The sequence below is a fragment of the Nonomuraea sp. NPDC048916 genome (genome assembly GCF_040649575.1).
GTDB lineage: Bacteria > Actinomycetota > Actinomycetes > Streptosporangiales > Streptosporangiaceae > Nonomuraea.
Map to the genome: position 1 here is coordinate 225,014 of NZ_JBEZFS010000005.1, position 57,671 is coordinate 282,684.

The window sequence follows — 57,671 nt, forward strand, 5'->3', positions numbered from 1 at the left end:
CCCCGCCCCCGCCGAGCCTTTCTGGCTCGGCCTGCCGTACTGGCTCGTGGGCGTCATCCTGATGATCACGCTCTTCGGAGTGTTCCAGGTCTACTACTGGGTCGGCCGCAAGCTCGGCGAACGACTCTACGACTCGCCCATGGGCGTCAAGCTCGGCCGCGAGCGGATCCAGAAGGTGGAGCGGATCGTCAGCCGGTGGGGCGCGCTGGCCGTCTACGGATGCTTCTGGGTGCCGATGCTCCGCCACGTGCTGCCGTGGGTCGCCGGAGCGCTGCGCGTCTCCTACCCCTGGTACGTCGTGGCCAGCGCGCTGGGCTGCATGACCTGGGCGCCGCTGTGGTGGTTCGGCCTGACCGCGCTGGTGTGGGGCTGGCTGCAACTGGCCGCGCGGTCGCCGATCGCGGCCGCGGTCGTGGCCGTCGCCGCCGTCGCCGGAGTCGTCGCGTTCTTCGTCTGGCGCAGGAGGCGACGCGCGGAGAAGGCCTTCCTCGCCTGAGGCCGTGGCCCGATCCAGACCTTGTTTTCCGCGCCTTTGGCGTGAAGTTCGGCAAACCGATCACCGATGAGCTGCCACCATGTCGGGCATGCGTATTGGGGGTTTCATCGGCTCTGCCATCCTTGCCTTGGTCGTGTGGATTCCGGCGCCCGCCGTCGCGGCGGACGCGCCCGCGGTGGGGGCGAAGTCGGCGTACGTGATCGATTCGGCGGGAACGATCCACTACGACAAGCGGCAGACGCGCCGGGTTCCGGTCGCCAGCCTGGTCAAGGTCATGACGGCGTACGTGGTGCTGCGCGAGGCCAGGCTGGGCGACACGATCACCATCACCGGGGCCGACGTGCGCCACGCGGTCGACAACGGGGCCACCACGGCGGCGCTCGGCAGAGGTGAGCGGCTGACGGTCAGGGACCTGTTGTACGGGCTCATGCTGCCCTCGGGCGCCGACGCGGCCAACGCGCTGGCCACGAGGTACGGCCCGGGCAAGGCGGCGTTCGTGGCGAAGATGAACGCCGCGGCCAGGCGGCTGGGCCTGCGCGACACCCGCTACACCAACGCCGACGGCCTGCCGGCTCCCGCGGGCGGCTACTCGACGGCCGTCGACCAGGCCCGGCTGGCCAAGGCGGCCCTCGCGGATCCGACGTTCCGCACGATCGTGTCACGCGAGCTGCACATGGTGCCCCGGACGTCGGTGCACCGCGCGCACACCTGGCGCAACACCAACAAGCTGCTGCAGCGGACCGACGGCGTGCTCGGCGTCAAGACCGGCTACACGCGGGAGGCGGGATTCTGCCTGCTGTTCGCGGGCGAGCGCGGCGGCCGGCAGGTGATCGGGGTGCTCCTCGGCGACCAGGACGCCCGCCGCTTCTCCACGGCCGAGAGGCTGCTCGACTACGCGGGCGGCCAGATCTCCGGCGGCTGACCCCCGGTCAAGAGCCGGCGGCGAGCGGATCGAGGCGGTCGGCCGTCCAGCGCAGCGTGTGCGCCAGCCGCACGCGGACCCGCGCCCGCTCGTGCGCCGGCCGCACCGGCGCGCCCGGAAGAGCCGCGTGGACGGTGTCACGGTGGCCCATCGCCGTCTGCTGGGCCTGCTGTTCAGCGAGACCCTGCCCTACGCCTTCGCCGATCCCTACGCCATCGGGTTCTTCCAGGGCATCGCCGCCGCCGCCGAGGACGCAGGCGTCGGGCTGCTCATCCTGCCGCTGCCGCACGGCGACCGCCGCAGCGACACCGTGCGCGACGCGGTGCCGGCAGCAGAGCGCGATCTTCGAGGCCATGCGCCGCCGGCGGAGCGGCTACCAGGCGGCCGGTCGCCTGCTGCTGTCACCCCCCGGCGACGCGCCCGAGCGGATGATCTTCCCGCACGAGCTGATCGTCCGCGCCTCCACCGCTTCCCCGCGCTAGCTCTCCGAGGTGAAGGCCGCGCCGCCGCCCGACCTGCCCTCGTGTCATTCCGCCCTTGGTACGCTTGTATCGGGTACATTTGTACCAAATGCGTGACCGGCACGTCCACAGGAGAGTTCGCATGGCCCGCGGCGAGAATCGGGATCAGCGCCGGCGCGACATCGCCGAGGCACTGCTGCGCGTCGCGGCCGAGCGCGGGCTGCACGCGGCGACGATGCGCGCGGTCGCCGCCGAGGCGGGCGTCTCGCTGCATCTCGTGCAGCACTACTTCGACACCAAGGAACAGCTCATGCTGTACGCCCTGGAGCACCTGGCCCGGCAGATGGCCGAGCGGCTCAGGCAGCGGTTCGCCGCGATGGGGTCCGAGCCCCGGCCGCGCGAGGTGCTCGAGGCGGTGCTGGCCGAGGCGATGCCGACCGACGCGCGCAGCCGCGCGTTCCACCACGTCTACACCTCGTACGTGGTGCTGGCGGTCACCGAGCCCGCCCTCGCAGTCCATCCCGCGCTGGCCGCGCCCAACGCCATGCGGGACTTCGTCGCCGGCCAGTTGTCCAAGGCCCGGCCCGACCTCGACGCCGCTCTGGAGGCTTCAGCTCTGCTGGCCATGTCGGCCGGGCTCGGGGCGAGCGTCATGGGCGGACAGCAGAGTCCCGAGCAGGCGATGACGGTGCTGCGCCACCAGCTCGACCGCCTCTGCCCGTGACGCCGTCACCCTCCGGCGCACGTCAGCCGATCCCGTCGCGTCACGCCTGTCGGTCGAGAGCGGCTTCGACCCACCGGGCGGCCCGCAGCGCTCCTTGCCGGATCCGCTGGTCGTACTCCGAACCGTCGACCACGGTGTAACGCACCTCGATGACGAGATTGTCCAGGCGGAACATCACCTCCGAGTAGTGCACGCCTCCCGTGTCGGGGCCCGCGTCGTGGGTGAAGGCCTCCTGGCCCACGCCGGGGACGCTCCGCTTCCCCGAGACCACGGACTTGAACACCCGATCGACTCCGATGTTCCACCTGCCCCAGACAATCTCATCGCCATCCGCCGTCACGCGCTTCCAGTCGCGCAACTCCTTCTTCGCCGCCTTCGTGCTGGGGAACCATCGAGGGGCATCCCAGTCGGGAGCCTGCGGTGTCACGTCAAGAGCCCTGCCGCGTGACGCCCAGTTGCATCCGCCGCTCTCGGTATCCGCCCGCTCATGAGCTCTCGGGACGAGTTCTCTTACCTGGCCGGCTTTGAGCAGGGCGCAGAAGTCGATAGGCGAGGAGAACCGGACTTTGGCCGGGGACTTGGCTGCCGGAGACTTGACCACAAAGGGCGGCGACTTCCCCACCCGCGGTTGCTCGGGCGAACCGGTCGTCGGCACGACGGTGTGCCGGTTCGCGGAGACCGGCGTCTCCAAGCTCGTCTCGACGTTGTGCACGTACACGATGCCCAGCAACACCACGGGGCTCACGAGGGTGACCCCGAAGATGAGGCGGTCGCGGATCCTGCGCAGGCCCGAGCCCATGGCCCTGCCCCGGGAGGGCGGCCCGGCAGCCGGCGGGCGCGGGGACGAGGACGTCACGTCCTGTTGCGCGGGAGACGGCAAAGACGCGGTGCGCTCGATCACGGTGGGTGTCCGGCTTGTGCCATCGATGAGCGTCCGCTGATCCGAATCGCCAGGAGCGAGTGGCCGGTCCACGTCACCGTGCTCCGGCTCTTCGGCTGGAGGAGTCGGCAGGTCGTTCCGGGAAGAGGGAGCCATGGAGGACGGAGGCTGCGGAACCTCGGATCCCCCGTCCGGGGATTCCGCGACGGTGGCCGGGGGCCGGGGTGCGCTGTCGCCCGGATCCGCCGGCGGCCGGGGGGCGGGTGTGGCGACGAGGGTGCGCACGACGTGGGCGACGGGTTCGGGCAGCCACCCGGACTCGGTGTAGAGCTCGACGAGCGTGCCGCCGTCCGTGGCGCTCTCCGCCAACTCGTCCAGCAGGACGGCGGCGGTCGGCCGCCGCTCGGGGCTCTTCTCGAGGCACCAGCTCACGATGGAGCGCAGCCGGGGCGGGAGTGCCGCCAGGTCCGGCTCCTCGCGCACGGTGCGATACCACAGCCCCTGCCACGAGCCGCTCCCGAACGGCCCGGTCGCGGAGGCGGTGAACGCGAGCACCGCTCCCAGGCAGAACACGTCACTGGGTGGCCCCACCAAGGCGCCCGTCAACTGCTCAGGGGAGATGAAACCCGGTGTTCCCACGGCCATGCCGGTCCGGGTCAGCCTGCTGCCTTCGACCGCCACGGAGATCCCGAAGTCGATGACCCGGGGCCCGTCCGCGGCCAGCAGCACGTTGGAGGGTTTCAGATCCCTGTGCACCACCCCCACCGCGTGAATGGAGTCCAGCGCCTCGGCCAGCCCGGCCCCCAGGGCGAGCACGGCCTTCTCCTGCCACGGGCCGTGCTCGGCGACTGCCTGGTCCAAGGAGAGACCGGGCACGTACGCCGTCGCCAGCCACGGCGGGTCCCCTTCCGGATCGGCGTCCACCACCCCGGCGGTGAAGAATCCGCTCACCGTACGGGCCAGCAGGAACACCAGATTATTCGGCTGCCCGGAGAATAACGATCATCATCGCGAAGCCCGGCGAAGCTCACATACGCCGCTGAAAGCCCGGCGGCGCCGGGATCAGCGCATCAGGCCGTGGCAGGCGATCGCGGCGGCGGCCACCACGTTGAGCGAGTCGACTCCCGCCTCCATCGCGGCCGGGCTCATCGGGATGCAGACCGGCTCGTCGGCCTCGTGCAGCCACCGGGACGACAGCCCGTCGCCCTCGGAGCCGAGCAGCAGAGCCACCCGGTCGGTCATCTTCACCGTGTCCAGGGAGGTGGCGGACTGGTCGGGCGTCAGGGCCAGCGTCTGGTAGCCGGCCTCCCGCAGCCGCGCCAGACCGTTGTACCAGTCGTCCATCCGGGCGTACGGGATGGAGAAGACCGCCCCCATCGACACCTTCACCGCCCGCCGGTAGAGCGGGTCGGCGCACCGCGGCGACAGCACGATCCCGTGGACGCCGAGCGCGGCGGCGCACCTGAAGATCGCGCCGACGTTGCCGTGGTCGACCAGGTCCTCGAGCACCAGGATCCGCCGGGGCCCCGGCGAGGGGCCGGACAGCACGGTGTCGAGCGGGGGCAGCGGGAGTCGTGCCATCGAGGCCAGCGCCCCCCGGTGCACCTGGAATCCGGCGATGCCCGTCATGACCTCGTCACCGGCGATGTACACCTGGGCGTCGCCGAGCACGTCGGCGAGCGGATCCAGCCAGCGGCGGGCCGTGAGGACCGAGCGGATGGGGTAGCCGGCGGCGACCGCGCGCCTGATCACCTTCTCGCCCTCGGCGATGAACAGCCCGCGCTCGGCTTCGAGGCTCTTGCGCAGCTCTACGTCGCGGAGCCGGGTGTAGTCGGTGAGTCGGGGGTCGGCCGCGTCGGTTACGTACTCATGCACCTTCAGATACTGCCACGAGCCGCCTGACCTGCCAGACGAGCGCGTAGCAGGTGAGCACCAGGGCGAGCCCGACCACGGTGCCCGCGCCCACCTTGGTGAGCACGCTGGGCAGGCCGAGCTCCGGGGCGGGCGGGTCGACCACCGGCCAGAGGAGCGCTCCGGCGAGGATGCCGACATAGCAGGCCGTGAGGACCGTCAGGCGGGTGCGGGGGGAGATCCGCAGGTGGTCGGGCACGCCGGAGGCGGCCATCCGCGAAAGGCGGCGCCAGGCCCACCACACCACGACGGCCAGCCCCACCACCGAGGAGCCGTACTGCAGCAGGCGGAACAGCCTGATCACGCCGAAGACCGAGTAGGACAGCCAGTCGCCCCACTCCGCCGGGCCGGTGGAGTGGGTGAAGGAGTCCCACAGGATGTGGCTCGCGGCACCGATCAGCGCGCCGGCCACGATCGGCAGCGGCCGCACGCGGCGCCACGAGGGCAGCAGGGTCGCGGCGCGGCCCGCGAGCGAGGGCGGCAGGAGGGAGATCAGCGGATCCCTGAGCACCAGGTGGAACAGGGCCAGCAGCGCCAGGACCGCCAGCAGGTCGATGGTGAACACGCCATGCCAGGCGTGCCAGTCGGAGTAGTCGGGCAGGAACGGCAGGAAGATCGGCAGGTCGGGCACCATCGCGCCGATCGCCAGCGCCCACGGGTCGACCAGTCTGCGGATCCGGGATGAGGAGGCGAGCGGGAGCACGGCGGCGATGTGAGCGGGCGTGAACGGCACGGACGGATCCCTCCCCCGAAACGATCATTACAGATTACCCTGCCAATCTTTGCCCCTCAACACTAAAGTCACGCTAAGTAGCGGGTATGGTACGTAACGCTGTCGGCGGCCGGAAGCCGCGGATTCGGAGGTTCAAGGTGCCTGACCAGCGGGTTCACGCGCATCCGGCCGCGTCAGCCGACTGGCTCCGGGCCGCGCGCACGGCTCGCGCGTTGTCGGTCGTCACGCTGGTGTGGCTCGGCCTGGAGAGCTCCCTCGGCCTGGCGGCGGGGGTGGCCGCGCACTCGGTGGCGCTGATCGGCTGGGGGCTGGCTGCCCTGGTGGAGGCGGCGGCGAGCCTGATCGTGGTGTGGCGGTTCACCGGTTCGCGCACACTGTCGGCGGGCGCGGAGCTCAAGGCGCGGCGGGCGGTCGCGGTGAGCTTCTGGGTGCTCGCCCCCTACCTGGTCGTGCATGTCGCGCACGATCTCGACGCCGGCCACCGGCCCGCGCCGAGCACGCTGGGCATCGTGGTGACCGCGGTCAGCATGGTCAGCATGCCGGCGCTGGGGCTGGCCAAGCGGCGGCTGGGGCTGCGGCTGGCGTCCCCGTCGACCTCGGGGGAGGGCACCCAGAACCTGATCTGCGCCACGATGGCGGCCGGTGTCCTGGCCGGGCTGTGGCTCAACACGTTCGGCTGGTGGTGGCTGGATCCGGCCATGGCGCTCGCGCTGGCGGCGGTGGCCGTGCGTGAGGGAACGCGAGCCTGGCGCGGTCACGAATGCTGCCACTGACAGTGACTCCCCGTGGTTTCTGCACCAAAAGGGCTGTTTTGCCACACTAACCGTACCGAGTATCGTTCCGACAGTATTGCGGAGCATCTCCGGCTAGGGTCTCCGGAAGGTCATCGACACATCTAAGAGGACATCGTGGGGCGACACCGCACAGACGAGTTCGATGGCGGCTACCAAGCCCAGCAACCAGCACCCCGCAGGCGGGCCGCGGGAGGCGGCCGGGGCCGGGTGCTCGTCCCGCTCGCCGGGGCGGTCGCCCTAGCCGTCCTGCTCGGTGTCGCCGCGTTCGTCATCTTCAACCGCGACCACGACTGCTCCGGAGGCAAGCTGCCGCTCCGCGTCGTCGCCACCCCGGACATCCAGCCGGCCCTGAACAAGATCGCCGGCAACTACAACAAGGCCCTGCACTCCATCGACAGCCGGTGCGTCGAGGTGACGGTGGCCAAGGAGTCGGCGGCCAGGACCGCGAACGAGCTGGCCGCGGGCAAGGCCGACGCCGACGTGTGGGTGGCCGACTCCAGCCTCGTGGTGGCCCGGCTGCGCGGCGAGCCCGCCGCCGCGGCCGCGCTGCCCGAGCCGTCCGGCTCCGTCGCCAACTCCCCCGTCGTCCTCGTGACCGCCAAGTCGGCGGCGTCGAAGCTGGCCGGCAGCCTCAAGCCGAGCTGGGCCGGCATGATCGCGGCGGCCAACGTCGCGAACCCGGACGGTCCCGGCAAGAAGGTCCGCGTGCTCGCCCTCGACCCACAGAAGAACTCCGCCGGGATGGCCGCGCTGCTGGCCGCCGCCGGCTCGGCCAAGCAGGCGGGCCAGAACAAGGCGCTGGTGGGCGCGCTGAAGGAGCTGTCGGGCCAGTTGGTCTCCGACCCGAACGCGATGCTGGCCAGCCTCACCGTGAAATCCGGCAGCAGGGTGCCCGTCGGCGTCACCACGGAGCAGACCGTCTACAGCCACAACACGAAGAAGCCGGACGCCCAGGTGGTGCCGCTCTACCCGGCCGAGGGCACGCTCAGCCTCGACTACCCGATCATGATCGTCGCCAAGGACCCGGGCGTGCGGAAGGCGGCGTCCGCGTTCCAGCAGGAGCTCGCCACCGAGTCGGCCCGCAAGGTGCTGCGCGGTCAGGGCTTCCGCACGCCCGACGGCAAGGCGGGCGACACGCTGTCCAAGGAGAAGGGTTTCAACCCCGCGACCCCCGAGGCGCTGCCCGCGCCCGACGCCAAGACCGTGGCCAGCATGGCGCAGACCTGGTCGAGGCTGAACCTCGGCACCCGCATGCTCTCCCTGATCGACGTGTCCGGCACGATGGCCCTGCCCGTGCCAGGCACGAACATGACCCGCATGCAGGCGATCAGCAAGATCGCGTCCGAGGGGCTGGGCCTGTTCCCGGCCGACTCGGAGATCGGCCAGTGGGCCTTCTCCACGCACCTGAACGGCCAGGGCAAGGACTGGATCGAGAACGTCTCGGTCGGCCCGCTGAGCGAGACCGTCGACGGAGTGCTGCGCAAGGAGACGATGGTCAGGAAACTCGCCACGCTGCAGCCCAAGGCCACCGGCGACACCGGGCTCAACGACACGATCAAGGCCGCCTACACCGAGATGACCAAGACGTACGCCGAGGACAAGATCAACACTATCGTGATCCTCACCGACGGCGCCGGCAACGACGACCCCGACGGCGGCGTGAGCGACGCGCAGATCCTGTCGTTCCTCAAGAAGACGTACAACCCGAAGCGGCCGGTCAGCATCCTGCTCATCGCGTTCGGCCCGGACGCCCCCAAGGGCAAGCAGCGGATGGACGCCCTCGCCCGTGCCACCGGCGGCGAGGCCTACATCGCCAAGGACATCCTCCAGGTCCGCGACTTCTTCCTGCAGGGCATGGAACGCCGCCTCTGCGCCCCCAAGTGCGACGGGTGACTCGGGTAACCCGCATCACTTCTGACACTGTTTTACCTGTTCATGCCTGTTGAGCATCTATGGCCAACCGGTCTTTTTCCGGCCGCGTCCTACGCGCGTGGGGGTACCGAACCCAGCCGGGGAGGGACTGCGTGCCTGGATGGCCGAGTGTGGACCGTGCCGACGACCAGCGGTTGGCGGACGCGCTGCGGCGCGGCGACGCCGACGCCCCCGCCACGTTGTACGACGCCTATGGCGAGCGGCTGTACGCCTACGCCTTCATGCTGCTGGGAGAGCGGGAGACGGCGGCCGACGCCGTCCACGACGCGCTGGTCACCGCGCAGGGGTGCGTGCGGCGGCTGAAGGAAGGGGCCCGGCTGCGGGCCTGGCTGTACGCGCTGACCCGGTTCCAGGCCGTGGCCCGGATGGCGCACCGGGGCGGCACTCCCCCGGAGGGCCTGCCCGCGCCCGTGCTGGAGGACTCCGGTGACGCCGAGCTGTCCGAGCTGGTGCGGGAGACGCTGGGCGAGCTGAGCAGGAACGAGCGCGAGCTGCTGGAGCTGTCGCCGCGCCACGGCCTGACCCCGGCCGAGGCCGGCGCCGTCCTGGGGCTGACCTCGCGCCAGTCCGCGAGCCGCCTCGGCAGGGCCCGCGACCATCTGGAGAACGCCGCCGCGGCCGTCATCCTGGCCCGCGTGGGGCGCGCGCACTGCCCCGACCTGTCGTCGATGGTCGACTCGTGGGAGGGGCCGCTCACGCCGTTGCTGCGCAGGCGGCTGTCCGGGCACATCGGCGGCTGCGAGGTGTGCACCGAGGGACGGCACCGGAAGGTCTCGGCGGGCCGGCTGCTCGACATGGTCCCGGTCGCCTACCCGCCGATCTCGCTGCGCCACCGGGTGATCGAGACGTGCGGGAGCCCTGACGGCGACGAGACCCGCATGCTGATCATGGATCGGGGCGACGGTCTCGACCGTTCGGGCTTTCCGGCGATGGCCGAGCCCCGTTCGCGGCGCCGCCGCCCGCGCGGGCTCGCGCCGGTGGTCCTCGCGGGCGCCTGCGTGCTCGCGGCGACCGGCGCGATGGTGATGATCAGCGGCGGCGAGACCGGCACCGGCACCGCGCTGCACGTCATCCCCTCGCCGCCCGCCTCCTCACCGGAGGAGGGCCTCACCGGCCCCGCCGAAGAGCCCGAGCCCGAAGCCGAGGACGAGCCCACGCCCGGCCCCACCCCGACGCCCTCGGTCGCGGACTCCGGCCGGGTGCCGCCGACGGTGCGGCCGGTCGCCACGATGGCCACCACCAGGCCGGCCACCGCCCCGCCGGCCACCCGCCGTGCCGTGCCCGGCGCCCGGCTGAGCGCCACCTGCCCGAACGGGATCGACGGCGCCGCCACCGTCCGGCTGACCGCCCGCAACGCCGCCCTGAGCTGGAGCGCGAGCGCCTCGCAGGGGCTCGGCGTGTTCCCGGCGAGCGGCTCGATCAAGGCCGGCGGGTCCGCGTCCATCTGGGTCACGGTCACCGATCCGAACACCCCCGGCAGCGGAACGGTCTCGTTCAGCTCGAACGGCGGCGGCGGCACCTGCTCCCTGTCCTGGCACGGCCAGCCGCGGCAGCACTCCGAGGCGCCCTCCGAGGACCCGACACCCACCCCGGACGTGACCGACCCGGTGAGCGATCCGTCACAGAGCGCCTCCGCCGACGGTGTGCACATCGAGACGGCGAACCCCTCATGAGGCAACAACTTTCCCACGAGTGAGCCAACTCACCTGAGATCTTCTTTTACCGACATACGGGGATGATTCCGGCCCCGACTCGAAGATCGGGCGTCAAATAGGGCATCCTGGTGTACTTGGCGATCGGGTCGGGCCGGGAGGACGATTGGCCATGTGTTGAAGGCCACATGGAAAATCTCCACTGATGGGTAAACCGAAGCGGGTCGCCAAGCGTCGGCATTGACGTGCCAGCGAGTGGATTGGTCCCATGAAATGCGATCAATCGCGCCTTTACCCAGCCAGGAGCCAGGAGAACACCATGATCAGGCACCGCCGAGCGCTCGCGTGGCTGCTCGGGCTCGCGTGCATCGCGGGAGCGGTGATCGCGCTCTTCGACATCGAGACCCCGCTTCGCCCGTTCCTGATCTCCCTGTTCCTTCTGGTCGTCCCTGGGGCGGCGGTCGTCGGGTTGCTCCGCGATCGCGACCCGCTGGCCGCGCTGTCGGTGGGCGCCGCGGCGAGCCTCGTGATCAACGTGCTCCTCGCCCAGGCCATGCTGCAGTTCAGCGCATGGTCGCCGCGGGCGGGGGTCGCGACGGTCGCCGTGCTCGGAGGGTTCATGTACGTGCTTCGCGTGTTGTACCGGGGGAAGAACATGCAGACCGAACAGGGGGCCAGGTCAAGGTGAAGATCACGGTGGTTCGCCCCGGGGATCTCGGAGACTCCGAACGCGCCCGCTGGCGGGAGCTGCAGAAGGCGGACCTGAGCCTGGACAACCCGTTCCTGTCGGTGGAGTTCGCCGTGGCGATGGACCGCCTGCGCGACTACGTGAGGGTGGCGGTGGTCCACGACGGATCCGGCATCGCCGGGTTCTTCCCCTACGAGCGCCACAGCTTCGGCATCGGCAAGCCGCTCGGCGGCTTCCTGACCACCTGCCACGGCCTGATCTCGGCCGCCGGGCTGGAGGTCGACGCCCGCGCTCTGCTGCGCACCTGCAAGCTGACCGTCTTCGACTTCGATCACCTGGTCGCGGGGCAGCCGACGTTCGCCCCTTACGAGGCCGACGTCCGCCCGGCGCCGGTCATGGATTTCACCGCCGGCTTCGACGCCTGGCTGGAGCAGGTGCGGTCCAACTCCCCCAAGAACCTGAAGACCGTGCGCTACAAGGAGCGCAAGCTCGGAAGGGAGCAGGGCGACCTGCGCTTCGAGTACGCCTCGGCGGATCCGGAAGTGCTGCGCGTCCTGCTCGGCTGGAAGTCCGACCAGTACCGGCGCACCGGGCGGGTCGACAGGTTCGCCCAGCCGTGGATCGTCGAGTTGATCGACCTGATGCACGCCGAGCACTCCGAGGACTTCGGCGGCGTGCTGACCATGCTCTACGCCGGCGACACGCCGGTCGCCGGCCACTTCGGCCTGCGCACGGCCACCACGCTCGTCGGATGGTTCCCCGCCTACGACATCGAATACGCCCGCTACTCCCCGGGCATCGTGCACCACCTGCAGATGGCCGAGGCCGCCGCGGCGGCCGGTCTGCACATGGTCGACATGGGCAAGGGCGGCAAGGAGTACAAGGACTGGCTCAAGAGCGGGGTCCTGTACGTAGCCGAGGGCCGCGTGTCCAGACCCTCCGCGGCGGCGGCCATGCACTGGATGGGCAGGACTCCTTTCAACAAGGCGCGAACAATTGTCCTGGACCGACCGTCTCTCTATAGAGCGGCCGACCGTGTCTTAAAGGGCTTCGGTCGAGTCCGCAGCTCGTTACGCCAAGAGTCAGCCAAACCCGCAGTGAAAGAACCAACGGGAGCCAACTGAGCTCCCGCCCCCTGGCACAGCAGCACAGCAGCACCTAAGCACAACCCTCACTCCACAGGACCGTCCCATGCGCCGTTCGCCGATGTCGTCATTCCCCCAGCACCCGGGTGTGGCCGTCCTCGGTACGCGTGGAGGAGGTCCCGGAAGGATTTGCCTCACCATGAGTCCCGAGATCACCAAGCACAATGGCAAGGTTCAGATCACACCCTTGCGATCGATGCCGCCGATTGAGCGTTTCACGCCGGTCACCCCTCACCTGGCCATATCCCCAACGGTGAGCGTGGTCGTGCCGGCGATGAACGAGGCGGAGAACCTGCCCCACGTCTTCGCCACGCTGCCGCAGTGGATCGACGAGATCGTCCTCGTCGACGGCAACTCCGTCGACGACACGGTCGCCGTCGCCAAGCGGCTGCGGCCGAATGTGAAGGTCGTCACGCAGACCGGCAGAGGCAAGGGCGACGCCCTGGCCGCCGGGTTCGCCGCCTGCACCAGCGACATCATCGTGATGATCGACGCCGACGGCTCCACCGACGGCCACGAGATCATCACGTTCGTCGGCGCGCTGGTGACGGGCGCCGACTTCGTCAAGGGCTCGCGCTACGCCGCGGGCGGCGGCAGCGATGACCTCACCTTCAACCGCAGGTTCGGCAACAAGCTGCTCACGAGCCTGGTCAACGTCATGTACGGCACCCAGTACACCGATCTCTGCTACGGCTACAACGCCTTCTGGGCCCGCCACCTGGACGTGCTCGACCTCGACTGCGACGGCTTCGAGGTCGAGACCCTGATGAACGTCCGGGCCGCCAAGGGCGGGCTGAAGGTGCACGAGGTGCCCAGCCACGAACGCTGCCGCATCCACGGCGAGAGCAACCTGCGCGCCGTGCGCGACGGCATCCGGGTGCTCAAGACCATCCTGCGCGAGTGGCGCCGCCAGCCCACTCCCGCGCAACCCAAGCCGGCCGCCGCCCCCGCCGCGGACCGGGGCGTCGCATAAAAAGAGGCCTTGCAGTGAACACGTCCGTCGTCATCTGTGTCTACACCGAGGAACGGTGGGAGGACATCAGGGAGGCCGTCGAGTCGGTCGAGCGCCAGCGGCGCCGGCCACACGAGCTGATCCTGGTGGTCGACCACAACCCCGACCTGCACCTGAAGCTCAAGCGGGCCTACCCACAGGTCATCGTGGTGGAGAACACGCACGAGCAGGGGCTGTCGGGCGGCAAGAACACCGGCGTGGCCACGGCCACCGGTGACATCGTCGCCTTCCTCGACGACGACGCCGTCGCCGATCCCGGCTGGCTGGAGGCTTTGGAGGAGGGCTTCCAGGATCCGGGCGTCGTCGGCGTGGGCGGGCGCACCGAGCCGTTGTGGGCCTCGCGGCGCAGGCCGCGGTGGTTCCCGTACGAGTTCGACTGGACGGTCGGCTGCACCTACCGCGGCATGCCCGCGGTCAGGGCGCCGATCCGCAATGTGATGGGCGGCAACGCGGCCTTCGTCCGGGAGGTCGTGTCCGAGGTGGGCGGGTTCCACAGCGGCATCGGGCGCAGCGTGCAGGGCCGCAAGAGCAGGCCGCTCGGCTGTGAGGAGACGGAGTTCTGCATCAGGCTGAGCCAGCGCAAGCCCGGCTCGGTCATGCTGTTCGAGCCGCGCGCGGTGATCGGCCACAAGGTGTCGGCCCAGCGGGAGAGGTTCGCCTACTTCCGGTCCAGGTGCTACGCCGAGGGCCTGTCCAAGGCCCTGGTCACCAACGAGGTCGGCACCCAGGACGGCCTGGCCAGCGAGCGCGCGCACGCGCTGAAGACCCTGCCGCTCGGCGCGCTGCGCGGCCTCGGTGAGGCGCTGCGCGGCGACCTGGGCGGGCTCGGCAGGGCCGCCGCGATCGTGATCGGCCTGGCCTGGACCACCTGGGGCTACGTCGTCGGCACCGCCCGGCTGAAGGCGGTGCGGTCATGACCCGCGTGCCGATCCTGATGTACCACTCGGTCACCGACGATCCGAACGAGGAGACCCGCCCCCACTCGGTGCGCCCCTCCGACCTGGCGGAGCAGCTCGCCTACCTGTCGGAGAGCGGCTTCACCCCGATGACGCTCGGCGATCTGGTGGCGGGGCTGAACAAGACCAGCGTCATGCCCGTCAAACCCATCGTGGTCACCTTCGATGACGGCTACGCCGACTTCCACACCAACGCCCTGCCGCTGCTCGAGCGCTATCGCTTCCCCGCCACGGTCTTCCTGACCAGCGGCTGGGTGGCCGACGCGGGCTCCGACGCCGCGGGCAGGGCGCTCGACGACATGCTCAGCTGGGGCCAGGCCCGCGAGATCGCGCAGACCGGCATCGAGATCGGCGGCCACAGCCACAGCCATCCGCAGCTCGACCAGCTGCCCACCCAAGAGCTCCGCCAGGAGCTGCGCAAGAACAAGGGGCTGCTGGAGGAGAAGATCGGGGCTCCGGTCGCCACCATGGCCTATCCCTACGGCTACTCCAGCGCCCGAGTTCGCCGCGAAGTGCGCAAGGCGGGATATTTCGCCGCCTGTGCCGTGAGCAACGCGATCGCCGCCGACCGGCACGACATGCTCGCCATCCCCCGGTTGACGGTCGCCGGCAACACGACCATCAGCATGTTCAGACGCGCCGTGGAGGGCAGCGCCGTACCCCTGATCTACCTGCGCGAACGCGTCCTCACCAAGGGCTACGCGGTCGTCAGGCGGACCAGGTACGGCCTGCGTCGGGTGCGCGGAGATGTCTAGCGTCTGGCGCAAGGTCCTCCACGACCTTCGCAGCCCACTGCTCCGCAACGGCTACGCGTTGATGGCCAACACCGGCATCACCGCCGTGCTGGGCATGGGCTACTGGCTGCTGGCCGCCCATTACTACACGCCCGAGGAGTTCGGCAGGGGCCAGGCCGTGATCACCGCGATGCGGCTGTTCGCGTCGCTGACCGCGCTGGGCTTCGTGGGGGCGCTCGCCCGCTTCCTCCCGGTGGCGGGCCGCCGCACCCCCGAACTGGTCCTGCGCGCGTACGGCCTCGCGGCGGCGACCGGCGTGGTGGCGGCGGCCGGCTTCCTGCTGACGCTGCCGCTGTGGGGCAAGACCTACTCGGTGCTCGGCGGGTTCGGTCCCGGCCTCTTCTTCCTGGCCGCGGTGCTGGTCTGGGCGGTGTTCACGCTCCAGGACGTGGTGCTGACGGGGCTGCGCAAGGCCACCTGGGTGCCGCTCAACAGCCTGGTCTTCGGCCTGGTCAAGATGGGCCTGCTGGTCGCGCTGGCCGGGGCGCTGCCCGAGGGGGGCATCTTCGTCTCCTGGATGGTGCCGACCGCGATCGCGCTGATCCCGATCAACTGGTTCATCTTCGCGATCGTCATCCCCCGGCACGTGAAGAGCGCCGAGGCCAACGCGCGGCCGCCCAGGCTGCGCGACGTGGGCCGGTTCCTGGCCGGCGACTTCCCCGGGACATTGTCGATCCTGGCCATCGTCTACCTCGTCCCGGTGATCATCGCGACCCAGGTGGGCGAGGCCACGTTCGGCCGCTTCTCGATGGCCCACACGCTGGGCTGCATGATCGAGCTGCTCGCGATGAACATGGCCGTGTCGCTGACCGTCGAGGGCTCCTTCAACCGGGCGCAACTGGCCGACAACTGCCGCAGGGCGCTGCGCCGGGCCTTCCTGATCATCACGCCGGTGATCGGGGTGACGATCCTCGCCGCGCCGCTGATCCTGACCATCTTCGGGTCGGAGTTCGCCACGGAGGGCACGACGCTGCTGCGGCTGATGGCGCTGGCCGTGCTGCCACGGGTGCTGATCGAGGTCTACCTGAGCGCGCTGCGGGCGCAGAGCCAGGCGCGCACGCTGGCGATCGTGCAGATCGGCCTGGCGTCCACGGTGCTGGTCTCGATCGTCGTGCTGTTCCCCTTCGCCGGAGTGAACGCGGTCGGCTACGGCATGCTCTTCAGCGAGCTCCTGGTAGCCTTTTTGATCTTCGGAAATCTCCGCAAAATTCTCAAATTCGGCGAAATCGGGCAGCCCAGCGTCGCTCAGGGGTCGCCCGGGGCCCCATGATGGTCAACGTGAGGCAACGGGACGGCGATGGCATGACAACCGGGTTCACGGGTTCCTCAGAGCTCAAGGGCGAGCAGGAGCCGGACGTGCCCTTCGATCCGGAGGCCACGGGCATCATTCCCCGGATCTCGCTCTCCGGGGAGTCCGGGGGGCCCGCTGACACCCCGTCCCCGGAGGCCGGCCCGGCCGCCGGGGACGACGACGTGGCGGACTCCGACACGACGACGGCGCTCCGCCTCCCCACCCTGCGCATCGGCGGCCCGCCCACGGTCCCCGACGTGACCGCCTCCCCCTCGTCACCTCCCACCGACGCAGACCCCGGTGGCGCGTCCCAGTCCGACGAGACGCCCGGCGCGGGCCCGTCGCCCCGTGCTGACGGCGCCCAGGGCGAGGGCACGGCACCCGCCAAGGACAGCCCATCGGGCGCCTCTCGAACAGACAGCGCCCGAGGCGAAGGCGCGGCACCCGCCAAGGACAGGTCGTCGGGCACGTCAACGGCGGATGGACCGGACACGGAGGCGCTTCCCGCCGCCGGCACGGCCCCGGCCGATGACCCGGCGACCGAGACGCTGCCCGTCACGAGTGTGGCCCGTGCCGACGACGGACGACCCTCCCGACCAGGTGAGAGCCGGCCACCTGGTGGCGCCTCCCAGAGCGGAGAGACGTCTTCCGGCAGGGCGACGCCGCCGGCCGGAGGCGCGGCCGGCGGCCGGGGCTCGTCGACCCGTACGGACACCTCCCGGGCCGAGGGCATGACGCCCGCCGAACGCGGACCGGACGACGCGACCGGGCAGTCGCCGGGCAAGGGCGGCGGGGCCGGAACGGCGCCCCGCACGGGCGGCACAGCCGGACGATCACCCGGCACGGGAGGCACGACGGCCCGCAAGGCCGGCGCGGCCGGAATGAGGCCCGGCACGGGCGGCACGACGACGCCCAGCAAGGACGGCACAGCCGGGACGGCGCCCGGCGAGGGCGGCCGGACCGGGACGGGGGGGACGGAGGCGTTGCAGGGGGCGCCCCAGGCGCCTCTGGGCGCGCCCGGAGCGCCTCAAGCGCCTCATGGCCCCCAGGCGCCTCAGATCGCGCCTCAGGCGTCACCAGGGGCGCGGGCGGCGCGGCCGGCCGGGAAGGGAGGGGCGTGGGGGCCGCGGCGGTTGCTGCACAGCGCGCCCACCTGGCTGCCGATACTGCTCACCGTCGAGGCGCTGGTCATGTACATCCTGGCGCTGCGCGTGGCTCCGGGACCGTACCGCGGGGTGGACCCGGACGACATCAACGGGCTGGGGCTGATCGCGGCGCTGCCCGCTACGGCGTTCGTGGCCATCCTGATCATGCTCGTCGCGTTCTTCGTCACGGTCGCGCAGTCCACCGACCGCAAGTTCCTGCTGTTGTTCCAGATCGCGGTCATCACGTTCGCGCTGCACGGCGCGGGCGCGCTGGTGGCCGACGAGCCGCGCTTCCCCACGGCGTACATCCACGCGGGGTTCGTCGACTTCATCGGCCGGACCGGCGAGACGGCGATCAACATCGACGCCCGGATGGGCTGGCCGGGCTACTTCGCGCTCTTCGCGTTCGTGACGAAGGCCGCGGGGATCAGCGACATGACCACGATCCTGCAGTGGACGCCGCTGCTGTCCAACCTGCTCTACCTGCTGCCTTTCGTGCTCATCCTGCGCCAGGTGGTGGCGACGACGCGGGCACGCTGGTTCGCGGCGTTGCTGTTCGTGCTCGTGCAGTGGATCGGGCAGGACTACTTCTCCCCGCAGGGCTTCACGTTCGCCCTGTATCTGGCTTTCGTGGCGATCCTGTTGCGCTGGTTCGGACGGGTGGAGCCGCGCACCGAACCGGTGCCGCCCAAGGGGCTGCGCAAGCTGCTCGGCCGCCTCGACGCGATGACGCCGGGCGAGATCGCCAACACCGGGACGTTCCGGGCCGACAAGCTGCTGATGCTGACGCTGCTGCTGGCGCTGTTCTTCGCGTCGACGGCCTCGCACCAGATCACGCCGTTCATGATGCTCGGCGTGGTGACCGCGTTCCTGATCTTCAAGCGGACGTCGCTGACCTGGGCGCTGCCGTTCTCCCTGGGCCTGGTGGTGCTGGCCTGGATCAGCTACGAGGCCGTGGGCTTCTGGGCCAGCCAGATCGACACGATCTTCGGCGGGCTGGGCAGGATCTTCGACAACATCCAGAGCAACACCGGCGACCGGATCGAGGGCAGCGACCCGGCGCACGCGCTGGTGCTCCAGGCGCGCCTCGGCATCCTGGTCGTGATCCTCTCGCTGGCGGCCACCGGCCTGCTGCGCAGGCTGCGCCGCGGGGTGTTCGACCGGGCGGCGCTGATCCTGCTCTGCGTGCCGGTGATGGCGCTGGGCCTGCAGAGCTACGGCGGCGAGATCGGGCTGCGCATCTACATGTTCGCGCTGCCCGGGGCCTGCCTGCTGGCCGCGTACGCGTTCTTCCCCAACCTGCCCGCCGACAGCGCGGACGTGCGGGAGGAGACGATCCCCATCCGCAGGCGGAACGTCCGCTTCAACCCCGAGGTGACGAGGAAGGTCACGGTCGTCCTCGCGGCGTCCGTCTCGGTCGTGCTGGCCATGGCGTTCCTCGTCGCCCGCTACGGCAACGAGAAGTTCGAGCGGGTGACCTCGGGCGAGGTCGCCGCGATGCACTACGTGTACGACCACGACAAGCCGAGCGCGCGGGTGCTCTACCTGGTGCCGAAGGAGGGTCCCGAGGTCACCCCGACGCTGCCCTGGGGCGAGAAGGACGTCGAGCTGGTCAACTTCACCGGCCAGGCGCTGGTCTACAAGGATCCGACGCAGATCGCCAAGGCCGTGGCGAAGCTCAAGGAGAGCCCGCGCAACACCTATCTCGTCGTCAGCCGGGGCCAGGTCGGCTACCTGCAGCTGAACGAGGGCTTCCCGAAGGACTGGGGCGAGAAGTTCAGGGCCGCGCTGGACGCCTCGCCGGACCTGAAGAAGGTCTACTCCAACGAGGATGCCGCCCTCTACACCTGGAAGACGTTCGTCAGGGGGACGGAGATCCCGGATCCGCAGCCGTACAAGGGCCGCGGCGATCCCACCTCGCCGTGGACTCCGGTGGGCATCGGGGCGCTGGCGGTGACGTGGATCACGTTCTTCGCCTACGAGGTGATCCGGCTGCACGGCCCGAACCGGGCCCGCCGGGCCCGCAAGAGGCTGTTGTTCCTGGCCATCCCCGCTTTCCTGGTGGCCGTCGGGGTGATCGTGGAGCGGTTCATATATATCGCCCAAAATAACTGAATTCACAGGAACCTCTCAGGTTTTACGGAATGATGTCCGCTGATGACGGCACAGCGAACACATCCCGTCGAGGTGGACGGGCCGGCGACGAGGATCACGGCGGTCGACTCTCTGCGCGGGTTCTCGCTGCTGGGAATCCTCGTGGTCAACATCGCCTTCCTGGCCTCCGGCTACCGGATGGCCGGGCTGGCGGAGCCGGCGTTCGGCTCGCCGCTCGACTGGGCGGTGCGGTGGACCGTCACGATGTTCCTGGAGAACAAGTTCTATCTGCTGTTCTCGTTCCTGTTCGGCTACAGCTTCACGCTCCAGGTCGACTCGGCGGCGCGGCGGGGCAAGGCGTTCGTGCCGATGTTCCTGCGGCGCCTGGCCGGGCTCTTCGTGCTCGGGCTCGCCCATGCCGTGCTGCTCTTCCCCGGCGACATCCTGACCACGTACGCGATGGCGGGCCTGGCGCTCCTGCTGCTGCGCCGGATCACGCCCAGGACCGCGGTCGCGCTGGCGATCGTGCTGACGTGCGTGCTGGCGGCGGGGTTCGTGCTGCTGGCCGTCCTGGCCGGGACGGGCCTGGACATGGCGGGCACGGTGTCACACGGCACCGCGGAGGCGATCAAGTCGGACACCTCGCTGGCGGGCTCGGCCCCGCAGATCGTCGCCGAGCACCTGCGCAAGCTGTCGCTCATCGTCGTGCTGCGCGTGCTCTTCCAGGGCCCTGCCGTGCTGGCCGCGTGCCTGATCGGGCTCGCGGTGGGCAAGCTGGGCCTGCTGCGCGACCTCCACGCGCACACCGCGACGCTCAGGAGACTGCAGTGGATCGGCTTCACCGCCGGGCTGGGCGGCGCGTTCGTCTACACGCTGTCGGCGTGGACCGGCGCCGTGCACAAGTTCGCCGGCGAGGCGGTCGACCTGCTGACCGCGCCGCTGCTGGCCGCCGCCTACGCGGCCACGTTCCTGCGGCTGCTGCCGCGCCTGCCCCGGCTCGGCCGCCTCCTGGCCGCGCCCGGGCGGATGGCCCTGTCCAACTACCTGGCGCAGTCGCTGATCTGCGCGCTCATCTTCACCGGCTACGGCCTGGCGCTGGTGGACCGGGTCAGCCCGCCGCTGGAGGTGCTGATCGCGGCGGGCGTCTTCGCCGGGCAGGTGGTCTGGAGCCGCCGGTGGCTACGGACGCACAGGTACGGGCCCGTGGAGTGGCTGCTGAGATATCTCACCTACGGGAGCCGGCCGGAGACGGCCGCTAGCCCTGGCCCCGCCCGTCCCACTTGATCTCGTACGGCTTGAACGTCACCTGCTTGCCGTCCACGGTGGCCGTGACGTCGGCGTCTGCCGTGTTGACCATCACGACCTGACGTTCCTGCGCCAGGACCTTGATCCGCTCGTCGGACGAGCCGACCTGCTGGAGCCGGACCCCGGCGGGGAACCACCGGGTGAACCCGCTCAGCAGCCCCGCCATGGGCGTGTCCTCGCCGCCGCCGGGTGTCCACAGGCAGCCCGCGCAGGTGCCCTGGCCCTTCACCTGCGGATTCCAGTAGAGGGCCGACGTCACGCCGCTCCTGGCGAACTCCATCAGCGCCGTGGCCTGCACCGCGGTGCGCTTGTCCTCGCTCCAGCCGGAGTTTTCCGGCTCGACGTACCACTCGGCCCACCACACCGGCATGTCGTTGCTCTTCTCACGCAACCAGGTGGTGATCGCGCCGAACTTGGCCTGGGCGGCGAACTCGTCGGGGACGTTGCCCTTGTCGTTCGTCATCGAGGCGCCGTCGACCACGATGAAGTCGGCGCCCTTCTTGTTCTGGATCCAGTACTCGATCGCGTCGAGCGCGCGCTGGTCGATGGTGCCCCACGGGCCGCTGAGCTCGGACGCGCTCGTGCGGGCGTTGCTCTCGATCGGCACGTACGGCCCGCCGACCTGGATGTCGTCGTCGACCTGCTTCAGGGCCGCGTAGACCTTGTTGTACATCTGGGTGTAGCCCTCGGCGTCCCACCGGTTGGTCGTCGGGTCCCAGAAGCCCTTGAACTCGTTCCAGACCATGAAGTGCTTGACGGTCGGGTACTGCTTGGCCACCTTGGCGGCGAGCTTGGCGTAGTCGTCGAAGTGCTCGCGCTTGGGGGCGACCGTGTGGTTCTTGCTCCAGTCGGTGCGGCCGGGCTGGCCGCCCTTCATCCAGTCGGGCGCGCAGCACAGCGTGATGACCGGGATGCCCCGCGACGAGGAGATGAACTTCATCCGCCGGTCGAGGTCGTTCAGGTTGTACTGTCCGGGGCGCGGCTCGGGGTTGCCCACGCCCCAGCCCATGATGTGCTGGTTCTGCAGCATCGGGACCCTGCCGAGCACTCCCTCGGCCTGGTCGGCGATCTCCCTGGGCGCGGTGTCGGCGCTGTACTGGGTGTGGGTGACGCCCCACCGGGGCCAGGCCTCGAGGGCGGGCGGCTGCTCCAGGGTGGGCGCCGGCTGGGTGGGCCCGATCTCGGCCACCTCCCCGCCCTTGAACTCGTCTCTGGAGCCGGTCCGGACCGCGGCGTAGATCATGATGCCGGTGACGAGCACGATCGCGAGGATGCCGGCGCCCAGCGCGAGCGGCCACGGTGGCCGCCTCCGGGCATGCCGGCCATCGGTGGGAATCACGGGAACCTCCACCCCTCGCGTGAACATACAGGGGTCGGGCGCTAGCGCACCCGACCCTTATAACCGTATATACGCGACTTGCAAGCTACTTGCGGTTCAGATTAGGCGGCCGGCGGCCGCTCGCCCCCCGCCGGACCGGGAACACCCGCATAACGGTACGGCACGGGCTGCCTGCCCGGTTGCACGACCAGCAACGTACCGGGCGATTCGGCGTAGAAGGCGGATTCGACCGCGGCGGCCACGTCCTCGGCGGTCAGCAGCGGGAACCCGGCGCTGACGAACATCTCCCGTGCGCCGGCGACCAGCGGCGTGTCGGTGAAGCCGGGGCAGACCGCGCCGATCCTGACACCGTCCCTGGCGAGCGGTGTAGCCAGGGCCCTGACCAGGCCGACCACGGCGTGCTTGGTCATCGTGTAGATCGGGTCGCCGTCGTAGCCGACCAGCCCGGCCAGCGAGGCGGTGACCACGATCGCGCCGCCGCCGGAGCGCCTGAGCAGGGGCAGCGCGGCCGCGACGCCGAAGACCACGCCGTCCACGTTGACGCCGACCGCCTTGTGGTATTGCGCCACGTCGAACGCGTCGAAGTCGACCCCGCTGGAGATGCCGGCGTTGAGGTGGACCAGGTCGAGCCGGCCGTACGTCTCCTCGGCGAGCGCGACGGCCTCCCGCGACGCCTCCTCGGCGCTCACGTCGGCGGCCAGGGACACGCCGCCCAGCTCCTTGGCGAGCCGCTCGGCGCCCTCGCCGTCGCGGTCGACGAGCACGCATCTGGCGCCGCCGGCGGACAGCCGCCGCGCCACCGCGGCGCCGATGCCGCTCGCCGCTCCGGTGATCAGTGCAACAGTGCTCATCAACGCTCCTGTGGGGGTGTTCACGACTGGTCGAGGATCCTGTGCGCGCGAGCTATCAGAGTGGGCACGGCCGAACCGATGTGCTCGAATCCATCCCCCACGGTCTTACCCTGCCGGAACCGGGCATGGATACCCTCCACGATGACCGCGAGCTTGAAGTTGCCGAACGCCACGTAGAACCCGAGATCGGCGATGTCCCGGCCGGACGCCTTGGCGTAGTGGGCGGCGAACTCGGCGGCGTTCAGGAACCCGGGCGCCACCGTCACGTCGCCCGCCACCGGGATCCCGGCCCGCTCCTCGTCACCGGCCTCCTGCCAGTAGGTCAGCGTGAGCCCCAGGTCGGCCAGCGGGTCGCCGAGGGTCGACATCTCCCAGTCGACCACGGCCAGGATCTCGGGCGCGGGCGTCAGCCGGATCAGCGTGTTGTCGAGCCGGTAGTCGCCGTGCACGAGCGTGCTGGCCGAGCCCGGCGGCATCCGGTCGCGCAACCGGCCGACGAGCCGGTCGTACTCGGGCAGGTCCTCGGTCTTCGACCGCTCCCACTGCTGGCCCCACCGCTGGAGCTGCCGGGCCAGGTAGCCCTCGGGGCGGCCGAAGTCGCCCAGGCCCACCTCGCGGTAGTCGACGGCGTGGATGGCGGCCAGCACCTCGGCGAGCCGTTCGGACAGCCGTCTCGTCTCCTCGGGCGCCGGGTCGCCGAGCTCCGCCCTGGTCCGCACGGCGGCGCCCTCGACGTGTCCCATCAGGTAGAACGGCGCCCCGATGACGTCCTCGTCGCCGCAGAAGGCGACGGGGTCGGGCACCGGGACCGGGGTCGGCGCGAGGGCCGAGATGACCCGCCACTCGCGCCGCATGTCGTGGGCGGTGGGCAGGACGTGCCCGAGCGGCGGGCGGCGCAGCACCACGCGGCGCTCGCGGGCCTCGATGAGGTAGGTGAGGTTGGACTTGCCACCGGAGATCAGCGAGGCGGAGAGGGGCTCGCCCGCGTCGGGGACGTTCTCGGCCATCCACGCGAACAGGCGGGGCTGGTCGATCCCAGGAACGGTCATGCACACACATTAGAACGCTACTCGGTCCTGAACGCTAGCTGAGAATTCCGTAACGTTCCGGAGCAACCTGAAACGACATACGGAAATACCCCTTACCCTGGGATTACACGTCTGCCCGCATGCTGACAGGCACACGGCATGCCGACGGTAGGAGCCCATGCGCGTCACACTTGCTCGCCCCAGCGAACTGGGCGTACCCGAGCTGAACCGGTGGCGAGCCCTTCAGGAATCTCAGCCCGGATTCGACAATCCGTTCCTGTCGCCCGAGTTCACGGTCACTGTCGGCCAGCTGCGGGACATGGTCAGAGTCGCGGTGCTCTACGACGGGTCGGAGATCGTGGGGTTCTTCCCCTTCGAGCGCCATCCGCTGGGCATCGGCAAGCCGGTGGCGGCCGGGCTGACCGACGCGCAGGGCCTGGTCCACGCGAAGGACGTGGAGATCGACCCGCATCGGCTGATCAGGCAGTGCGGGCTCTCGGTCTACGAGTTCGACCATCTCGTCGCCTGCCAGCCGCTGCTGGACGACCGGCACGAGCGGCACCCGTCGCCGATCATCGACCTGCGCGACGGCCACGAGGCCTACACCGCCTTCCTGCGTGAGCACTCCGGCAAGACGTACAAAAGCACGCTGGCCAAGTCGCGCAAGCTGGGGCGCGAGGTCGGCGAGGTCCGCCACGAGTACGCCACCACCGGCACCGAGCCGCTCCACACGCTGCTCGGCTGGAAGACCGACCAATACCGGCGCACCGGCCGCACCGACAGGTTCGCCCACCAGTGGATCGTCGAGCTGGTCGAGCGGCTGCTGGCCATCCGGACCGAGACCTTCGCCGGTGTCCTCGACATGGTCTACGCCGACGAACAGCCGGTGGCCGGGCATTTCGGGCTGCGCACCCGCACCACGCTGGCCGGCTGGTTCCCGGCCTACGACACCCGGTTCGCCAAGTACTCTCCCGGTCTCATCCACCACCTGGCCATGGCCGAGCGGGCCGCCGAGGCGGACATCGAGACCATCGACATGGGCCGCGGCCACAAGGAGTACAAAGAGAAGCTGAAGAACGGCGAGCTCCAGGTCGCGGAGGGCCGGATCGCCACGACCGGCCCGGCGGCGGGCGTCCACTGGCTGATGCGCGTGCCCGCCCGCAGGACACGGGCCGTCGTGCTGGCCAACCCGGTGCTGCACCGCATGGCCGATCGCACCCTCAAGACTCTCGGCCGGCTCCGCACCGCGCGTTCGTGAAGCCCATCGCCGAGCGGACCGGCCGTCACTGCCTGCGCCTCCCGTCCAACCGTCTCGGTCTCTATCTGGCGCTGCGCCACTGGTGCACGCCCGGACAGCGGTTGCTCATGTCGCCGATCTCCGCCGACGAGATCCTCTTCCTGGTGCTCGCCGCCGGCCTGCGGCCGGTGATCGCGCCGCTCTCGCCCCACGACGGCAACATCGACGTCGGCCGGGCCGACCTGTCCCAGGTGGACGCGGTCCTGACGACCAACCTGTACGGCCTGCCGGACCAGATGTCCGCCTTCGCGGGAAAAATCGTGATCGAGGATGTGGCCCACGCCCTCGAGAGCACGTTCGAGGGCCGCCCCCTCGGCACGTTCGGCCAGGCCGGCGTCTTCAGCCTGTCCAAGCACCCGGCGGCCGGCTCCGGCGGCGTGCTCGCCGTCGAACACCGCTCCGACCTGGCGGCTCTCCAGCAGGCCCGCGACGAGCTCCTGGTGCCCGGCGCGCCGCTCAGGCAGTTGTTCGACGTGGCGACCAGCATGGGCCGCCAGACGGCGCTCAAGCTCGACCTGGTCCGGCCGGCGCTCTTCCTGGCCCGGCGGCTCGGCCTGCAGGAGCCACGCGAGGGCTACCGCATCGCGCTACGGCCCGACTCCCTCGACGAGGCCCTGAAGCAGGTGCCCTGCCTGCCGGCGTTCGACCAGTGGGTCTGTGCCGACCTGCACGACTTCCGCGCCCGCAGGGGCCGCGTCGCACGCTGGTACCAGTCGCGCCGCCTCGCCAAGGTGCCCGCCGAGCGCGACCGCAGGCTCGACGGGGTGCGACTGCTCGCCGAGCTGCCCACGGTCGCCGCGGCCGTGCGCGACCACCTCGACCAGCCGTTGTTCCGGGTGCCCCTGCTGGTGCGCGACCGCGACGCGGCCGTCGCGGAGCTGGAACGCCACGGCGTGGCGGTCGGCTACCTGTACGACCCGCCCTACGACGACTACGCGCCCGGCTACACCGACCCGTCGCCCGATCCGGGCCCGGCCCGCTGGTGGGCCCGCCACGTGCTCCCGGTGAACCCGATCTACGCCTCACGGGCCCTTCCGATCCTCATGAACCTTCTCCCGGCTCCCCCGCTCTGACCCCGCCCGCTCCGACCTCGGCGCTCCGGCCTAGCCCGCCCTGACCCCGGCGACCCGGGCGGCTCCGGCCCCGGCGATCAGGTCGGCGACGATCCGGCAGCCGCGCCGCACCTCGGGCAGCGAAGCGGAGCCGTACCCGATGACCAGGCCGTGCAGGCGCTCCCAGCCGTGGTGGTGGCGCTCGGTCGAGTCGAGCAGGACGCCGAGCTCCCGGGCCCGCTCGACGATGCCGCCGGACGTGTCCGGGGACAGCTCCGCCAGCACGTGCAGACCGGCCGTGTCGCCGCGCAGGCGGCAGACCGGGCCGAGGGTCTCGACGATCACCGCCCGGCGGCGGGCGTACTCCAGGCGCATCCTGCGCAGGTGGCGGTCGAGGTCGCCGCGTTCCAGGAGCGTCGCGACGGCCTGCTGGACCGGGCCGCTGGTGCGGTCGGACAGCTCCTCACGCAGGGCGGCGATCCTGGCCACCAGCTCCGGCGAGCCGACCAGCCAGCCGACGCCGACGTCGGGGGCCAGCGACTTCGACAGCGTGCCCAGCAGCACCACCCGCGAGGGGTCGAGCCCGTAGAGGGCGGGCAGCGGGGCGACGTCGTAGCGGAACTCGGCGTCGTAGTCGTCCTCCACGACCATCGCGCCCGTGCTCCGGGCCCAGGCCAGCAGGCGTTCGCGGCGCGGGATCGGCAGCCGGCCGCCGAGTGGGTACTGGTGCGCGGGCGTGGTGTAGAGCAGGCCGAGGTCGTTCGGCAGGTCGTCGACGATCACGCCGTCCTCGTCCACCGGGCACGGCACCACCTCCGCTCCCCTGGCGGCCAAGACCGTGCGCGCCACGTGATAGCCCGGCTCCTCGACGCCCGCCCGGCCGCCGCCGAGCAGGGCCAGCGCGCACAGGTCGAGCCCGTTGCCGGTGCCCCGGGTGACCAGGATGTTCTCCGGTCCCACGGCCACGGACCTGACCCGCCGCAGGTGGCCGGCCAGCAGCTCCCGCAGGCGCGGGAGGCCGTGGGGGTCGGGGTGGCCGCCGGGCGGGAGGTCGCCGGCCTTGCGCCAGGCCCGCTTCCAGGCGGCCCGGTCGTAGTCGCGGACCCAGGGATGGCCCGGCCGCAGGTCGATCGCCTCGGCCACCCGGCCGTTGTCGGATGCGGGAGCGGGGCTCGGCGTGGAAGACAGGGGGCCGGACCTGGGCGTCTCCAGGCAGGCGACGAACGTGCCCGAGCCGTGCCGTCCCTCCAGCCAGCCCTCGGCGTACAGCTGCTGGAAGGCCTCGGTGATCACCGTGCGGCTCACCCCGAGCTGCGCCGCGAGGCCGCGCGAGGACGGGAGCCGCTCGCCCGGCGCGAGGGTGCCCGCCAGCATGGCCTCGCGCAGCCAGCCGGCCAGCTGCGTCGAGAGGGGCACGGCCGACCGCCGCGACAGGGATACGGGCAGGTCGACGAGGCTGCGCACGAAAGTGGTCTCCGGGAAGCGATCGATAGTGGCCCTATAACTTAGGTCCACTCGCTGGCTACCGTCGAATCATGCTCTCCACCACACCCCGCACCACGCTCGGCCGCGAGAAGCAGCGGGGCAGCACCGACCGCGCCGACCTGTACGAGGTGCTCGACACCGGGCTGTTCTGCCATCTGGGCGTGGTGGTGGACGGCCACCCCATGGTGGTTCCCACCGGCTACGGACGCGTCGGTGAGACGCTCTACCTGCACGGATCCACCGGCGCCCGCTCGCTGCGAGCCGGCGCCGGCGCCGAGGTGTGCGTCACCGTGACCCAGGTGGACGGCATCGTGCTGGCCCGGTCGGTCTTCAACCACTCGGTCAACTACCGCTCGGCGATCGTCTACGGCCGGGCCCGGCTGGTGACCGACGAGGACGAGCGGATGCTGGGGCTGCGCGCGCTGACCGAGCAGCTCGCGCCGGGCCAGTGGGACTACGCCAGGCCGCCGTCGGCCAAGGAGCTGGCGGCGACGGCCGTGCTCGCGCTGTCGCTGGAGGAGGCGTCGGTCAAGATCAGGCGGGGCGAGCCGAATGACGAGGAAACGGACTACGCGCTGCCCGTCTGGGCCGGTGTGCTGCCCCTGGAGACGACCTGGGGCGCTCCGGTGCCGGACCCGTTGCTCCCAGAAGGTATCGACGTACCTGTTCACATCAGCGGCCGGGAGTAGTTCCATAATTCCGGAACCACCTGGCAAACCGGACTCCAAGATCGCGCGTCTCATCAGGTGGGCCGATTCCTGATGGGAGAGGCAATATGGAGTGGAGCGCCTCCGGCTACACCGAGATCAAGCAGCTCGGAGCGGGTGTCAGCGGCAGGGTCGTGCTGGCGGTGCACGACGAGACCGGGGTGAAGGTCGCCGTCAAATACCTCGCCGAGGAGTTTCGGCGCGACCCGGCGAAGCTCGCCCGCTTCCAGGAGGAGGCGCGCCTGCTGGTGACCCTGCGCGATCCGCACATCGCCACGCTGTGGGAGTACATCCAGGACCGCCACGGCGCGGCCATCGTGATGGAGCTGGTCAACGGGGTGTCGCTGCGCGCGCTGCTGCGCGAGAACGGCACGACCGGGCCCGAGGCCGCGCTGGTCGTGCTGAAGGGCTCGCTGCTGGGCCTCGCCCGGGCGCACCGCATGCGGCTCGTGCACAAGGACTACAAGCCCGAGAACGTGATCGTCCGTGACGACGGGGTCAGCAAGCTGGTCGACTTCGGCATCGCCGTACGACAGGGGACCGTCTCCCATCCCGAGGGCACGCCCCCGTACATGGCGCCGGAGCTGTGGGCGGGCCATCCCGCCTCGCCCGCGACCGACGTGTACGCGGCGACGGCGGTGTTCTTCGAGTGCCTGACCGGGCACCGGCCCTACCGCTCGACCGAGCCGAGCGTGCTCGGCTACCAGCACGTCTACGCGCCGGTCCCGGTGCACGACGCGCCCGAGGAGGTGCGCGAGCTGCTCTCCCGCGGCCTGGCCAAGGACCCGGCCGACCGGCCGCCGAGCGCGCAGGCGTTCGTGGCCGAGCTGGAGGCGACGGCCCGGGCCGCCTACGGCGAGGAGTGGGAGGAGCGCGGCAGACGGCGGCTGGCCGGGCTGGTCGTGCTGCTCGCCCTGCTCCTGCCCGTGCCTCAGACGCCGCCCGCCCAGGTGACCACCTCGCTGGCGCGGACCGTGTTCCGCGGCGCGCGGCACAACGCGGCCCGGGTGGCCATGGGCGCCGGCCTGGCCGCCGTGGTGGGCGTCGCCGCGGTGTTCGTGCTGGCCAACCGCGACAGCAAGCCGACGTCGATCGACATCGCCGCGGCGCCGGAGTCGCCAGGAGCAGCGCCGGCCTCGGCGCCCCCGACCGCGCCGAGCGGGGAGCTCCCGGCGGGCGGGTCGCCCTCGCCGGAGGACAGCCCGGCGGGCGACCCATCGGCCGCCGTCCTGCCGGTCGGCAGCGACGAGCCGGAGGCCACGGGCACTCCGGCGAGCTCGCCGAGTCCCTCGCCCCGGCCCACCCGCACGAGGACCACGCAGCCGGCCTCACCCAAGCCCTCCTCCACGGACACCGAGCCCGCGTCGGTGAGCTCGCCCAGCCCTCCGACCACCGCCCCGGCGACGCCCTCCGTGACCCCGACCCCGACCCCGACCCCGACCCCGACCCCGACACCCACCCCCACCCCGACACCAACGCCCACGCCCACGCCGACACCAACCCCGACGCCCACGCCGACGCCGCCGACCTCGGTGGCGGGGATCGGCATCGGCCGCCTCACGCTGAACGCCGACGCGGTGGGCGGGGCCACGGTCACGATCCGGGCGACCGGCACGCGCCCGATCACCGCCACCGCCGTCTGGGCGGTCGCGGGCGACCCGGTCCAACGCGGGCAGGTACGGCTCAGCGGCGACACCACCTACACCCGTACGTTCAGCCACACGTTCGGCGAGCGCCCCTGCGGAAAGACGATCAGCCTGACCGTCACCACCTCGCCCGCCGCGCCGGGCGGCGCCAGGACCGCCTCGCTGGACGTCCCGCCCTGCCCCACGACGGTGAGCGGGCTGCGGGTGGCGCTGGCCATGGCCCCGTCGCCGGGCACCGGCGCGACCGCCCGGATCCGGGTGACCACGTCCGGCACCGCCGCGGTCCCGGTCGAGGCCAGGTTCGCGCTCAACGGCGACGGGATCGGCGCCAGGAAGGCCACGCTGTCCGGCCGGACGTCCTACACGCGGGCGTTCACCCTGCCGTTCGAGAGCAGGCCGTGCGGCGCCACGATCTCCGTGGGGGTGACCGCGGGAGACCGGGAGGCGACCGCCCACGCCCGCGTGACCTGTCCCCCGGGCGTGAAGCAGGTGTCGATCGTGCGGTCGGCGCTCAACGCCCGCGGGCTCGCCACCGCCGCCGTCGCCGTCGCCACGGTCAACGACCGGCCGGTACGGCTGAACGTCGGCTTCTACCTGGCCGGGCGGCTGAGGAACACCCAGCAGGTGACCCTGTCGGGCGAGACCTCGTACACCAGGATCCTGAACCACTCCTTCGGCGAGCTGCCGTGCGGCGTGACCTGGCAGGTGCGGGCGGCCACCCGGCCCACGGCGGCGGGCGGCGGCGCCACGGCGGGCGGCCGGACCCCCGCGTGCCCGCCCGAGAAGGAGGAGCCCGACACGGACCGGCCCGGCACCGACCAGCCGAAGACCGACGAACCCGCGACCGAGGAGCCGCAGACACCGGGCACGATCAACTGATCTGGCGTTCCAGACCTATCCAGATATCCATGCCTGGAACTCGGACATGTCCGGTTAAGCTACGCTCCGTCTGTTGAGGGTGGGGGCCCAGACGACTCCAGAGGAGACCGTTATGCACGGTGATGCGCAGTGGGGGGTCCCCGGATACAGCTCGATTCGCGAGCTGGGCAGCGGATCCGCCGGCCGAGTGGTCCTGGCCAGGCGTGACCACGACGGCGCGGAGGTCGCCGTCAAGTACCTCTCCGACGAGCTGCGGGCCGACGTCGGCTTCGTCGCCCGCTTCCGCCACGAGGCCCGACTGCTCGGCACGTTGCGCAGCCCGCACAACGCCCGCCTGATCGACTACGTCGAGACCGGCGCGGGCGCCGCCATCATCATGGAGCTGGTCAACGGGGTGTCGCTGCGCGAGGTCCTGCGCTCCGAGGGGCCCACCGGCCCCGAGGCCGCCCTGGTCGTGCTGAAGGGCTCGCTGCAGGGCCTGGCCGCCGCGCACGCGATCGGCGTCGTGCACCGCGACTTCAAGCCCGAGAACGTGATCGTCCAGGGCGACGGCACCAGCAAGCTGGTCGACTACGGCATCGCGGTGCGGGCCGGCGAGGACGCGAGCGCCGCCGGGACCCCGCCCTACATGGCCCCGGAGCAGTGGTCGGGGGCCCCGGCCGCGCCCTCCACCGACGTCTACGCCGCCACGATCGTGTTCTTCGAGTGCCTCACCGGCACCCGCCCCTACCGCGCGCCCAACCTCGCGGCGCTCGCCCGGCAGCACCAGAGCGCGCCGCCGCCCGTCGAGGAGGTGCCGGGGCCGCTGCAGGGGCTGGTCGAGCGGGGCCTGGCCAAGGATCCCATCGGGCGGCCCCCGTCCGCCGAGGCGTTCCTGACCGAGCTCGAGGCCATCGCGACCGAGGCGTACGGAGCCGACTGGGAGCAGCGTGGGCGCCGCCGCCTGGCCAGGCTCGCCGGTCTGCTGCTCGTGTTGTTCCCGAGCGCGCCGGACGCGCCGCCCGAGGTGCAGACCTCGCTCGCCGAGACCCATTTCCGCACGCCGTCCAAGCTGCTGAGCAAGCTCTCGTCCAAGGTCCTGATCGGCACCGCCTGCGCCGGCGTGGTGATCACGGCGGCGGTGGTCACGGTCGGCGCCTTCGACGACGACACCACCCTGCGGGCGCAGACCTCGCAGGTCACGCCGTCCACGGTCGCGCCCTTCACGGGGGATCCGGTGACCGAGGAGCCGCTGGAGGAGCCGGTCGAGGAGCCCACGCCGTCCGCCGAGGAGACGACGCCGGAGCCGACACCGGAGCCGCCGACACCGGAGCCGACGACCTCGACGAGCGCCGCGCCGCCGCCCATGACGTCCTCCTCTCCCACTCCCCGGCCGAGCAGGACCCGCACCCCCAAGCCGACGCCCACCGCGACCGAGACCACCGGGAAGCCGGCCACCACCTCACCCGTGATCACCGGCACGCTCGACGAGCCGCCCACCACGGCCACGCAGCCGACCGCGACGCCCACCACGGCCGCTCCGCCGACCTTCCGGCCGCCCACGCGGAGCCCCGGAACCCCGGCGCCGGAGCCCACACCGACCCGCACCGGAGACGACGGCGGCGAGATCACGCCGACCCCGGTGCCCGAGGACGAGGGGCCCGGCCGGGCCGCCGCGACACTGCTCGCGGTCGGACTGGTGACGTCGGGCGCCGTGCCGGTCACACTTGCGGTGAAGCGCCGCATGGCGGGACGGCACCGGAGGAAGAGCTGACAGCGTCGGGGGGCGACGGCGATGGACAACGCACGGAACGGCATCGCCGGCTTCCGGCTCACCGAGCACACCTGGATCACCGAGGTCGGCAACTGGATCGACGCGATCTCGCCCGACGGGCGCAGGGCGGGGGCGCTCCTGTTCGACCCGAGGGTCATCGGATCGCCGGGGGTGCGCGACCGGGTGGTGGCGGCGGTCATGACCGACCAGCGGCTGGTGCTGGGCGGGCTGGGCGGGCTGATCCCGGTGGCGGACGTGGTGGCCGCCGGCGACCAGGTGTGGCTGCTCACCGCCCAGGCGGTCAGCCCCACCCTGTTCGACCTGTTGGGCTCGGGCTCGATCGACCCGGGCGGCGCGGCGGCCGTGCTGCTGGAGACGGCCCAGACCCTGCTCGCGCTGCACGCCGCCGGGCTCACGCACGGCTCGGTGCACCCGCGCACCGTGGTCATCGCGTCGGACGGCGCCGCGCTGCTGTCCGAGCGCGGGTTGTCGGACGCCATCCGCGGCCAGATCTCGCCGCCCGAGCGTGACGCGGCGGCCTGGGCCTCGCTGGCACGCGGGCTGGCGGCCTCGGCCCATGGGGCGCCCCGGGTTCAGGAGCTGTTCGAGCGGGCGGCGGTGACGGCGACCACCCGGGGCCTGGCCGCCGCCAGGGACGTCCTCGTCGCCGGTCGCGACGTGCTCCCGGGCGGGGCGATCAGCCGCGACCGGCTGGCCCAGGTGGCCCGCGGCCAGTCGGTCTTCGCGCAGCCGCCGCCGCAGGCGCTGCCGCGCGACGAGGGCGACATCGTCACGCTCCTGCACGTGCCGGGCGCCTCGTCCCCGCACATGCAGTTCGGCCCGGGTGTCGGTTCCGGTGCGGGTCCAGGTGCGGGTCCAGGCGCGGGTCCAGGCGCGGGTCCAGGCGTGGGTCCAGGCGCCGGTCTGGGTACGGGTCCGGGCGCCGGCACGCGGCAGCTGGGCACCACGGCCGAGCGGATCTGGCGGGCCGGGAAGGACGAACAGGCGACGATCCAGCGGCGCGGCCGGAGGTCCCGGACCTCGCGTGCCCGCCGCCGGCGGACCATCCTGGCCGCGGCGGTGTTCGCGGTCATCCTGGCCGGGGCGATCCTGGCCTGGCTCCGGCTGAGCGACGGGCCCGAGCTGGCGGTCGTGTCGGTCAACGCCGTCGCGCCGAAGAAGACCCAGGGCTGCGACAGCGCCGTCGTCATCACGGGGACGATCGTCACCAACGGCGCCCCAGGCGAGATCAGCTACGAATGGCGCAAGAACCTGGACAAGGAGGTGGTCAAGGCGACCCTGCGCACCACCTCCGACCGCACCTCCTACGAAGTGCCGTTAAGGTGGTCGCTCAGCGGCAAGAGCACGGTCAAGGCCACGGCGACGCTCCGCGTGCTCTCTCCCGGCCCGGTGCTGTCGGACAAGGCGAGCTTCACCTACAAGTGCTGACGCCCGGCAACAATGCATATCAAAGCGCTTCTCACTACGCTGACGAGCATGACCACGCAGACCCCCGCGGGCTGGTACCCCGACCCCTACGGAACGCCTCAACTCCGTTGGTGGGACGGCGACGAGTGGACCGACGCGACCCACCCGCTGGAGCAGGGAACGCAGCCACAGCAGCAGCGGCCTGTCTCGGGGCCGCAGCCCGGTCCCGACTGGTCGGCCACTCCGGCCAACCCGACGCTCCAGTTCGGGCAGCCGGCCCAGTCTCAGACCCCGTACGGCCCGCACAGGCAGCTCGGGCGACCGGAGCAGCACGGGCAGCCGCAGTGGAGTGACGGCCGGCCGCCCGGTCCGGGGTTCGGCCCGCCGCCGAAGCAGGGCAATCCGCTGGCCTGGGTGTTCGGCGGCCTGGCCGCGCTGGTCGTGGTCGCCCTGATCGTGGTGGCCGGGATCTTCTACCTGAACCGCGCCGCCCCGACCGACGCGTCGGGGCCGACGCCCACGCGGACCGAAGACTCCCCCGGTCCGGGCCAGACCTCGGAGCCGCCGCAGACGGGCGAGCTGCCGCAGCCGCGGGACGGCCGTGTCGCCGATCCGCGGGCCGGCCTCTCCTACGCGGTGCCCGCCGACTGGGAGGTGCCCGACTTCGGCGACATCAACGGCACCAACCCCGCCCTGCAGCGCTGGTCGAGCGGTGTGAGCGCGACGTCCCAGGAGAACTACGACGGCAAGGGGAACAACTGGATCGGCAACGTCTACACGGGCCTGCTGCACGAGCTCTACCCCTACGAGGGCTCGCAGAGCCTGGGCACCACGGCCAAGATCGTGTTCGCCGACTTCGCCAAGTACTACCAGGTCCCCCACACGACCAAGATCGCACAGGACGAGGCGCTCAAGATCGGTGACCGCGACGCGTGGGTGTTGCGGTTCGAACTCGACTTCACCGACGAGTCCAAAGCCAAGGGCTACAAGTGGAACAAGGAGAACGGCGCGATCGTGGTCATGGATCGCGGTGAGGGTGAGCGCCCGGCTCTGCTGTACATGTCCGTGCCGGACAATCTGGGCACCGATGTGGTCGATCAGGTTCTGAGCTCGCTCAAGCCCGCCTGACCGGTGGCACTAGGCTGGTGGGGTAAAGCAAGCGGGCGGACGGCTCCGAGCCGCTTGGGCGAGGAGAACGAATGAGTGACTTGCTTGTCTGGATCGACTGCGAGATGACCGGACTCGACCTCGGTCGGGACGCGCTCGTCGAGGTGGCGTGTGTCATCACCGACAGCGAGCTCAACCAGGTGGACGAAGGCGTCGATGTGGTCATCAAACCGCCGCCCGAGTCGCTGGAGCAGATGTCGCAGGTGGTCCGCGAGATGCACACGGCCTCGGGGCTGCTGCCCGAGCTGGCGGGCGGGGTGACGCTGGCGGAGGCCGAGTCGCTGGTGCTCGAGTACATCCGCCGTCACGTGCCCGAGCCGAAGAAGGCGCCGCTCTGCGGCAACTCCATCGGCACCGACCGTACGTTCATCTCGCGTGACATGCCCGCGGTCGACGCCTACCTGCACTACCGGATGATCGACGTGTCGTCGATCAAAGAGCTGGTGCGCCGCTGGTATCCCCGGGTCTACTTCGCCGCGCCCGAGAAGCAGGGCGGTCACCGGGCGCTGGCCGACATCACCGAGAGCATCAGGGAGCTGCGCTACTACCGCGCGGCCGTGTTCGTCGCCCAGCCCGGGCCCGACTCGGCGACGGCGCGAGCGCTCGCCGAGCGAGTCACCGGTTAATGAGTGGCGTAAAGACTCCCGAACACCGCTACACTTTTCCTGTGCCGCCACACGGCGGTCCATGGTGGGTGTAGCTCAGTTGGCAGAGCGCCAGGTTGTGGTCCTGGATGTCGAGGGTTCAAGTCCCTTCACTCACCCCGCGAACGGCCGGTCCCCAGGGACCGGCCGTTGTCGTTTTCTCCTCATTGTCCCCAAAACATGACTTTGAGAGTTATGCTCGCTGTCTACCGCTAACGCCGGAAGCTCGGGGGCCTCGGCGACCTGCCCGTCTGTGTGCCCCCGGAGGCCGGATGAGAGTCGACGACGCAGCGTTCGACAGCGTATTCACGTCATTGAGCAAGCGAGAAGCCGAGGTCATGGACCTGATCGCGACCGGTCAGTCCAACGGTCAGATCGCGCGACGCCTCTTCCTCAGCGAGAAGACGGTCAAGAACCACGTCAACCGCATCTACGCCAAGCTGGGCGTGGACTCCAGGGTCACGGCCATCGGGTTGTGGCTGTCCCGCGACGGCTGACGACTCCCACTGACGACTCCCACTGACGGCTCCGGCTGACGGCTCCGGCACCTGTCGCGATCTTCGCGCTCGCTGGGCGTGTTGCCCGCCGGCCCTCCGGCCAACGCGCTAGCCTCTCAGATCAACATCGCCACGAGAGCGGGCGATCACGCACCGTGACCAAGCCGACCGCCACCGCCGACAGGCCACCGGGCCGGAGGTAGCGCTGATCGTCAATTTCCGGAGAACCATCAGTGATCATTCGGTAAGAGCCGTGCGCCCCCCGAAGCACCACGCGTCCGGACACATAGAACGGGTTCGGGTGAACAGTCGCCGTCATTCCGGGCGAATGTTCTATGTCCCGAACACCGTCACGGGGGAGTCTGAAATGGCTGGAAAAATCACGGTACCTATTCTCGTCGCGATGACCGTCGCGGGCGGGGTCACGTTCGGGTCCTCCGGAGCGGCGATGGCCACGGCCGGCCGGACCGAACCCACGCTGGATCCGACCCCCTACCCGCCGAAGGCCAACGTCCTCACGGACAGCAACGTCCACACGAACAACAAGGGGCACATCCAGTCCGACACCGAGGTCGAGGTCTTCGTCAAGATGAAGGACCTCGAGCACGAGCGGCACTGGAGAGGCGGAGGCTGCGCCGGCGGCTGCGCGGAGGAAAGCGGGGCCGAGCTACCGATGACGGGAGCGCCCGTGCAGACCCTCGCGGCGATCGGTGCGGGCCTGCTGTTCCTGGGCGCCTCCGGCACCCTGATCGCCGTACGACGCCGCCGATCGTCCAGTGCGAGCTGACAGGCGCCGCCGGTTCGTCACCATCGGCCTGCTGGCCCCGGCCGCCGGTCTCGTGGTGGCCGGCGGCTGGTCGGCGTTCCTCGGCCGCAACGTACAGGTCGAGTTGCAGGCCACCAGGGACATCCTGGTCAGGATGCGGGAGACTGAGCCGGGACAGCTGGGACAGCTGGAAGGCGCGCTCGCGCAGGCGCGACGGCACGCGCAGGAGGCGCTCCGGCTCACCAGCGGCTACGACTGGTCGCTGATCACCCGCTCGCCCTTCGTGGGAGAAGGCGCGACGACCGTCCGCGGGCTGGCCGAGGCGGCTGCCGAGCTGACCGACGTGCTGACCGACGTGCACGGCGCCGGCGCGAAGCTGCTGAAGGCCGACGGGCTCGCCATGGGCAGCGTGCGCCAGCTGCTGCCCCACCTCGAAGCCGCGGCGCCGGCACTGGACGTCGCCGCCGGGCGGATGGCCGCGGCGAGGTCACGCCTGGCGGCCACCCCGGCGGACACCGGGCTGGCGGTGCTGGACGAGGCGCGCGCCACCGCCCTGCGCGAGGTCGGCCGGCTGAGCGGCTGGCTCGACATCGCGGCCGACGCCGGCGCGCTGCTGCCGCCGATGCTGGGCCACGACGGTCCGCGCCGCTACTTCCTCGGTTTCCAGACCAACGCCGAGGCACGCGGAACCGGCGGCCTCGTCGGCGCGTTCGGCATCCTCAAGGCCGACCGCGGCAAGCTTGGCATCGAGCGGCTCGCCGCCAACACCGGTCTCGAGTCGAGCCCGCGCCCGGTCATCGACCACGGGAGCGCGTTCCGCTCGCGCTACGGGCCGAGCGCCCTTTCGCTGTTGTCGAACTCCAACCTCTCCCCGCACTTCCCGTACGCCGCGCGGACCTGGACCGCGTTGTGGGAACGGCAGACCCGCCAGCGCCTGGACGGCGCGATAGCGACCGATCCGGTCGGCCTGTCCTACCTCCTGCGGCTGATCGGCCCGGTCACGCTGCCCGGCGGTGAGAAGGTGACGGCGGACAACGTCATCGACCTCACCGAGCGCACCGCCTACGCCCGCTACCCCGACCCGGGGGAGCGCAAGAAGTTCCTCATCACGATCGCCACCTCTGTCAGCAAGGCGATGACCGGGGCCCGCAGCGATCCCACCGCCCTGTTGTCCACCCTGTCGCGGATGGTGGAGGAGCGGCGGATCCAGATCTGGAGCCGCAGGGACACCGAGCAGCGGCGTCTGGCGGACACCCCGCTCAGCGGTGAGCTGCCGCGACAGCCGGGAGCCTTCGCCGGGCTGGTGGTCAACAACTCCGCCGGCAACAAGCTCGACTACTACCTGAAGCGCTCGCTCGACTACGAGCTGGGCCCCTGCCGCGCCGACGGGACCCGCGTCACCCGGGTGCGGGTCCGTCTGTTCAACGACGTCCCGCACGGGAAGCTGCCCGCCTACGCCTCCAGCCGGCTCGACTCTCCGGACCGCGACCACGCCATGGGGTCCAACATGCTCTGGGTGTCGCTCTTCGCCGCGGTCGGCGCGAAGAACGGCGGCATGAAGATCGACGGCAAGCCCGCGAGCCTCTTCAGGGAGGTCGAGCGATCCCATCCGGTCTACTCGACCATGCTGGAGCTCGGTCCCAGGCAGACGAGGACACTGGAGCTCCTGCTGCTGGAGCCCGCCACGGCCGCGCCGCCGCGGGTTCCCGTGCAGCCCCTGGTCCGGCCGCAGCACAACCGGATCATCGAGAATCCGGACGGCTGCGGCCCCGGCACCGGTCAAGAGGACCGATAAAGCGGCAAAGACCGGCGTGCCGCGGGCGTCCGCCGGATCGGGCGTCCTACCGTCGCCCTCATGGAAGGTACGGGGGACGCCCTGCCGTCATCGCGGGCCGGGTTCCACATCTTGTTCGTGTGCACGGGCAACATCTGCCGCTCCCCGCTCGCGGAACGGCTGGCCAGGTCGATCCTCGGCCCGCCGTTCCTGGTGACGAGCGCGGGAGTCCGCGCCGAGCCCGGCAGGCAGATGGCCGAGCCCGTCCGGCGCCTGCTGCTGCGCCTGGGCGCCGATCCCGCCGGTTTCGTCTCACGGCCCCTGACCCCGGAGCTGGTGGCCACCGCCGACCTCGTGCTGACGGCCACCACCGCGCACCGCGCCGAGTCGGTGGGCATGCACCTCCCGGCGGCCACGCGCACCTTCACCATCGCCGAGTTCGGCACGCTGAGCCGGGCGCTCGCCGACGCGGCCGTCGTGCGCCGGCGCGACGCCGTGCGACGTGCGCACATGCTCGTCGAGGAGGCGCGAGCGCTGCGCGGGCTGGTCCGGGTGGACCAGCCCGACATCGCGGACCCGTTCGGCGGCTCGTGGTGGGCCTACCGGAAGGCGGGGCGGAGGATCGTCACATCGCTCGAAGCCCCGCTCAAGCTGTTCACACAGTAGCCGGGACGTTCTTGTCGGCCTTGGGCTTGGACTCGGACCCGTAGCCGTAGCCGTAGCCGTAGCCGCTGGACTTGGCGGGCACGAAGTTCAGCACCGTCCCCACGATGCGCGCGTTGATCGACGACAGTTGTTCCGCGGCGCGGAGGATGTGCTCCTGGCGGGTCTTGCCGTAGCGCGCGACGAGCATCACGCCGTCGCAGATCGCGGCGAGCGTCGCGGCGTCGGTGACGGGCAGCAACGGCGGCGCGTCGAAGATCACGATGTCGTAGTCGCGCACGAGCTGGTCGAGCACCTGGCGCATGCCCTGCGAGCCGAGCAGCTCGCTCGGGTTCGGCGGTGTCTGGCCGCTCGGCAGCACGTACAGGCGCGGCTCGCCCCAGGTCTGGATCACGTCGTCCAGCCGGGCCTTGCCGATCAGCACGTCCGTCAGGCCGGTCCCGCCCTCGATGCCCAGGTAGTCGGGGATGCGCGGGCGGCGCAGGTCGCCGTCGACCAGGAGGACCCGCCAGCCGGCCTGGGCCAGGGTGATCGCGAGGTTGGACGACGTCGAGGACTTCCCCTCGTTCGGCAGGCAGCTGGTGATCACGAGCGACTTGGGCTGCCGGTCGACGCCGATGAACTGCAGGTTCGTGCGCAGCGAGCGGAACGCCTCCGCCCTGGACGACCGGCCACTGCGCCGGACGATCAGAGGGTGACGCCGCGCGTCCCGCTCGTAGCCGATGATGCCCAGGGTGGAGCTCCGCGAGGTCCGCTGCAGCACGTCGAACGACTTGATCGTGGTGTCCAGGCGTTCGCGCAGAATGAGCGAGCCCAGCGCGGCGACCATCGCGACCATCAGGGCGACCAGGATGTTGAGCATGGGCACGGGGCTGACCGGTTCCTTGGGGATCTCCGCCTTGTCCACCACGGTGACCTTGACCGTCGGCCTGCTGGTGGGGGTCGGCCGCTCGATCTGCTCGATCAGCCCGGCGAACTTGGTTCCCAGGGCGTTGGCCAGCGAGGCGGCGCGGGCGGGGTCCGTGTCGTTGACCATCGCGCGGAGCAGCAGCGTGCCGGGGACGACCTCGGCCGTGATGTTCGCCTGGAGACGCGGGATGTCCTCGCCCGTGGTGACCTGGCTGATGAGCCGGCGGCTGGTCAGCAGGGAGGCGTAGGACTGCACGCCCTGCGACAGCGTGCCCACTTGGTACGCGGGCGAGAACGCGCCTTGCTTGTCATGGCTGGAGAACAGCATGCTGATCGTCGCGACGTACTTGGGTGGCATGTTCGCGGTCACGACCAGCGCCGCGCTCAACGAGATGATCAGCGACAGGAAGATGAGCATCCAGTTCTTGCGTGCCAGCCGTACCAAGGAGAGCAGATCCACCTGATCATCGCCGCCTTTCGCGGATTCGTGGAGGGTTCTCGACAGGACGGTGCGGCGTGTCGACGTTCACGCTCAGCAGCAGGCTGATGAGGCCGACCGCCAGTCCCCCCGCGACGATCGCCGCGCTCAGCGGTGGAACCCAGCCGACGACCGTCACCGAGAGGAGCGCGCCGGCGAACACGGCGATCAGAGCCAGCAGCATGGCGACCGAGCGGGCGTCGAAGCCGAGCCACCGGAGCCGGTGCGACACGTGGTCGGTGCCGCCCATCAGCGGCGAGCGTCCCGCCCGCAGCCGGGAGAGGAACACCACGCCGGTGTCGACGGTCGCGACGAGGGTGGGCAGGAGCAGCCCGGCGATCGTCGTGCCGGGTCCCTGCCCGGTGACCAGCGCCACCGCCGAGCAGGTGAGGACGAAGCCGATGAACAGCGATCCGGCGTCCCCCATGAACATCTTCGCGGGCGACCAGTTGTGCGGGAGGAACCCCAGCACGGCACCGGCCAGCACGACCAGAAGCAGTCCCAGATCCGGCTGCCCCCGCAGGAACGCTGCGCCCGCGAGGAAGACGGCGGTGACGGCGGCGACGGTCCCGAGCGAGCCGTCCATGTTGTCCAGCAGGTTGAAGGAGTTGGTCAGCACGACGATCCAGATCACCGTGATCAGACCGTCCGGCCACCCGCCCGTCACGGTGAGCTCGACCCCGGCGAGCACGACGCCGATGGCCGACACCGTCTCCACGGTCAGTCTGGTGAGCGCGGGCAGCGACGCGATGTCGTCGATGAGGCCGAGCAGGGCCACCGCCGAGGCGGCCAGCAGGATGGCGGTGAGCCGCTCGTCGGCGAGACCGAGCGCGGCCATGGCGGGCAGCACCGTGGCCAGCGCGATCGCGATGCCGCCCAGGTACGGAGTCGGGCGGAGGTGCTTCTTGTGCCCCCCGGGGCGGTCGGTGAAGCTCCACCGCACCGCCAGGCGCTTCAGCGGGACGGCGGCGGTGGCGCTGAACAGGCAGGCCACCGCGCCTGCGGCCAGCGCGGGTGCGCCGCTCACCGCATCGCCGCCGCGAGCTCCTCGCGAGCCTCCTTGACGATCTCGGTGAGGATCTCGTCGAGGGTCCGTCGCGGAGCCCAGCCGGTGAGTTCGCGAATCCTGCCGGTGTCGGGGACTCTGCGCGTCATGTCCTCGAAACCGTGCCGGTACGCCTCGTGGTAGGGAACGAGCTCGACTCCGGACGTCGACCCGGTGTGCTCGACGATCAGCTTGGCCAGTTCGAGGATGCTGACCTCGCCGGCCGAGCCGATGTTGAAGGTCTGCCCGATGGCCGCGTCGTTGTCGAGCAGTTTCAGCAGGGCGTCGACGACGTCCAGGACGTGGGCGAAGCAGCGGGTCTGGGTGCCGTCGCCGTGGACCGTGAGCGGGTCGCCGGCGAGCGCCTGCCGCACCAGGCGTGGGATGACCATCCCGTAGGCGGGGCTCTGCCGTGGCCCCACGGTGTTGAAGAGCCTGACGACGATCGTCGGCAGGCCGCGTTCGGTGTGGTAGGCGTTGGCGAGGATCTCGTCGACGGACTTCGCGGTGCTGTAGGCCCATCGGACGACACCGGTGCTGCCGAGGATGCGGTCGGCGTCCTCGTGCAGCGCTCCCGACGAGTTCTTGCCGTAGATCTCGCTCGTGCTGGCTATCAGGATCTTCTTGCGGTATCTGTGCGCGGCCTCGATGACGATCTCCGAGCCGCGGATGTTGGTCGTGAGGCAGCGCAGTGGCTGCTCGACGATCAGCTTGACGCCGACCGCGGCGGCGAGGTGGGCCACGACGTCGCACTGGTTGACGAGCTCGTCGACGATGAGCTCGTCCAGGATCGAGCCGTGGACGAAGCGCATGTTGGGGTGCGGTCGCAGGTTGCTCAGACGTCCGGTCGACAGGTTGTCGAGGATCACGACGGAGTCACCACGGGCGATCAACGCGTCGGTGAGATGCGAGCCGATGAATCCGCTGCCGCCCGTTATGAGGTAAGTGCATGCTTTTCTCACGAGTTTCCCTATTGGTGCGTGAAACGTGTTCTTTGGCGGTGAACAGGGGGCGAACAGGGGCAGGTCAGGCCTGCATGCCGGTGCTCATGATCACCGCCTTCTCGAACCAGGCCACCGTCATGCGAAGCCCGTCCTCGAGCGATGCCGGGCGTACGCCGGGGAACAACCGGCGCAGGAGAGCGGGCGAAGCCTGGGACTCGCGGATGTCGCCCAGGCGCGGCGGCAGGAAGCCGGCCTCGACCGGCCTGCCCAGGACCGAGCCGAGCACCTCCTTCAGCTCCAGCAGCGAGACGCGCGTGCCGAACGCGAGGTTGACCGGTTTCGCGCTCGTCACCCGGCGCACCACCGCGTCGCCGAGGACCTCCGTCACCGATCCCACGTAGGTGAAGTCCCGCGCCTGGTGCCCGTCGCCGTAGATCGGCACCAGGGCGCCCTCGATGGCCTTCGACACGAACGCCGGGATGACCGCCGCGTAGGCGTGATCGGCGGCCTGCATCGGGCCGTAGACGTTGAAGAAGCGGAACGGCAGCACGTCCAGGCCGAAGCTCGACGCGTAGGCCAGCGCGTAGGCCTCGGTCGCCAGCTTGCTCACGCCGTACGGGCTGAGCGGCCTGGTCGGCAGGTCCTCGTGCTTGTACGTCTCGGCGCAGTCGCCGTACACGGAGGACGACGACGCGAGGACCACGTGCGGTCTGGTGGCCCGGCAGGCCTCCAGGACGCGGAGCGTGCCCGTCGCGTTGACGTCGTGCGAGGCCAGTGGGTCCATCAGGGACCGGGGCACCGACGGGCGCGCCGCGAGATGGACGACGGTGGTGGCGTCGGCGACGAGATCGGTCACCAGCTCCGAGTCCAGGATGCTGCCGCGGACGAACCGCACGCCGACACCGTCGAGGTTGGCCAGGTCTCCGCTGCTCAGGTCGTCCAGCACCGTGACGCTCTGGATCTCGGGCCGCGCCGCGAACGCCCGGCACAGGTTCGCGCCGATGAAGCCGGCCCCACCGGTCACCAGGATTCTCACCTGTTCATCCCTCCTGTAGTGACATGCCGGGCACCGCGAGGCCGGCCGAGAGATCGGTACAGGGCCTCGGTGTCCGCGACCAGGCGGTCCACGTCGAACGAGGTGGTCGCCCAGCGGCGCGCGGTGTCGCCCATCTGGCGCGCGAGCAGGGGGGTCGAGAGGAGGTGCGCGGTCTGGTCCGCCAGGTCGGCCGTGTCGGCCGCGGCGAGCAACCCGGTACGCCCGTCCTGGACGACCTCGGCGACGCTGCCCACCCGGGTGGCGACGACGGGTGTCGCGGCCATCTGCGCCTCGATCAGCGTGAGCGGAGTGCCCTCGTTGTCGGAGGTCAGCAGGACGACGTCGGCCGCGGCGTAGACGGTCTCCACGTCCTTCCGCCAGCCCACCAGGTGGAAGGACTGCCGGAGGGGCCCGATGTCCCGTTCCACCTGCTCCTGGAGGTCGCCGCCGCCGCAGATGACGAAGTGGCAGCCGGGCACCTTCCGGAGGACCTCGCGCGCCACGGCGACGAACCGGTCGGGCCGCTTCACCTGGGTGAGCCGGCCCACGTACGCCACCACGGGCGCGTCCAGCGGCAGGCCGAGACTCCGGCGGGCGGCCGCACGGTCGGGCACCGGTCCCAGCCGGACACCGGGAGGGATCACAACATACTGCCCAGGACGGCCGATGCCTGCTCGGAGAAGGTCGTCACGGACCTGGGCGCCCACCGTCACCAGGAGATCCGACATGGACGCGAGCAACCGTTCCGAGCGCACGTAGAGGGCGCGTTTCGGCCCCGAGAAATAGCCGTCGAGCAGATGCCCATGGAATCCGTGGACCCGGGCCGCGCCGACTCCCGCCAGTTTCACCGCCACGCGCCCCAGGGCGCCTGCCTTGGCGGTCTGCGTGTGAACGACATGAGGCCGGAAGGCGCGCATCGCGGAGATCAGCCCGAACAGGGCTCGGACGTCGTCGGAGGGTTTGATGGAGCGGCCGAGACCCGGAATCCGATGCACCCGCATGCTCGAACACTTCAGCGCGAGGTGATCGCCCTCGCCGCCGTCGACATAGCCCGTGTAGAGACGGTGCGTGAACTCTTCGGGGTTCAGCCGTTCAGAGATCCCCAGCGCCAGGGTAGCGGGGCCGCCAACGTTCATCCGGGCGATGATTTCCATGACGCGAATCCGGCTGTCCGGCTTCATGCGACTCCTCGATGACTGGCGTGGCTCACGTCCGCGAAGCTAGCCAGGGAATCGGGCAGTTCCACTCATGCCGTCGCGGTGAGTGGTGAAATGTTTTCTCTCTCCCTACCTGAGCGTGATCGTTGGGGAGTCGCCGCTTACCCTGAACCCCGTTTCGGCGGGCCTCACGGGAAGGAGTGGCAGCACGAGAACGGCTTCGGCGAGTTGACCCCGCTCCGGCACTCGCACGACATCGCCCTGCTCACAGGCATGCCGGACCACTCGGGACAACAAGCACAACAGGAAAGCCGCCTTATCGGAAAGAGTCCGCAAAGCGGGGTTATCAGCAGCCCATGGGCAACCTCGGAAAGTGCTGTCGTGCGGCCCCCGGCGCTAGCGTCGTCGTTCGCCGACGTGCTTGCCGGCGGTTCGGATCGCTGCTGGGCATTGGAGCGTGATGCTCAGGTGAACTGAAGGTCGCTTTCCATGGAATATCTCATCGTCGCCGCTGCGGCTGTGGCGCTCATTTGGCTGGTCAATACGACCCTGGACCCGGCGGCGGCCCGGCGGGTGCTGCCCATCCTGCTCGCCGCGTTCGCGACACGCCTCGTCATCCATGTGCTGGTGCTACGGGCGGGCGTCATCGACTACGGGGGCGACAACCTGGGCTACGAGGCCCGGGCGATGGAGATCGTCAGCTACTGGAAACTCAACGGTTTCCAGTTCGTCACGGCCGACGAGTTGAGCTTCCTCAGCTCCGTCGCCGTGCCGTGCAACATCTTCGCCCTCGTCATCTATCTGTGCGGCGGGCCGGCGCCGTTGGCCTGCACGGCCGTGGTGGCGCTCGTGGCATGCGCGATGTGCGTCGTGGTCTACAAGTTCGCCAGGCTGATCGGCGCCGATGCCCGTGCGGCGTTCTGGGTGCTGGTCGTGTCGGCGTTCATGCCGGCCTTCGTGCTGCACACGTCGGACACCTACAAGGACGGATTCAACGCGTTCCTCGTGGTGGCCTGCGTCGGCATCGGCGCGTCCATCGCGCGACGTTTCAGGATGAGCAGGCTGCTCCAGGCCGGGCCGTTGTTGTGGTGCCTCTGGCACGTCCGCCCGTACATGGTCTTCATCGCCGCGATACCGCTCATCTTCGGCGTGGTCGCCTCGAAGTCGAAATTCTCCCTGCGCAAGCTGCTCGCCGTCAGCGGATTGCTGACGGCCGCCGTGTTGTTCGTCGGCGGCATCTATGACGACACGCCCCTCGAGCAACTACAGCGGCAACTGGACAGGGGCCAGTCGGAAACCGTCCTTCGCTCCAACGCCAATGGCGGCTCGGGGGTGATCTTCGAAGACGGCGGCGACCCCTGGAGCAATCTCGGAGTGAAGCTGATCTACACGGTGCTGTCACCGTTCCCGTGGACCGAGGGCAGCATCACGTTGCAACTGGCCAAGATCGATGTGCTCATCTGGTACGTCCTGCTCTACGCCGCGGCGCGCGGCGCGGGCCGGCTGTGGCGCCAGGACCGCAGGGCGCTCCTCATCCTGCTGCTGTTCATCGTGCCCGGCACCATCGCCTACGCGACGACCATGGCGAACATCGGGCTGATCTTCCGGCAGCGCATCCCCATCGTCGTGGTCACGAGCCTGCTCGCCGCGGTGGCCTGGAGCCGGCTTCCGGGAGACAGGTCCTCGGCGTCCTCCCGGGAAGAGCTCGACCCGCCCCGCGCCCCGGAGCCCGCCTCCGGACGTGAGCCACGCGATCCGGCGAGCACCTGATCGGGCTGATCGGGCTGATCGGAGGTCCTCGCCGGTGGGACGGATCTCACCGGCGAGGCCACGACAGCCGCTCCTAGAGGGTCACCCTGTCCGGTAGACGGCGAAGTCTCCGGCGCGGAACATCGGCCGCGCGTGGTCTCCGATCGTGGAGCTCACACCCGCGCCCTGCTCATCGACGAAGAGCCACCTGACTCCGTACCGTTCCCGCAGCCGCTGGATCGTGTCCGTGGACGGCGACAGGAAGGCCGCCTCGTTCGCCGCGAACCGTTCCCGGTCCCAGAAGGGCAGGAGCTCCTCCAACTGGCCCGGCTGCCAGCGATCCGCGTTCTTCGCCGTGAACGCCCACCCTTCGAGCAGCATGTGCCGCTCGGTCAGGGCGGACACCCAGAACTGGCGACTGTCGCACGGGTTCTCGAAACCCCAGCGGCAGTGGACGTTCGTGGCGACCACGTCGTCCGGGGCCGAGTGGGCGCGCAGCCATCGTGCCGCGGACAGCGCGCCTTGCGGGACTGCCGGCGCCGCCGCCACGGCCGGCTGCCCGCCGCCGCCGGACACGAAGGAGACCACGCGTGCGTGGTGGGCGGCGGGCAGCCCGATGGCGGCCATCGCCGTGATCACGAGAGCCCAGGCGCGCAGCCCCGGCCTCGTGGCGACCAGGACGGCGGCCCCGAGCGCGGTGACGACCACCAACGTGATGTACGGCAGGTAGAGGGCGGTGTCGGTCTGGCCAGGAGCCAGGGGTGCTCTGACGCCGCAGAGGATGGGAATCGCGTAGGCGCCGGCCACTCCCGCCCCGAGCGCACACAGCGTTGTTCCGAGCGGCGCCCGCGCTCGCCGCAGGATGACGAGGGCCCCGAAGACCGCGATGATCGCCGGGTAGGGGTAGGACCCCCACAGGAAGTAGACCTGGCTCCGGCCGGGATGATCGAACAGGAGCATCGAGCCGAGTCCCGCGGCGCCTATGCCGAGCAGGAGGACCACGTCGGATCGGATGAGCAGCTTCGGCCGGCTCAGCAGTCCGAGCACCGGGCTCCACGTGACGGCCCAGGCCAGCAGATACACCAGGGCGACGCCGAGCAGTGACATCAACGCGGGATCGACGCCGGCCGGCATGCCCGTCAGGTCCTGCCAGACGGTGCGCATGGCCGAGAGGGGCGCGATGACCAGCCCCTGTCGCTGCCCGCCGAAGAGGACGAACTGCGCGAAGACCAGGCAGGTCCCGGCCATCAGCAGTGTGACGAGCGCGGGCCACGGCACCCGGCGCCGCCTCACCCCCTCGATCGCCGCGACCGCCACCAGCCCCACGATGAGCATCGGCAGGTACGTGGCCTTGGCACCCATGACCGCCACGAGAAAGACGCCCAGGAGGAGCCACGGCCCGGGGTCGCACCAGCGATGCCGGAGAAGATCGATCATGAGGAGGACGACGGGGACGAACAGCAGCGACCCGAAGGCGAACGTGGGGCTCCCCCATGCGGCGTCATGAATCCCGCCCCAGGTGAACGTCCCGACCGAGCCGAGGAACAAGCGGGGAGCGCCCACGAAGAGCGTGGCCGCGACGGCGAGGACGGCCCCCTTCCACGAGTCCGTCACCCGCCGCGCGAGCATCGCGACCAGGACGACGAACGCGGCCAGCACAGGGAGCAGGCCCAGCCGGAGCAGGAGCACCAGTGGCTCCACTCCGGTGACCCAGCTGGCGGCCGCCCAATGCGCGTAGACGAACCAGTGGTAGAAGAGCGGCTCGCCGGCGACGATGGGGCTCGTCGGCGGCATGTGGTGCTTCAGCTCGCCGATCAGACCGAGGTGAAAAGGCGTGTCGTCGGAATACTTCGCCAGTTCCGGCCAGGTGAGCGCCCCGGTGCTGAAGTGGCTGTAGGCGCCCTTGACGACGAGATAGCAGACGATCAGCGCGAGCGCCCAGGACCACCAGGCGGGTGCGGCCGGCCGGACGCCGCCCTTCCAGTGCCTGCGCAGCCGGGGCACGGCGAGGAACGCGAGGTAGGTGCTGATCGGCCACACCAGGACGAGCAGCGGGAAACCCACCGCCCGGGCCACGATGTAGGCCCCCACTTCCACGGCGAGGCCGAGCGCCACACCGAGCGCCAGCTCCTCTGCCAGAGTGCGGCTGTCACTGTAGAGGGCGCGGACCAGCAGCAGGCCCGGAAGCGCGAGACACAGCACGACGTACCCGCCGAAGAAGGCGGTGTCCGAGAGAGAAACGCCGTAGCGATTCAGTACGGCCACGACGAAGCCGATCGTGAGCGCGGCGGGCGCCCAGGTGAGCACGTGCCGGGCCCTTTCATGGCGAGCGGAATATCGCCTCTGATCGGGGGGCCCGCTCGCTCGGATGTCTCTCGGTGATCTGAGCGCGTGATCTTGCCGGGATGTGGCCATGAATGGAGTCTGGCCGCGCCCATGACCACGACGAGATCACGCACTCTGCGCTGGGCAGAGTTCTTGCCATTCCCTTATGGGGTCATGAGCGATCAGGGCCCGCGTCAAACCGGGTCATCGTGCCGCCGGTTGCCTATCCGGTCGCCGAAGCCTTCTCATCTCACGCAGGAACACCAGGTACTGGCCAGGTGTCGGAGAATACCATTGCCTGCTTTCGAGATCGGAACGCCGATATGGCCGCGTCCGGCCGTCCAGCACATCTCGCACGGCCTCCGTCATGGCATCGAGGGCGCCTAGATACTGTTTCACGGGAAGCGTGCGATAAGTGTCGGTGAACGGATCGACGGCGACGGCCGGTTGCGCGATGATCTCACCGGTGTCCACGCCCGGATCGACCAGATGGATCGTCGTCCCCACCATTTCGGAGCGGCCCTCGTAAACCGCCCAGAAACCCCCGTGCACTCCTCGGTATCGCGGGGTGATCCCGACATGGATATTGATGAAGGCGGGGGCGCACTCGAGGATCCGCTTGGCGATGATGCCCGTACCCGAGACCACGACTGCTCCGGGACGGCTGTCCTTCAGCAGGTCGGCGACCTCCGCGCCGTTCACCGAATCCACGTCCAGCACGTTGAGGCGCCCATCGGGAGGGCGGACGTCGCGTCCCTCCAGCAGGGCCGCGATGCGGGCGCGTGACCGCGGTCTGATCACCAGGCGGTCGTAACCGAGAAAGGCTATCTGACCGGCCACCTCGGCCATTCCGAGTTTGCGCAGGCGGTGCCGCAGCATTTTCGCCTGATGCGCCTCCTCGAAGACCACCAGGGAAATGTCGAAGTGTTCGGCCAGGTGGTTGATCAGCAAATACGACGGCTGGCTGCGCGTGGCCATGATCATGATCTCGCTCATCGGCGTCCTCCCTCTTCCGGGACGAAGACGTCCGTGCTCTCCAGGATGAGCTCGGCGGCCTGTGCCATCGTCATGACCGCCAGCTCCCCCCTGTCGCGACGCGCGGAAATGTCGCACAGGATGTGTTCCAGCGCGCGGAAGGTCTGATCCCCTGCCAGGTTGAAGGGGTGGAACCAGAGATGGTAAAGCTCCCCGCGACGGGCCGCGCGTTCGAGGCCGAGGCGCGCCTGCCTGACTCTGGACGAGATCGGGATCAGTTTCCGCAGCCCGTTGCTTCCGACGAGAAACTGTGAGGCCGGAAGGTTCACCAGCCGGTCGCCCTCCCTCAGGGTGCTCACGTCATAGGTCGCGGCAGTCGTGCCAAGGGCCCGATCCAGGAAGTGGGCGGCGCCCAGGCGGTTGCCGTACCAATTCCGCTCGACGCCCCTGTAGGCGATGATTCCAAAATCGGGCAGGGTGTCGACATAACCTATTTGATTGCGCGGATGGACGATGGAACGCATGGAGAGGCCGAGTTGTTCGCTCACCCGGGCGGCGGCTTCGAGCTCTCGAATCCACACGTCCCGCGTGGTGGACGCGTCGTGCGCGTAGACGTGGGTGAAGGTATGCGTCCCGATCTCGTGGCGAACGCGCGCGCCGCCGATCCAGTCGAGCAGATAAGGCGCGTAATACCACCTTTCCGGCACGCGTACGTTCCTGTCCTCGCGCCCCGGTCGAACGAGAAGCTGCCCCACCACGGCCCAGGTCGCCGGGATCTGATAATCATCGAGGACGTCGATCAGCCGCCTCGTGATCCGCGGCTCTTCATCGAAGGCTTTCGAAAGTCGCGGCAGATCGGCGGTGTCCGTGCCCCAGGCGAGCTCTGTATCGATGGAGAGGACGCATATTCCCGGCATACGGCAAGATTATCAAGCGGCCTTTGACGGGCGAATGACCGAGGTTCTGGTTGCATCTAGATTTTGGTTAAGACAATGCCGTGGAAACGCGCTGTTCCCTCACGTGTCATCGATATCGGCGCAGTGATCTCCTCTTCGCCGCCAATGCCTGCACGATGGAACGGACGTCGGCCAGGCGCGGGATCAGCGCCCCCATCGGCATTCCCGTCGACCGGGCGAACCGTGACATCTCAAGAAGCGCCATGGCGATGTACGTCGCGGTGGATGCCAGAGCGGCGCCCACCGCACCCCATCGGGGGATCAGCACCAGGTTGAGCAGGATGTTCGCGCAGAGGGAGCCGACAGCGATGACGGTCATGGTCATCGGGCGTTCGAGTCGTACGAGATGCTGCTCAAGCGGCCGGATCAGCATCAGCGCGATCGTTCCCGGAGCCAGCGCGAGCAACGGGGCCACGCTTCCGGCGAAGGACTGGCCGTAGACCAGGGGGATCAGCCAGGGCGAGGCGGCCGCGAGCAACGCCACGGAGCCGGAAGAGACGAGCAGGATGAGCCTGAGCGCGCGGACCGTGATGTGTTTGGCCTCGTCCACGTCGCAGGACGCCTGCCGGGGCAGGATGATCTGCGTGATCGTTTCGCAGGGGATGCGGGTGAGGGCCATCACCGTCACGGCGACGGTGTAGATGCCGACCGCGGCCGGAGAGTCCATGGCGCCGAGCAGCAGGACGTCGATGGTGACGAGCAGGTACAGAGCCACCCATCCCACGTGATACTTGCCCGAGAGGCCGAGCTGACGCCGTGCGAGAGCGCCGTCCACCCGAAGAGAGATCGGCCGGAGTCCGCCCACCGCGAGTGCGAACGGCAAGGCGATCGCGATCGCCCAGCAGATGATCACACTGGCGATGGTCAGGTTGCCGGTGGCCGCGAGGACCAGGACGGGCAGGCACTGCGCCAGCGCACCGGCGAGGGATTTGCGGTTCACGACGTCCATCCGTGACTGCAGCGTCAGGATGCCGTTGAGGTTGATGGACGCGGCGCCGAGCGGAACCACCGACAGAGCCAGCGCCCACAGGACGAACCCCCCGGGAGAGCCGCTCATCGCGACGAACACGAGGGCGCCCAGCGCCGACAGCGAGCCCAGGACCAGACCGAGCACCAGGCCGTTCGTGGCCAGCGACTGATGCCGCGAGCGGTCGGACCAGAGGGTGATCTGCGACTTCTCCAGCGACAGGTGACCCACGACGATGGCGGCGAACGCCGCGGTGGCGATCACCGCGTAGACGCCCCTGCCTTCCGGCTGGAGGGTGCGCGCGATGAGCACCCCCGTCGTCGTCTCCAGGGTCAGCCGCACCCCACGGGTGGCCAACGTGCGAAAGGCGACGGCCACCGAGGAGGAGGAGGTCGTGCCTGACGAGGCCCTATCCGGCATGTCGCTCCGCCAGGAGGCGGCGATACAGATCGAGGTGCTCGTCGAACATGACCCGCGTGTCGAAGTTCTCCCGTGCCCAGAGCCGCGCCGCGGCCGCCAGCGCCCCGGCCAGCTCGGGGTCGTCCAGCAGCCGGCCGATCCCGTCGGCCAGCGCCGCCGAGTCCGACTCGCGGACGAGGATCCCGCGATCCTGGAGAAGCTCGGGGTTGCCGCCGACCGAGGTGGCGACGATCGGCCGCCCCGCCGCCATGGCCTCCATGACCGAGTTGCTCAAGCCCTCCGTGAGCGAGGCGAGAAGCACCACGTCGGCACGAGCGAGCAGGCCCGCGCTGTCCATCCGGTCCCCGAGGAACCGGACGTCGACTCCGAGGTCGGCCGCCTGCTTCTCCAGGCGGCCACGTTCGGGCCCGTCGCCGGCGAGCACGAGCGTGCATGGCCGCCCGCGGCGGGCGAGCAACGCCAAGGCGTCGAGAAGGAAGCGATGCCCCTTCTCCTCGCTGAGCCGCGCCACGCACACCAGCACCGGGAAATCGGTGCCGACGTGCTCCGGCTCGGCGGGATCGAACGCCGCGGCGGGCAGGCCGTTGTAGATCACCGTCAGCTTGGCCGCGGGCACGCCGATCGACACTGCGTCCCGGGCGAGCGCCTCCGCGTTGACGACCACGTGGTCGGTGATCCGAGCCGTCACCCTTTCCAGGGCGAGACTCCACGACTGCCGGGGGTCGAGCCTGCTCTCGTTGCGCCGTCCCGCCACCACGACCGGAACGCCGGCCAGCCGGGCCGCGGGCGCACCGAGGAGATAGCTGTGACGCAGGAACGCGTGCAGCACGTCGGGCCTGAGACGTCGCAGCAGGCCGACCATGCGCGCGAAAGCCCGGATGTTGCCCGCCCCGGCTCCCCGGACGAACCCGAGCTGATGTACGTGGACGCCGGCGTCGCGAAGCGCCTGCTCGTGCGGTCCGCCTCTCGACAGGAGCAGCACGTGCACCTCGACACCCGCATGACGCAGCTCCCGCGCGAGCAGGGACAGCTGTTTCTGGGTGCCGCCCACCTCCAGGTGCCCGATGAGCAACGCGACGCGTCGGAGACGGGCTCGGCCTGCTGTCGTCATGGCACCCGCACCTCGTCGTAGAGCCGCTCGAACCACTCCGCCGTCCGGCTGATGTCCACCAGGTCGGCGCTGTCGCGCGCGCCTTCGCGGAGCCGCGCGTGGTTCTCGGGACGCATCGCCCGCAAGATCGCCTCGGTGAGCTCGCCGGGATCTCCGGGTTTGGTCAGGTAGCCGTTCCTGCCGTGCTCGATCAACTCCGGGACCCCTCCGACGGCGGTGGACACCACCGGCACCCCCGCGGCCAGCGCCTCCATAACCACGACGGGCAGGCCTTCGTACGCGGAGCTGAGCACCAGGAGGTCGGCGGCGGCGATCAGGCGGGAGGCCTGTGGCACGCACCCGAGGAACCGCACGGCGTCCGACTCCATCTCGGCGACGCGGCGGGCTATCTGGTCACCCAGGGGACCTGAGCCGGCCAGCAGGAACATGGCGTGCGGGGCCCGGTCCACCACCCTGGCCGCCACCTTGAGCAGCAGGTCGTGCTGTTTCTGCGGGCGGAAGTTGGCCACGTGCACGATCAGGAAGGCTGACTCCGGAACATCCCGTTCCCGCCGCGTCCGCTCGGCTTCCCCGGCCCGGCGGCGCTGCTCCGCGACGTTGACACCGTGGATCCTGGTGGCCAGGTTGCGGGCGCCCCGGCTGACCACAGCGCGGGCGACCTCCGAAGAGACGGCCACCGTATGGGCGTCCAGCCATCCCGTCGCGCGATCGAGCAGCATCGTCGGCAGGCGGTACCGGACGTTGTGCACGGTCGAGATCAAGATGGGACGAGGTCTGGAGAACCGGGACGTCAACCGGAGCAGCGACGCGGGCAGCGGCGAGTGAAGGTGGATGACGTCAGGTCGCAGCCGCCTGACCACCGCGGCCAGCCGCATGAGGCGAAGCGGGGGCGGGCACGAGGCCAGATGGACGACCTCGATGCCTGCGGAGCCAAGCCTCCGGATGCACTCGTCCGACGCCCACAGGCACGCCACCGTATAGCGCATCTCCGCCCGGGGCGCCGCGAGCAGCCGCTCGACCAGCAGCGTCTCCGCGCCGCCGACGTCCAGTATTTTGATCACTTCGCAGACATGCGTCATGGTCTTCACCAGCGTCATCATCGCCACTGGACGGTCCGCGGCAGGGGCGGCACTCCGACAACAGCGGAGATTGCACACTTGTGCCTCTCGCATTACCGCGCGATCAGGTCCGGGATCGACAGGGGCGGCGCGCCTTCCCCGGCCGTTCGCCCCGGGGCGACCCCGGGGCGACCCCGGGGCGACACGGTGCGACCCCAACCTCCAACAAGTACGCCGAGGTTGGCCATACCGTCGGTGTGAACTGACCACTGACCTGACCCATGCTGGGACACTCGAATCCGGCCATACCGAGCCGGCACGCTTTCCGGGGTGTCGCCACGCGAGGAGGCTGAAGTGCCCGACTTTCTCATCGGCACCGGACGCTGCGGTTCCACCTTGGTCTACGGAGTGCTCGCCGGCCATCCGGGGGTGAGTTTCGTGTCCGCGCTGGACGACCAGTGGCCCCTGCTTCCGGCACCGGTGCGGCGGCACAGCGGGACGATCTACCGCCGGCTGCCGCGGGGTCTGGCGTCGAGGAGCGGCCTGCGGTTCGGGCCCTCCGAGGGCTACTCCGCGCTGAGCCGTGAGGTCTCGCCCATGATCACCGATCCGTTCCGGGACCTCACGGCCGAGGATGTCACCCCGTGGCTGGCGGCGCGTCTGCGGAGGTTCTTCGAGCGCCGGACGGTCGCGGGGCGGGGCTATCTCGCGCACAAGTTCACCGGCTGGCCGCGCGCCGCGTTCCTGCACGAGGTGTTCCCGGAGGCCCGCTTCGTGCACATCGTGCGCGACGGGCGCGCCGTCGCCAACTCACTCGCCCAGATGCCCTGGTGGCGGGGGCATCTCGGCTCGCCGGGCTGGCGCTTCGGCGCGCTGCCCGACGGCTACGCGGAGGAGTGGGACAGCGGCGGGCAGTGCCTCGTGCATCTGGCCGGGATCGGCTGGAAGGTGATGATGGACGCCTTCGAGGTGGCCCGTGCGGCCGTGCCGCCGCACCTCTGGCTGGAGATTCGCTACGAGGACGTGCTCACCGACCCACGCAAGCACATGGACGTCATCCTGGAGTTCCTCGGGCTTCCCTGGACGCCCGACTTCGAGCGGCGCCTCGAACTCCAGAGTTTCTCCGGAGGCCGCGCCGAGGCCTTCCGGAGGGATCTCACGCCTCGTCAGATCGCGCTGCTGGATCGTTCCCTCTCCGGTCACCTGCACAGGTACGGCTATCCCGGCTGACGGCTCGCGACCCGGCTCCCGGACAGTTCGTAGACGCTGTGGTCGCCGGCGCTGAACCGGAGCCGGGCGAGGGTCCAGAGCTGGGCGTCCGGCTTCATCCGGCTCTCGTCCACGAAGAGCCATCGCACCCCGTAGCGCTCGTGCAGGTGCCGGACGGCGTCCGGGGAGGGCTCCTGGAAGACCGCGTCGTTGGCCCGCAACCGCTCGAGGTCCCAGAACGGGCGGTGCGGCGCCACCTCGCCCGGGCGCCATCTGTCCATGTTCGTCGCCGTGTAGGCCCACCCCTCGACCAGGGCCCGCCGTTCGCTCAGCGCGCTCGTCCAGAACGTACGGCTGTCACAGGGGTTCTCGAACCCCCGGCGGCAGTGCACGTTCGTCGCGACGAGGTCGTCCGGGTGCGAATGGGCCCGCAGCCACCGCCCGGCGGCGAGAGCGCCCCGGGGAGCGTCCGCGGCCGGCCTGCGGTGCGGGGCGGCGGCCACCGGGCTCGTAGAGGCGCCGGGCAGCAGATGGGCGAGCCAGGCGGCCGGGGTCCCGGCGGCCGTGACCATGCAGAGCACCAGGGCGCAGGTACGGCGCCCGCTCTGGCGCAGGGCGCGCAGCACCACGACCGCCACCAGGACCACCCCCAGCAGGGTGAGGTACGGCAGGTAGAGGACGATGCCGTCCTGTCCGGGGCCCAGGGGAACGGTGATGCCGAACAGCACCCGGACGGCGAGGGCGACGGCCACGCCGGCGACGGCGGCGCACGCCGTAGTCCTGAGCGTGACTCCTGCCCTCCGGATCACGGTGGCGAGCCCGTACACCGCGACCATGGCGAGGTAGGGGTAGGACGCCTGCAGGAAGTAGCCCTGTGACAGGTGCGCATGGCCGAGCAGGAGCGCCGCACCGAGCCCGGCCGCGCTCATGCCGAGCACCAGCACCACGGGGGGCCGCACGAGGAGGCGGGGCCGGCTCAGCAGCCCGAGCACCCCGCACCAGGCGATCATCGCGCAGAGCAGGCACAGCAGGGCGGCCCCGAGGACCGACTGCCACGGGACCTCCGCCGTCCCGCCGATGCCGTTCAGGTTTCTCCAGGTCACCCTGACGATCGACAGCGGATCGACCACGATGCCCTGCCGCGCGCCGCCGAAGAGCACGAACTGCGCGAAGAGGAGGCACACGGTCGTCAGTCCGAGCACGGCCAGGGCCTGCCGGGGCAGCCGGAACCACGTGACCGTCTCGACCGCCACGACCGCCAGGAGTCCCGCCGCGAGGAGGGGCAGATAGGTGGCCTTCGCCCCCATGACCGCCACGATCATGATCGTCAGGAGCACCCACCAGCCCCAGGTCGGCCGCCGGTTCCCGAGGAGGTCGAGGAGCAGGAGCATGACGGGGGCGAACAGCAGGGCCGCGAAGGT

General features: G+C 70.4%; 49 protein-coding genes and 1 tRNA gene (2 of these 50 running past the window's edge). 30 read left to right on the forward strand and 20 right to left on the reverse strand.

The window, feature by feature from the left end:
• Positions 1-496, forward strand: partial view of a VTT domain-containing protein gene (locus AB0C16_RS06885; protein ID WP_357679723.1) — the 3' portion only. 32 nt of this gene lie to the left of the window's left edge; the window shows 496 of its 528 coding nt (coding positions 33-528); its start codon lies off the left edge, out of view; it ends in the stop codon at positions 494-496.
• A gap of 88 nt (positions 497-584) precedes the next feature.
• Complete coding sequence (locus AB0C16_RS06890) at positions 585-1,418, forward strand: serine hydrolase (RefSeq protein ID WP_357679725.1); 834 nt, start codon at positions 585-587, stop codon at positions 1,416-1,418.
• 7 nt (positions 1,419-1,425) lie between these two features.
• On the opposite strand, the gene AB0C16_RS06895 is transcribed toward AB0C16_RS06890, so the two are convergent.
• Positions 1,426-1,773 carry a hypothetical protein gene (locus AB0C16_RS06895; RefSeq protein WP_357679727.1) on the reverse strand — a complete coding sequence of 116 codons (348 nt, stop codon included), beginning with the start codon at positions 1,771-1,773 and terminating at the stop codon, positions 1,426-1,428.
• Here AB0C16_RS06895 and AB0C16_RS06900 point away from each other — a divergent pair.
• Together AB0C16_RS06900 and AB0C16_RS06905 are read left to right on the forward strand one after the other, a co-directional pair.
• Positions 1,772-1,900, forward strand: coding sequence for a hypothetical protein (locus AB0C16_RS06900; protein ID WP_357679729.1), 129 nt, complete (start codon positions 1,772-1,774; stop codon positions 1,898-1,900). The two genes, AB0C16_RS06895 and AB0C16_RS06900, sit on opposite strands and share 2 nt — an antisense overlap.
• A gap of 121 nt (positions 1,901-2,021) precedes the next feature.
• Complete coding sequence (locus tag AB0C16_RS06905) at positions 2,022-2,603, forward strand: TetR family transcriptional regulator C-terminal domain-containing protein (protein ID WP_357679731.1); 582 nt, start codon at positions 2,022-2,024, stop codon at positions 2,601-2,603.
• Positions 2,604-2,643: 40 nt separating this feature from the next.
• Here the strand turns inward: AB0C16_RS06905 and AB0C16_RS06910 are convergent, their stop codons facing one another.
• From AB0C16_RS06910 to AB0C16_RS06920, 3 genes are all read right to left on the reverse strand, one after another.
• Complete coding sequence (locus AB0C16_RS06910; protein WP_357679733.1) at positions 2,644-4,455, reverse strand: protein kinase; 1,812 nt, start codon at positions 4,453-4,455, stop codon at positions 2,644-2,646.
• Between the two features lie 90 nt (positions 4,456-4,545).
• Complete coding sequence (locus AB0C16_RS06915) at positions 4,546-5,364, reverse strand: RNA methyltransferase (RefSeq protein ID WP_357679912.1); 819 nt, start codon at positions 5,362-5,364, stop codon at positions 4,546-4,548.
• Complete coding sequence (locus tag AB0C16_RS06920; protein ID WP_357679735.1) at positions 5,351-6,127, reverse strand: DUF4184 family protein; 777 nt, start codon at positions 6,125-6,127, stop codon at positions 5,351-5,353. Before AB0C16_RS06920 ends, AB0C16_RS06915 begins: the two co-directional genes overlap by 14 nt.
• A gap of 137 nt (positions 6,128-6,264) precedes the next feature.
• Between AB0C16_RS06920 and AB0C16_RS06925 the strand changes: the two genes are divergently transcribed.
• The 11 genes from AB0C16_RS06925 (at position 6,265) to AB0C16_RS06975 (ending at position 20,914) form a co-directional block, all read left to right on the forward strand.
• Positions 6,265-6,900 (forward strand): hypothetical protein, encoded by a 636-nt coding sequence (locus tag AB0C16_RS06925; RefSeq protein WP_357679737.1) that lies wholly within the window; start codon positions 6,265-6,267, stop codon positions 6,898-6,900.
• Positions 6,901-7,035: 135 nt separating this feature from the next.
• The gene (locus AB0C16_RS06930; protein WP_357679739.1) at positions 7,036-8,814 is read left to right on the forward strand and encodes a substrate-binding and VWA domain-containing protein; all 1,779 of its coding nucleotides are present in this window, start codon (positions 7,036-7,038) and stop codon (positions 8,812-8,814) included.
• A 149-nt stretch (positions 8,815-8,963) separates the two neighbouring features.
• A complete protein-coding gene (locus tag AB0C16_RS06935; protein WP_357679741.1) occupies positions 8,964-10,526 on the forward strand; it encodes a sigma-70 family RNA polymerase sigma factor in 1,563 nt (520 codons plus the stop codon).
• A 298-nt stretch (positions 10,527-10,824) separates the two neighbouring features.
• Positions 10,825-11,193, forward strand: coding sequence for a hypothetical protein (locus AB0C16_RS06940; protein WP_357679743.1), 369 nt, complete (start codon positions 10,825-10,827; stop codon positions 11,191-11,193).
• An 8-nt stretch (positions 11,194-11,201) separates the two neighbouring features.
• Positions 11,202-12,317 carry a GNAT family N-acetyltransferase gene (locus tag AB0C16_RS06945; RefSeq protein WP_357679745.1) on the forward strand — a complete coding sequence of 372 codons (1,116 nt, stop codon included), beginning with the start codon at positions 11,202-11,204 and terminating at the stop codon, positions 12,315-12,317.
• 274 nt (positions 12,318-12,591) lie between these two features.
• Positions 12,592-13,311, forward strand: a complete 720-nt coding sequence (locus tag AB0C16_RS06950) for a glycosyltransferase family 2 protein (RefSeq protein WP_357679747.1) — start codon at positions 12,592-12,594, stop codon at positions 13,309-13,311.
• A gap of 14 nt (positions 13,312-13,325) precedes the next feature.
• Positions 13,326-14,267, forward strand: a complete 942-nt coding sequence (locus tag AB0C16_RS06955) for a glycosyltransferase family 2 protein (protein WP_357679749.1) — start codon at positions 13,326-13,328, stop codon at positions 14,265-14,267.
• Positions 14,264-15,061 carry a polysaccharide deacetylase family protein gene (locus tag AB0C16_RS06960; protein ID WP_357679751.1) on the forward strand — a complete coding sequence of 266 codons (798 nt, stop codon included), beginning with the start codon at positions 14,264-14,266 and terminating at the stop codon, positions 15,059-15,061. The genes AB0C16_RS06955 and AB0C16_RS06960 overlap by 4 nt, the downstream gene beginning before the upstream one ends.
• Positions 15,054-16,370 carry a hypothetical protein gene (locus AB0C16_RS06965; RefSeq protein ID WP_357679752.1) on the forward strand — a complete coding sequence of 439 codons (1,317 nt, stop codon included), beginning with the start codon at positions 15,054-15,056 and terminating at the stop codon, positions 16,368-16,370. Before AB0C16_RS06960 ends, AB0C16_RS06965 begins: the two co-directional genes overlap by 8 nt.
• Before the next feature lie 32 nt (positions 16,371-16,402).
• Positions 16,403-19,651: a hypothetical protein gene (locus AB0C16_RS06970; RefSeq protein WP_357679754.1), complete on the forward strand. Its 3,249-nt coding sequence runs from the start codon at positions 16,403-16,405 to the stop codon at positions 19,649-19,651.
• A gap of 42 nt (positions 19,652-19,693) precedes the next feature.
• The gene (locus tag AB0C16_RS06975) at positions 19,694-20,914 is read left to right on the forward strand and encodes a DUF418 domain-containing protein (RefSeq protein ID WP_357679756.1); all 1,221 of its coding nucleotides are present in this window, start codon (positions 19,694-19,696) and stop codon (positions 20,912-20,914) included.
• Here AB0C16_RS06975 and AB0C16_RS06980 read toward each other — a convergent pair.
• From AB0C16_RS06980 to AB0C16_RS06990, 3 genes are all read right to left on the reverse strand, one after another.
• On the reverse strand, positions 20,886-22,274 hold the full coding sequence (locus AB0C16_RS06980; RefSeq protein ID WP_357679758.1) for a xylan 1,4-beta-xylosidase: 1,389 nt from the start codon (positions 22,272-22,274) through the stop codon (positions 20,886-20,888). The two genes, AB0C16_RS06975 and AB0C16_RS06980, sit on opposite strands and share 29 nt — an antisense overlap.
• Positions 22,275-22,375: 101 nt before the next feature.
• A complete protein-coding gene (locus AB0C16_RS06985; protein ID WP_357679760.1) occupies positions 22,376-23,125 on the reverse strand; it encodes an SDR family oxidoreductase in 750 nt (249 codons plus the stop codon).
• A 20-nt stretch (positions 23,126-23,145) separates the two neighbouring features.
• Positions 23,146-24,174, reverse strand: a complete 1,029-nt coding sequence (locus AB0C16_RS06990) for a phosphotransferase family protein (protein WP_357679762.1) — start codon at positions 24,172-24,174, stop codon at positions 23,146-23,148.
• A 157-nt stretch (positions 24,175-24,331) separates the two neighbouring features.
• On the opposite strand from AB0C16_RS06990, the gene AB0C16_RS06995 reads away from it, so the two are divergent.
• Positions 24,332-25,411 carry a GNAT family N-acetyltransferase gene (locus AB0C16_RS06995; protein WP_357679764.1) on the forward strand — a complete coding sequence of 360 codons (1,080 nt, stop codon included), beginning with the start codon at positions 24,332-24,334 and terminating at the stop codon, positions 25,409-25,411.
• Complete coding sequence (locus AB0C16_RS07000; RefSeq protein ID WP_357679766.1) at positions 25,408-26,523, forward strand: DegT/DnrJ/EryC1/StrS family aminotransferase; 1,116 nt, start codon at positions 25,408-25,410, stop codon at positions 26,521-26,523. The genes AB0C16_RS06995 and AB0C16_RS07000 overlap by 4 nt, the downstream gene beginning before the upstream one ends.
• Before the next feature lie 30 nt (positions 26,524-26,553).
• On the opposite strand, the gene AB0C16_RS07005 is transcribed toward AB0C16_RS07000, so the two are convergent.
• Positions 26,554-27,966 (reverse strand): PLP-dependent aminotransferase family protein, encoded by a 1,413-nt coding sequence (locus tag AB0C16_RS07005; protein WP_357679768.1) that lies wholly within the window; start codon positions 27,964-27,966, stop codon positions 26,554-26,556.
• Between the two features lie 71 nt (positions 27,967-28,037).
• Between AB0C16_RS07005 and AB0C16_RS07010 the strand changes: the two genes are divergently transcribed.
• The 11 genes from AB0C16_RS07010 to AB0C16_RS07060 all read left to right on the forward strand — a co-directional run bounded on the left by AB0C16_RS07010 (position 28,038) and on the right by AB0C16_RS07060 (position 39,914).
• On the forward strand, positions 28,038-28,676 hold the full coding sequence (locus tag AB0C16_RS07010) for a pyridoxamine 5'-phosphate oxidase family protein (RefSeq protein ID WP_357679770.1): 639 nt from the start codon (positions 28,038-28,040) through the stop codon (positions 28,674-28,676).
• An 86-nt stretch (positions 28,677-28,762) separates the two neighbouring features.
• On the forward strand, positions 28,763-31,219 hold the full coding sequence (locus AB0C16_RS07015; protein ID WP_357679772.1) for a serine/threonine-protein kinase: 2,457 nt from the start codon (positions 28,763-28,765) through the stop codon (positions 31,217-31,219).
• Positions 31,220-31,331: 112 nt separating this feature from the next.
• On the forward strand, positions 31,332-32,972 hold the full coding sequence (locus tag AB0C16_RS07020; RefSeq protein ID WP_357679774.1) for a protein kinase: 1,641 nt from the start codon (positions 31,332-31,334) through the stop codon (positions 32,970-32,972).
• 21 nt (positions 32,973-32,993) lie between these two features.
• Positions 32,994-34,421 carry a hypothetical protein gene (locus AB0C16_RS07025; RefSeq protein ID WP_357679776.1) on the forward strand — a complete coding sequence of 476 codons (1,428 nt, stop codon included), beginning with the start codon at positions 32,994-32,996 and terminating at the stop codon, positions 34,419-34,421.
• A gap of 48 nt (positions 34,422-34,469) precedes the next feature.
• Positions 34,470-35,528 (forward strand): DUF2510 domain-containing protein, encoded by a 1,059-nt coding sequence (locus AB0C16_RS07030; protein ID WP_357679778.1) that lies wholly within the window; start codon positions 34,470-34,472, stop codon positions 35,526-35,528.
• Between the two features lie 71 nt (positions 35,529-35,599).
• Positions 35,600-36,193 carry an oligoribonuclease gene (gene orn / locus AB0C16_RS07035; RefSeq protein ID WP_357679780.1) on the forward strand — a complete coding sequence of 198 codons (594 nt, stop codon included), beginning with the start codon at positions 35,600-35,602 and terminating at the stop codon, positions 36,191-36,193.
• A gap of 64 nt (positions 36,194-36,257) precedes the next feature.
• Positions 36,258-36,330: transfer RNA gene (locus tag AB0C16_RS07040), tRNA-His, on the forward strand.
• A 195-nt stretch (positions 36,331-36,525) separates the two neighbouring features.
• Positions 36,526-36,708: a LuxR C-terminal-related transcriptional regulator gene (locus AB0C16_RS07045; RefSeq protein ID WP_357679782.1), complete on the forward strand. Its 183-nt coding sequence runs from the start codon at positions 36,526-36,528 to the stop codon at positions 36,706-36,708.
• 403 nt (positions 36,709-37,111) lie between these two features.
• Positions 37,112-37,495, forward strand: a complete 384-nt coding sequence (locus AB0C16_RS07050; protein ID WP_357679784.1) for an LPXTG cell wall anchor domain-containing protein — start codon at positions 37,112-37,114, stop codon at positions 37,493-37,495.
• Positions 37,485-39,269: a DUF4012 domain-containing protein gene (locus AB0C16_RS07055; RefSeq protein WP_357679786.1), complete on the forward strand. Its 1,785-nt coding sequence runs from the start codon at positions 37,485-37,487 to the stop codon at positions 39,267-39,269. Before AB0C16_RS07050 ends, AB0C16_RS07055 begins: the two co-directional genes overlap by 11 nt.
• A gap of 60 nt (positions 39,270-39,329) precedes the next feature.
• Positions 39,330-39,914, forward strand: a complete 585-nt coding sequence (locus AB0C16_RS07060; RefSeq protein ID WP_357679788.1) for a hypothetical protein — start codon at positions 39,330-39,332, stop codon at positions 39,912-39,914.
• Here the strand turns inward: AB0C16_RS07060 and AB0C16_RS07065 are convergent.
• The 5 genes from AB0C16_RS07065 to AB0C16_RS07085 form a co-directional block, all read right to left on the reverse strand.
• The gene (locus AB0C16_RS07065; protein ID WP_357679790.1) at positions 39,904-41,280 is read right to left on the reverse strand and encodes a polysaccharide biosynthesis tyrosine autokinase; all 1,377 of its coding nucleotides are present in this window, start codon (positions 41,278-41,280) and stop codon (positions 39,904-39,906) included. The two genes, AB0C16_RS07060 and AB0C16_RS07065, sit on opposite strands and share 11 nt — an antisense overlap.
• A 4-nt stretch (positions 41,281-41,284) precedes the next feature.
• Entirely contained in the window at positions 41,285-42,325 is a 1,041-nt protein-coding gene (locus tag AB0C16_RS07070; protein ID WP_357679792.1) for an MraY family glycosyltransferase, read from the reverse strand.
• On the reverse strand, positions 42,322-43,305 hold the full coding sequence (locus AB0C16_RS07075) for a GDP-mannose 4,6-dehydratase (RefSeq protein ID WP_357679794.1): 984 nt from the start codon (positions 43,303-43,305) through the stop codon (positions 42,322-42,324). The genes AB0C16_RS07070 and AB0C16_RS07075 overlap by 4 nt, the downstream gene beginning before the upstream one ends.
• A gap of 64 nt (positions 43,306-43,369) precedes the next feature.
• The gene (locus AB0C16_RS07080) at positions 43,370-44,323 is read right to left on the reverse strand and encodes an NAD-dependent epimerase/dehydratase family protein (RefSeq protein ID WP_357679796.1); all 954 of its coding nucleotides are present in this window, start codon (positions 44,321-44,323) and stop codon (positions 43,370-43,372) included.
• On the reverse strand, positions 44,320-45,459 hold the full coding sequence (locus tag AB0C16_RS07085) for a glycosyltransferase (protein WP_357679798.1): 1,140 nt from the start codon (positions 45,457-45,459) through the stop codon (positions 44,320-44,322). Before AB0C16_RS07085 ends, AB0C16_RS07080 begins: the two co-directional genes overlap by 4 nt.
• Positions 45,460-45,969: 510 nt before the next feature.
• Between AB0C16_RS07085 and AB0C16_RS07090 the strand changes: the two genes are divergently transcribed.
• Positions 45,970-47,250, forward strand: coding sequence for a hypothetical protein (locus AB0C16_RS07090; protein WP_357679800.1), 1,281 nt, complete (start codon positions 45,970-45,972; stop codon positions 47,248-47,250).
• An 81-nt stretch (positions 47,251-47,331) separates the two neighbouring features.
• Here AB0C16_RS07090 and AB0C16_RS07095 read toward each other — a convergent pair whose 3' ends face one another.
• From AB0C16_RS07095 to AB0C16_RS07120, 6 genes are all read right to left on the reverse strand, one after another.
• Positions 47,332-49,536 carry a hypothetical protein gene (locus AB0C16_RS07095; protein ID WP_357679802.1) on the reverse strand — a complete coding sequence of 735 codons (2,205 nt, stop codon included), beginning with the start codon at positions 49,534-49,536 and terminating at the stop codon, positions 47,332-47,334.
• 222 nt (positions 49,537-49,758) lie between these two features.
• Entirely contained in the window at positions 49,759-50,550 is a 792-nt protein-coding gene (locus AB0C16_RS07100; RefSeq protein ID WP_357679804.1) for a formyl transferase, read from the reverse strand.
• Positions 50,547-51,446, reverse strand: coding sequence for a polysaccharide deacetylase family protein (locus AB0C16_RS07105; protein ID WP_357679806.1), 900 nt, complete (start codon positions 51,444-51,446; stop codon positions 50,547-50,549). Before AB0C16_RS07105 ends, AB0C16_RS07100 begins: the two co-directional genes overlap by 4 nt.
• A 106-nt stretch (positions 51,447-51,552) precedes the next feature.
• Positions 51,553-52,872, reverse strand: coding sequence for a polysaccharide biosynthesis C-terminal domain-containing protein (locus AB0C16_RS07110; RefSeq protein WP_357679808.1), 1,320 nt, complete (start codon positions 52,870-52,872; stop codon positions 51,553-51,555).
• Entirely contained in the window at positions 52,862-53,983 is a 1,122-nt protein-coding gene (locus tag AB0C16_RS07115; RefSeq protein ID WP_357679810.1) for a glycosyltransferase, read from the reverse strand. Before AB0C16_RS07115 ends, AB0C16_RS07110 begins: the two co-directional genes overlap by 11 nt.
• Positions 53,980-55,062: a glycosyltransferase gene (locus tag AB0C16_RS07120; RefSeq protein WP_357679812.1), complete on the reverse strand. Its 1,083-nt coding sequence runs from the start codon at positions 55,060-55,062 to the stop codon at positions 53,980-53,982. Before AB0C16_RS07120 ends, AB0C16_RS07115 begins: the two co-directional genes overlap by 4 nt.
• A 333-nt stretch (positions 55,063-55,395) precedes the next feature.
• On the opposite strand from AB0C16_RS07120, the gene AB0C16_RS07125 reads away from it, so the two are divergent.
• Entirely contained in the window at positions 55,396-56,271 is an 876-nt protein-coding gene (locus tag AB0C16_RS07125; RefSeq protein ID WP_357679814.1) for a sulfotransferase, read from the forward strand.
• Here AB0C16_RS07125 and AB0C16_RS07130 read toward each other — a convergent pair.
• Positions 56,259-57,671, reverse strand: the 3' portion of a protein-coding gene (locus tag AB0C16_RS07130; RefSeq protein ID WP_357679816.1) for a hypothetical protein. 948 nt of this gene lie beyond the right edge of the window; 1,413 of the gene's 2,361 nt are visible here — the last part of the coding sequence; its start codon lies off the right edge, out of view — the gene reads right to left on this strand; it ends in the stop codon at positions 56,259-56,261. The two genes, AB0C16_RS07125 and AB0C16_RS07130, sit on opposite strands and share 13 nt — an antisense overlap.

Bases quoted from the DNA above. Each gene is read 5' to 3' on its own strand.
- AB0C16_RS06890 (WP_357679725.1), top strand. From the start codon at position 585: ATGCGTATTGGGGGTTTCATCGGCTCTGCCATCCTTGCCTTGGTCGTG.
- AB0C16_RS06900 (WP_357679729.1), top strand. From the start codon at position 1,772: ATGCGCCGCCGGCGGAGCGGCTACCAGGCGGCCGGTCGCCTGCTGCTG.
- AB0C16_RS06895 (WP_357679727.1), bottom strand. From the start codon at position 1,773: ATGGCCTCGAAGATCGCGCTCTGCTGCCGGCACCGCGTCGCGCACGGT.
- AB0C16_RS06905 (WP_357679731.1), top strand. From the start codon at position 2,022: ATGGCCCGCGGCGAGAATCGGGATCAGCGCCGGCGCGACATCGCCGAG.
- AB0C16_RS06940 (WP_357679743.1), top strand. From the start codon at position 10,825: ATGATCAGGCACCGCCGAGCGCTCGCGTGGCTGCTCGGGCTCGCGTGC.
- AB0C16_RS06960 (WP_357679751.1), top strand. From the start codon at position 14,264: ATGACCCGCGTGCCGATCCTGATGTACCACTCGGTCACCGACGATCCG.
- AB0C16_RS06965 (WP_357679752.1), top strand. From the start codon at position 15,054: ATGTCTAGCGTCTGGCGCAAGGTCCTCCACGACCTTCGCAGCCCACTG.
- AB0C16_RS06970 (WP_357679754.1), top strand. From the start codon at position 16,403: ATGACAACCGGGTTCACGGGTTCCTCAGAGCTCAAGGGCGAGCAGGAG.
- AB0C16_RS06975 (WP_357679756.1), top strand. From the start codon at position 19,694: ATGACGGCACAGCGAACACATCCCGTCGAGGTGGACGGGCCGGCGACG.
- AB0C16_RS06985 (WP_357679760.1), bottom strand. From the start codon at position 23,125: ATGAGCACTGTTGCACTGATCACCGGAGCGGCGAGCGGCATCGGCGCC.
- AB0C16_RS06990 (WP_357679762.1), bottom strand. From the start codon at position 24,174: ATGACCGTTCCTGGGATCGACCAGCCCCGCCTGTTCGCGTGGATGGCC.
- AB0C16_RS06995 (WP_357679764.1), top strand. From the start codon at position 24,332: ATGCGCGTCACACTTGCTCGCCCCAGCGAACTGGGCGTACCCGAGCTG.
- AB0C16_RS07010 (WP_357679770.1), top strand. From the start codon at position 28,038: ATGCTCTCCACCACACCCCGCACCACGCTCGGCCGCGAGAAGCAGCGG.
- AB0C16_RS07015 (WP_357679772.1), top strand. From the start codon at position 28,763: ATGGAGTGGAGCGCCTCCGGCTACACCGAGATCAAGCAGCTCGGAGCG.
- AB0C16_RS07020 (WP_357679774.1), top strand. From the start codon at position 31,332: ATGCACGGTGATGCGCAGTGGGGGGTCCCCGGATACAGCTCGATTCGC.
- AB0C16_RS07025 (WP_357679776.1), top strand. From the start codon at position 32,994: ATGGACAACGCACGGAACGGCATCGCCGGCTTCCGGCTCACCGAGCAC.
- AB0C16_RS07030 (WP_357679778.1), top strand. From the start codon at position 34,470: ATGACCACGCAGACCCCCGCGGGCTGGTACCCCGACCCCTACGGAACG.
- orn (WP_357679780.1), top strand. From the start codon at position 35,600: ATGAGTGACTTGCTTGTCTGGATCGACTGCGAGATGACCGGACTCGAC.
- AB0C16_RS07050 (WP_357679784.1), top strand. From the start codon at position 37,112: ATGACCGTCGCGGGCGGGGTCACGTTCGGGTCCTCCGGAGCGGCGATG.
- AB0C16_RS07060 (WP_357679788.1), top strand. From the start codon at position 39,330: ATGGAAGGTACGGGGGACGCCCTGCCGTCATCGCGGGCCGGGTTCCAC.
- AB0C16_RS07085 (WP_357679798.1), bottom strand. From the start codon at position 45,459: ATGAACGTTGGCGGCCCCGCTACCCTGGCGCTGGGGATCTCTGAACGG.
- AB0C16_RS07090 (WP_357679800.1), top strand. From the start codon at position 45,970: ATGGAATATCTCATCGTCGCCGCTGCGGCTGTGGCGCTCATTTGGCTG.
- AB0C16_RS07100 (WP_357679804.1), bottom strand. From the start codon at position 50,550: ATGAGCGAGATCATGATCATGGCCACGCGCAGCCAGCCGTCGTATTTG.
- AB0C16_RS07105 (WP_357679806.1), bottom strand. From the start codon at position 51,446: ATGCCGGGAATATGCGTCCTCTCCATCGATACAGAGCTCGCCTGGGGC.
- AB0C16_RS07110 (WP_357679808.1), bottom strand. From the start codon at position 52,872: ATGCCGGATAGGGCCTCGTCAGGCACGACCTCCTCCTCCTCGGTGGCC.
- AB0C16_RS07115 (WP_357679810.1), bottom strand. From the start codon at position 53,983: ATGACGACAGCAGGCCGAGCCCGTCTCCGACGCGTCGCGTTGCTCATC.
- AB0C16_RS07120 (WP_357679812.1), bottom strand. From the start codon at position 55,062: ATGACGCATGTCTGCGAAGTGATCAAAATACTGGACGTCGGCGGCGCG.